The organism is Agrobacterium salinitolerans (assembly GCF_002008225.1).
GTDB lineage: Bacteria > Pseudomonadota > Alphaproteobacteria > Rhizobiales > Rhizobiaceae > Agrobacterium > Agrobacterium salinitolerans.
On record NZ_MRDH01000019.1, the window covers coordinates 1 to 55,689 of the forward strand.

Below are 55,689 nucleotides of genomic sequence, written 5' to 3' on the forward strand. Positions count from 1 at the left end.
TCAGGAGCAGGTTTCTTCAACATGTCCCAATGAATCATAAACCCCCAGCTCACGCCAGGGGTTTGTCAGCAGTCTGAAGCGGCCCGAAGGCCGCTTCTTTTTTATGCGTTGTTTTCGTTGATCAGGCGCTTCAGCAACTCGACCTCATGGCCGAGCTTGGTGTCGCCGGAGATCAGCTCCTCGATCTTGCGCACGGCGTGCAGAACCGTGGTGTGATCGCGACCACCGAACCGGCGGCCAATCTCCGGGAAAGACCGAGGCGTCAGCATCTTGGCGAGATACATGGCGATCTGGCGCGGTTTGACGATGACGCGGGTACGACGGTTGGATACCAGCTCCTGCCGTGACACATTATAATGCTTGGCAACGATGCGCTGAATATCCTCGATACGCACACGCTTGGCTTCCCCCGTCCCGACAAGATGCGACAGCAACTCATCGACACGATCGACCGAAAGGTTCGGCTCGAAAGAGCGGCGGAACATCAGCTGGTTGAAGGCGCCTTCCAGCTCGCGACCGCTGGCGGTCACGCTTTTCGCCACATGGGTCAGGATTTCGTCCGAAATCTCGAAAGACGGATCGTCCTGACGGGCCGAGCCGAGGCGGCGGTTGAGCATTTCGTAGCGCATGTCGTAGTCAGGGCCTTCGATCTCGATCGCCATACCGCCCTGAAGACGGGAACGGACGCGCGGATCGAGGGATTCCAGCTCCCAGGGCGCACGGTCAGCTGCGACCACGACCTGCTTGGCGCTATCAAGCAGCATGTTTAGCAGGTGGCAGAATTCGTGCTGGATCATCTTGCCCTGCAGGAACTGCATGTCGTCGATCACGAGCAGGTCGATATTGCGAAGCGTGTCCTTCAGCGTCAGCGCATCATTATCGCGGATCGCGGTCGCGAAACGCCACATGAAATATTCGGCCGTCAGATAGACGACGCGCGGATTGCGCGGGCTGTCGATCGCCGCATTGGCGATGGCCTGCAGAAGATGTGTCTTGCCGAGGCCAACACCTGCATGAATGAACAGCGGATTGAAGCGCACGGCGCCGGCACCGGCTTCCGCGATTGTTTTTGCCGCCGCTAGCGCGACACGGTTGGACGAGCCTTCGACAAAGGTATCGAAGGTAAAACGTGTATCGAGCGGCGAGCCGAACAGCGGCCCGGAACCACCCTGGCGCAATGTCGCCTGCGCCGCAGCAGGCTGTGCCGCAGGCGCCGTCGCGGGCTGCGACGGAATAAAGGACTTGTTACGCGGAGCCGCACCGACCTCTTGAGCGGGCTGTGCCCGTTCTTCAGTCTGCGCCGGGCGAACCGGACGGCTGGCCGAGCGGACAAGAATCTCCACCTTCAGCACATCCGGATCCTCGCTCTGGACGAGGTTGGTGATCAGATCCATGTAACGGTTGTTGATCCAGGACTTCAGAAAGGTCGTCGGAACGGTAAAGCGAACGACGCTTTTCGAAACGGTATGGAGTTTGAGCCGTGCGAACCAGCTTGCATAGACCTCGGGACCAACCTGTGCCTTGAGCCGTGCGCTAAAACGTTCAAACAGCGCATCATGCATCATTGCCGATTTATCCCCTGCCGCATCTGAGCAAGCTGCATCACATGCCTTTGGTGCGCGGTCCCCATCAGCCACCGCACCCATCGCCAAATTCAATTGCATATTGCCGCCTTTCAAATTGCCAATCATAGCCTGACGATCAAATATCGACCGCCAGGGATCCCCCTCGTTTATTTTTGCCCCCAACGTTCCCCTCGAAAGAACGTCAAAGACGAGTACTTGTTTGCGAGCCGGTTATCCCATTTCACTCCCCTTCATGGAGAGACCTGCGACACGCTAAAAACGCTCCTTTCGCTACAACCTTAAGGCGCATTCTTGAGGACAAAAAACTCCTGCCCGTTCCGGAGACCGAAACGGCGCAAAAAGCTCCATGACCTGAAAAAACGGACCCCGAAAGACCCGCCAGCAAGAAGGTGAATATCGTCGATACGATCATCGAGATAATCTGTGGACTGAGATCCGCACCCCTTGTTGAAATGCATTTAGGCAGGATCATGGGGAGAGATCAATGGCGTTTTTTCTGCAAAAACTCAGATCGGCCATTGACTCGCAAAGGCCGTTTTGCATCACCGACGGGGTGCTAAGCAGAATCGCTTATGAATCAATGAGATTCAATTTTGGCATTTTTTGAGAACCGATTTTGGCAAAAAAATAAAAATCTTCTTGACTCAAAACTAGCTGCGACTTCCGTAGAGAAAGCCTCCTAGCTTTCTGAAGACCTCCAGCAAGCTATTGTTTTTATTATAAATTTCCTGTCGTCCATCTGACATGCGTTTGTCACGTTACGGCAGCAATGGTTAACGGGCAGTTAGAATCACAAAAAGCCCGGTCAAAAGACCAGGCTTTTTGAATAATTATTTGTGATTAGCCGGATTAGGCGGAAAGAGCCTTAACGCGCTGTGCAAGACGCGACACCTTGCGGGATGCCGTGTTGCCATGCAGAACGCCGCGGGTCGCTGCGCGCTGGATCTCAGGCTGGGCTGCCTTCAGAGCTTCGGTGGCGACTGCCAGATCACCGGTAGCGATTGCTTCCTCGACCTTGCGGATGAAGCCGCGAACGCGCGAACGGCGAGCCTTGTTGACTGCGGTACGGCGAGCGATCTTGCGGGTCGCCTTTTTCGCCGAAGTTGTATTGGCCATGTATGCCTCTCTTCGAATTCAAACCAAATTCCGCAACCATAGGATCGGGTCGTTCGAAGACCTCACGTAACCCAAGAATGCGGGAGTAATTTCGGACAAGCCGGATGGCTTTCCTTAACCGTGGGCGGGCATATACCGCTAAAGCTTACGCCCGTCAACGCGCAAAACGCTTAAAAGCGCCGATATTCCGAATCCTTAGCGATTCCGGAAAGCGGGTTTGCGCTTTTCGACGAAGGCGGCCATGCCCTCCTTCTGATCCGCCGTGGCGAACAGCGACTGGAAGGATCGTCTTTCATATCGCAGTCCTTCCGAAAGCGGGACTTCAAAGGAGCGGTTGACGCTTTCCTTGGCCATGAGAACGGAAGCACGCGACAGGGAAGCGATGCGGGTTGCCGCCTCCACCGCCTCATCCATGAGATTTGCAGCCGGTACGACACGCGACACGAGGCCGGCCCGCTCGGCTTCCGCCGCGTCCATCATGCGTCCGGTCAGAACCAGATCCATGGCCTTCGCCTTGCCCACTGCCCGTGTCAGCCGCTGCGAGCCCCCCATGCCGGGAATGACGCCGAGGGTGATTTCCGGCTGGCCGAACTTCGCCGTCTCCGAAGCGATGATGAAATCGCACATCATCGCCAGTTCGCAGCCGCCGCCGAGCGCAAAGCCGGATACGGCGGCGATGACCGGCTTGCGGGTGGCCGCAACCTCGTCCCAGCCGCCGAGAAAATCGCCGACATAGGCGTCGACGAAATCCAGCCCCTGCATTTCCTTGATGTCAGCGCCCGCCGCAAATGCCTTTTCCGAGCCCGTGATAATAATCGCACCGATGGAATCATCGGCGGAGAAGGAAGAAAGAATGTGCCGCAGCTCTTTCAGAAGCACCGAATTGAGGGCGTTGAGCGCCTTGGGTCGGTTGAGGGTGATGATGCCCACCTCATCGCGTTTCTCGACCAGTATCGTTTCATAGTCCACGGCAATCTCCTCTTCTCCGTAATTTGCGGCACCGCTATTTCTGGCAGGCGGCGCAATAGAAGGTAGAACGACCGGCCTGTACCACCCTTTCAACCGTACCCCCGCAGCCGGGTGTCCGGCAAGGCTGGCCTTCCTGGTCGTAGACCGAAAAGGAATGCTGGAAATAACCGAGCGTTCCGTCCGTCTGTATATGGTCTCGCAATGAGGAGCCGCCCGCGGCGATCGCATCCGCGATCACGTCGCGGATTTTCTCCGTCAGATCGATGAGCTGCGCTTTGGGTTTGCCACCTTTCGTCACCAGCGTTCCCGCTGCCCGCAAGGGTGAAAGATGCGCGCGCCACAGCGCCTCGCAGACATAGATATTGCCGAGACCGGCAATGACCTTCTGGTCCAGCAACGTGCTTTTAAGAGGCTGGCTTTTGCCCGCAAACCGGCTTGCCAGATAATCGGCGCTCAGCGCATTGCCGGTCGGCTCCGGGCCAAGTTCTGCAAAAGCGGGGTAAAGATCGAGCCTGTTGCGCTCCACCAGATGCATGAAACCGAAGCGGCGCGGATCATTATAGATGACGCAGACGCGCTCTTCCCCTTTATCCAGATGAAAGACGACATGGTCATGCTTGCCGTTCTTGGAACGGGCATAATGAAACGTGCCGGGCGCTTCACCGCCCTCACCCATTTCCGCCTCAATGCGGAACGAGCCGGACATGCCGAGATGGGACACGATCGTCAGCCCGCCCTCCAGCTCGATGAGGAGATATTTCGCCCTGCGCCCAAGCGAGATGATCGTCTTTCCCTCAATAAGCTCTGCGAAATCCTCTGGAAACGGAAACCGCAGATCGGGGCGCCCGAGATGAAGCTTGCGGACCTTTGCACCTTCCATGGCAGGCGCAAGGCCGCGTCTGACCGTTTCGACTTCCGGCAATTCTGGCATCTGGCTTATCCGACAGTTTATCGTTAGGACCATGTGGTCTATAGAGTGCACGCGAAATGTCGCGCCCAGGCGATGCGGCAACAGATAGCGTTGCCATGGCGTTTCCGCTATGGTCCGCCACGCAATAAATATGGAGACAGACGATGACCGACGCCCGTACCACTGCCCAAGGCGGCATGGAAACGTCCTATGGCTTCCACAAGGTGGACGAAGGCAAGAAGCAGGGGCTGGTCAACGAGGTCTTCCATAAGGTGGCCAAGCGCTACGACATCATGAACGATGTGATGTCGGCCGGCCTGCACCGGCTGTGGAAGGACGCCATGGTCTCCTCGCTTTCGCCGCGCAAGGATCCTTCCTACAGGATTCTGGACGTGGCGGGCGGCACCGGCGACATCGCCTTCCGCATCATCGAAGCCTCCAACCGCCTGGCGCACGCCACGGTTCTCGATATCAACGGCTCGATGCTGGCCGTCGGTGAAGAACGCGCAGCAAAAAAGAAGCTTTCCGGTAATCTGACCTTCGTTGAGGCCAATGCCGAGGAGCTGCCCTTCGAGGCGAATACATTCGACGCGTATACGATCGCATTCGGCATTCGCAACGTGCCGCGCATCGATGTCGCGCTGAAGGAGGCCCATCGCGTGCTGAAACGTGGCGGACGGCTGCTGGTGCTGGAGTTTTCCGAAGTCGAAATGCCGCTGCTTGACCGCGTTTATGACGCCTGGTCGTTCAACGCCATTCCGCAATTCGGCAAGATGATCACCGGCGATGCCGAGCCCTATCAATATCTGGTCGAGTCGATCCGCAAATTCCCCAATCAGGAGGATTTTGCCACGATGATCCGCACCGCCGGCTTTTCCCGCATCACCTATACCAACTATACCGGCGGCATCGCCGCCCTGCATTCCGGCTGGAAGCTCTAAGACCATGGCCGGCAGACGCAGGAGACAAGCATAAGCATGAGTACTTTGGGCGCATATTTCCGCCTCGCAAGGGTTGGCTGGGTTCTCGTGCGCGAAGGTGTCGTGCTGGCCCTGCCTTCCGATGACCTGCCTGCTCCCGCCCAATTGTTAAAAGCGCTGCTGAAGCCTTTCGCCCGCAGCAAGGCGAAAAGGGCGCAACGCAGCGACCGTCTGGCGGTGGCTGTCGAGCGGCTTGGCCCATCCTATGTGAAGATGGGTCAATTTCTCGCCACCCGGCCGGATGTGGTGGGCGCCGACTTCGCCGACGATCTCGCGAGCCTTCAGGACCGCATGGCCTTCTTCCCGGCGGCTGCGGCGAAGGCGAATATCGAGGGCTCGCTCGGACGGTCGGTTTCGGAGCTTTACAGAGAATTCGGTGACCCGATCGCCGCCGCCTCCATTGCCCAGGTGCACCCTGCCATCGTGGATACGCCAAAGGGACCGCGCAAGGTGGCCGTCAAGGTCATTCGACCCGGCGTGCGCCAGCGTTTCCAGAACGATCTCGAGGCGATGTATCTGATCGCCGATCTGCAGCAGCGTTTCGTCCGCTCCGCCCGCCGCCTACGCCCCGTCGAGGTGACACGCACGCTGGAGCAGACCACCAAGATCGAGATGGATCTGCGGCTCGAGGCCGCCGCTCTTTCCGAACTTGCGGAGAACACCAAGGACGATCCCGGGTTCCGGGTTCCCGAGGTCGATTGGGAGCGCACCGGGCGTGATGTCGTCACCATGGAGTGGATCGACGGCGTCAAGATGTCGAACATCGAAGGGTTGAAGGCCGCCGGCCATGACCTGAACAAACTTGCCGACACACTGATCCAGTCCTTCCTGCGGCACACGCTGCGCGATGGTTTTTTCCACGCCGACATGCATCCCGGCAATCTCTTCGTCGACGCTGAGGGCGAGATCGTCGCTGTCGACATGGGCATCGCCGGACGTCTTGGCAAAAAGGAACGCCGCTTCCTTGCCGAGATCCTCTACGGCTTCATTACCCGCGACTATATGCGGGTGGCTGAAGTGCATTTCGAGGCCGGTTACGTGCCGGGCCATCACGATAAAGCCAGTTTCGCGCAGGCGATCCGCGCCATTGGTGAACCGATCCACGGCCAGCCGGCCGAGACGATCTCCATGGGCAAGTTGCTGACGTTGCTGTTCGAAGTGACCGAACTTTTCGACATGGAAACGCGGCCGGAACTCGTGATGCTGCAAAAGACCATGGTGGTGGTGGAAGGCGTATCGCGCATGCTCAATCCGCGATTCAACATGTGGAAGGCGGCAGACCCGGTCGTCGGCGGCTGGATCAGGGACAATCTCGGCCCGAAGCGCATTGTCACCGATCTGAAGGACGGCATGAAGGCGGCCCTCAAGCTTGCCGAGGCAGCGCCGGAGATTGCGGCCAAGACGGAAAAGCTGCATTCGGAACTGATGTATATGAGCGAAAACGGCCTGCGTTTCGACACGCAGACGGCGGAAGCCATTGGCAAGGCGGAAGCGCGCCACACCAAATGGGGACGGGCGGCACTCTGGGTCATAGCGCTGACGCTTGTTTACATCGCAATCAGGATAAGCTGAACATTTCGGCACCGGTGAGTGCCATGTTTGTGTAATGCATTCGAGCGATAAAGGCCTGATCTCCAATCGAGACAGGTGATCGATGCGGGGGTAAGGGCTGCTTTGACGCCGGCGCGAAATTGCGCCGGCGGTATAGACGAATGATGCCGGACGGGATTTGATTTTGATGGCAAAAGCGCAGGTACTGAAAGAGGCTCTTTCCTATTCTTCCTGGCCGCTGGTGTTTGTCGGCGGCCTCGTGGGGTCCCATTTCGCTTTCGCGGGCAGCCATCCGATCGCTGCGTTTCTGGCTGTTTATGCCGGCGCGGTTCTGAGCCTGTTTCTTCTCGAGCGCTATATTCCCTATGAAGTCGAATGGCTTGAGGGTGACGGCGAGACCATGACCAGCATCGGTCACACGCTTTTGACGAAGGGGCTGGTACAGCTCGCTGCCGCCGCATCGGCAATCTTCCCGATGTTGGCCGCAAATGTGCTGCAGCCGCTCGCAGCCATGCGTTTCGACCTGTGGCCATCGCATCTGCCAATGGTGGTTCAGGTCGCGCTTGCGGTGACGGTTGCCGAATTCGGCCTCTACTGGGCCCATCGCATCGCGCATGAAACCGTGTTCTTCTGGCGCTTCCATGCGCTGCATCACAGCGTCGTGCGGCTGTGGGTCGTAAATACCGGCCGCTTCCATGTGGCCGATTCCCTGTTCAAGATCGCGCTCAGCCAGATACCGCTTTATTTCATGGGTGCACCGCTCCAGGTCTTCTGGTGGCTGGGTGCCGTGACCGCATTCATAGGTATCTTGACCCATTGCAACGTCGATATGAAAACAGGGCTGCTCGACTACGTCTTCAGCACCCCGCGCCTGCACCGCTGGCACCATTCCAAACAGCTTCCGGAAGGCAATACCAATTACGGCGAGAACCTCGTCATCTTCGATATTATCTTCGGCTCCTACCATAACCCCGACCGGCCATCATCCACCGATATCGGCATCAAGGGTGAGATTGCGAAAGGATTCCTGCCGCAGCTTCTACAGCCTTTCACCAAGGAAGGCGTCCGCCAGATCGTCGGCAAGGACACCAAACTCGACTGAACCGAAGACTACAGGGCGCGCGCAGTATCGATCACGATACCGAGTTCGCCCCGCAGTTTCCTGGTCAGGCCGGCTGCGACAAGCTCATAGGAACGGCGCACATAGTGTTCCAGCTCTTCCTGTTCGAGCGGAGAATGATCGCCAATCGATATCCATTTGCGTTTGGCGAAATAGGGCGCCTGCCCTATGCCTTCCAGCGAGGTCAGTATTTCGAAACTCTCTTCCGAGCATTTGACGACCAGCCGCCAGTCCTCCCGCTCGCCAAGCACGGCAAAGACCTTGTCGCCCACCTTGGCGACATGCGAATCCCACTGATCAACAAAACGCACGCCCGGCCATTTGCCGAGCACCTTGTCGAAAGTCTTGCGATCGAACAGGCTCATGCGAGTTTCTCCGCGATCAGGGCCGCCAGACGTTTTGCAACCTCGGCCTTGTCGAGATCCGGCCAGGCATCGATACCATCTGCGGAAATGATCTTCACGCTGTTGCGGTCTCCGCCCATGATGCCGGTTTCCGCCGAAACATCATTCGCGACGATATAATCCGCGCCCTTGCGCTCCAGCTTCGCCCGGCCGTTCTTCTCGACATCCTGCGTTTCGGCAGCGAAGCCCACCACAATCTTCGGGCGCTTTTCATGATGGCCGACGGTTTTGAGAATATCGGGATTTTCCGTCAGTTGCAGCGCCGGCGGCGCATCGCCCGGTTGCTTCTTGATCTTCTGTTCCGACGAGCCCATCACCCGCCAGTCGGCGACGGCGGCGACCATGACGGCGATATCCGCCGGCAGTCTCGATATTACCGCATCGCGCATCTCCTCGGCACGCTCGACATGGATCGTCGAGACCTCGGCAGGATCGGCGATGGTGACCGGGCCGGAAACAAGCGTGACCTCTGCCCCCAACTCAGCCAGAGCCGCCGCAATGGCATGGCCCTGCTTGCCCGAGGAGCGGTTGGCGATGTAGCGCACCGGGTCAATCGGTTCATGCGTGGGGCCGGAAGTCACGATGGCCGTTCTGCCCTTCAGGGGCTTTGGCCCCTCATCCAGCAGTGCGGCAACGGCTTCGACGATCTGCAATGGCTCGGCCATGCGGCCAAAACCCGCCTCGTCCTTCTCCGCCATCTCGCCGGCCATGGGTCCGATGAAAAACACACCGTCTTTTTTCAGCGTTTCGACATTACGCAGCGTGGGCTTTGCCGCCCACATCTTCGGGTTCATCGCCGGTGCCGCCAGCACCTTTCGATCCGTCGCGAGAAGGACTGTGGAGGCAAGATCGTCTGCCAGACCATTCGCCATCTTCGCCATCAGATCGGCGGTGGCGGGTGCGACCAGCACGAGATCGCAGTCGCGCGCCAGCCTGATATGGCCGACATCCTGTTCATCCTGCCGGGAAAAAAGCTCGGTGAAGACATGCGTGGCGGACAGCGCGCCGACAGCAAGCGGGGTGACGAATTCCTGCGCGCCCTTCGTCATGACCGGCGTCACCTGCGCGCCGCGCTCTTTCAGGCGACGGATGAGATCGAGGCTCTTATAGGCCGCGATGCCGCCAGAGATAATAAGGAGAATATGCTTGCCTGAAAGCGTCATGATGCCGGACCAGTTTCCCATTTCACCGGGAAACTAAGCCCTTGGCATACAAAGTGCAATCACGCCTTTATCAAGCCGCCTTGGCGACGTGATATTCCTTGATCGCGACCATCTTGATCGCCGGAAACCGCTCGGACTCATACCGCAGCGAGAAGGCGTCCTGCGCAAGAAACACCGGATCGCCATCCAGATCGCGGGCGATATCGCCGCGCTTGACGTTGAGGAATTTTTCCATTTCCGCCGGCTGATCGGAAGAAATCCAGCGGCAGACCGAAAAGCGCGACATTTCGAAGGAGACCGGCAGGCCGTATTCGCCCATCAGGCGCTCTTTCAACACGTCGAGCTGCAGCGCGCCGACGACACCGACGATGGCCGGCGAGCCGTCTTCCGGCGAAAAGAGTTGTACGACACCCTCTTCCGCCATCTGTTGCAAGGCTTCCTTCAGCTTCTTCGCCTTCATGGCGTCTTCAAGCCGCACGCGACGCAAGATTTCCGGCGAAAAGTTCGGCACACCCTGGAAAACCAGGTTTTCACCCTCGGTCAGCGTATCGCCGATGCGGAGCGTGCCGTGGTTCGGTATGCCCACCACGTCACCCGCAAAGGCCGTATCGGCAAGCTGGCGCTGCGAGGCGAAGAAGAACTGCGGCGCAGTGAGGCCCATCTGTTTGCCGGTGCGAGCAAGCCGCGCCTTCATGCCGCGCTCCAGCTTACCGGAGCAGATGCGGGCAAAGGCGATGCGATCTCGATGGTTCGGGTCCATATTGGCCTGAATTTTAAAGACAAAGGCCGTCATTTTTTCTTCAGCCGCATGGACGGTGCGGGTATCCGCCACCTGATCGCGCGGCGGCGGTGCGAAATCGCCAAGCGCATTGATGAGGTCACGGACACCGAAATTGCGCAGCGCCGAACCGAAGAATACCGGCGTCATATGACCTTCGAGAAACGCCTGACGATCGAAAGGACGGCAGGCTTCCATCGCCAGCTCCGTTTCTTCGATGAAGGCGTTGCGCTCATTTTCCGGCAGGCGATCGGCAACCGCCTGCGGACCGTTGACCGGCATGGCTTCCACCTGGGTATCGACGCCACGGAATGTGTTGTCGGCGAGATTATAGGCGCCGCAGAAGGTCTTTGCCCTGCCGACCGGCCAGGTGATGGGCGCGGTGTCGAGCGCGAGCTTCTCTTCCACCTCATCCAGAATCTCGAAGGGGTCGCGGCTTTCGCGGTCCATCTTGTTGATGAAGGTGATGATCGGAATATCGCGCATGCGGCAGACTTCGAAGAGCTTCAGCGTGCGCGGCTCGATACCCTTGGCGGCATCGATGACCATGATCGCCGCATCCACCGCCGTCAGCGTACGGTAGGTGTCGTCGGCGAAGTCCTCGTGGCCGGGCGTATCGAGAATGTTGAAGACACGGTCGTTATATTCGAAGGTCATGACCGAGGTGACGACCGAAATGCCGCGCTCGCGCTCGATCTTCATCCAGTCCGAACGGGTCTGGATGCGATCCTTCTTCGCCTTGACCTCACCGGCAAGCTGGATCGCTCCGCCGAACAACAGCAGTTTTTCGGTAAGCGTGGTCTTACCCGCATCCGGGTGCGCGATAATAGCAAAGGTGCGGCGGCGGGAGACCGCCTCGGCAAGTGTTTCGGCCATCTGACAAATCCTGTGGAATTGCGGGCTATCTAGCGTTTCAAGGCCACATTTGCAATTGACCTTGCCGCGATCTCGGCAAACTAATGCGGCATGACCCTTCAAAACGACAATCGCCCCCCTCTCCGGCTTGTCCGCCTCGCCAATGGCGCTGACCTCGAATTGCCGTCCTATGAAACCCGTGGCGCCGCCGGCATGGACCTGCGCGCGGCCGTACCTGCCGATGAACCGCTGACCCTGCAACCGGGCGAGCGGACGCTCGTTCCGACCGGTTTCATTTTCGAGGTTCCGCAAGGTTATGAGGCACAAATTCGTCCGCGTTCCGGCCTCGCCATCAAGAACGGCGTTACCTGCCTCAACTCTCCAGGCACGGTGGATAGCGATTATCGCGGTGAGGTGAAAGTCATCCTCGCCAATCTGGGCCAGGAGGTTTTTATCATCGAGCGCGGTATGCGCATTGCGCAGATGGTGATCGCACCGGTAACCCAAGTTGTTGTGAGCGAGGTGACGGAGACCTCCCAGACGGCGCGGGGCGCCGGCGGTTTCGGCTCCACCGGCGTTTAGCGACACCGCTGGGACAGACGCGTGGAGTGATTGTCTTTACCCGGCAGTTTCGCTATTGATCTGGCGGATTTTCCGGGAAACACGATCATGACGCTGACGACCCTTTTCGCCTATGCCACCGCCCTCTTCATTGCCGCCGCCATTCCCGGCCCCGGCATGACGGCGATCGTGGCGCGGGCGCTGGGTTCGGGTTTTCGCGAAACCTTCTTCATGGGTCTGGGGCTGGTGCTGGGCGACATGATTTACCTGACCGCTGTGATCCTGGGCTTGGCCTTCGTCGCGCAGACCTTTCAGGAAGCTTTCATGGTGCTGAAATTCGCGGGCGCAGCCTATCTCCTTTATATTGCCTGGAAGCTTTGGACCGCCGGTCTGCTGCCGCAGGAGCTGAAGGCCAAGAAAAGCACCAGCATGCCCATGTCCTTCCTGTCCGGACTACTGATCACGCTCGGGAACCCGAAAACCATGCTGTTTTATGTGGCGCTGGTGCCGACGCTGATCGACATCCGCATGATAGGACCTTCGGAATATGCGACACTTCTCGCCATCACCTTCGTCGTGCTGATGGCGGTTCTCCTGCCTTACATCCTGCTTGCGGCCAAGGCGCGCAACCTCCTGAAAAGGCCGAGCGCCTTGACGATCCTCAACCGCACGGCGGCGGGTATTCTGGCCGGAACAGCGACCATGATCGCGATCCGCAGCACATAAAACAAATTCTTGCGTTTATGCGATTTATCGTGAAATTATTCCTGCAATTTGGAGATATTCGGACGAACGTTCGCTAGCTTGCGAAAGCTATTGCTCCTATTCTGCCGCTCAAATCTTGCGGTCTTTACACAGGAGAGCATCATGCCCGAAGCCAGAAAGCCCGGACGCGGACGCGTCTATTCCTCGATTACGGAAACAATCGGCGACACACCGATCGTGCGGCTCGACAAGCTGGCGAAGGAGAAGGGCGTGAAGGCCAACCTTCTCGCCAAACTCGAATTTTTCAATCCCATCGCCTCCGTGAAGGACCGCATCGGCGTCGCCATGATCGAAACGCTGGAAGCGCAAGGCAAGATCATCCCCGGCAAGACAACGCTGGTGGAGCCGACCTCCGGCAACACGGGCATCGCGCTTGCCTTCGCCGCCGCAGCAAAGGGCTACAAGCTGATCCTGACCATGCCTGAAACCATGTCGGTTGAGCGTCGGAAAATGCTGGCCCTGCTCGGCGCCGAACTGGTGTTGACCGAAGGCCCCAAGGGCATGAAGGGCGCCATCGCCAAGGCGCAGGAATTGGCCGCGACCCTGCCTGACGCCATCATTCCGCAGCAGTTCGAAAACCCCGCCAATCCTGATATTCACCGCAAGACGACAGCTGAAGAAATCTGGAACGACACGGAAGGCACGGTCGATATTCTCGTCTCGGGTATTGGCACCGGCGGCACCATCACCGGCACGGGTCAGGTGCTGAAATCCCGCAAGCCCGAGGTGAAGGTGATTGCGGTCGAACCTGCCGACAGCCCGGTTCTTTCCGGCGGCAACCCCGGTCCGCACAAGATCCAGGGCATCGGCGCCGGTTTTGCACCTGCCATCCTCGATACCGGCATTTATGACGAGATCGTCACCGTGACCAATGACGAGGCTTTCGAAACAGCACGTCTGGCGGCAAGGCTGGAAGGCGTGCCGGTCGGCATCTCCTCGGGTGCGGCGCTGGCGGCGGCAATCAAGGTCGGCGCGCGTGAAGAAAATGCCGGCAAGAACATCGTCGTCATCATTCCTTCCTTTGCGGAACGCTACCTTTCGACGGCGCTTTTCGAAGGCCTTGGGCTTTAAGCCACGCTTTCAAGCGCAGTACGATTGCGCGCCCAATTTGCGAATTGTCTTACGTGCCGCCGGCTCCGCTGGCGGCACAATGTTTTTTTGAGGCAGGGCGCAAAGGGACGCCTTCTAGAGCAGATCCTGTGATCGATGAATCGATTGTGAAGTGACGGGGCGAGCGGAAGCTGATTCAACATCCACTGCGAAAGAGGTGGATGATGGGACGAGCACTGAGCGATGATCTTCGACTACGCGTGTTAAAAGCGTCTGCGGCGGGCATGTCTGCGCGCCAGTCGGCGGCGCGGTTCGGGGTTGGGATTTCGACGGCGATCCGGTGGATCGCACGAGCGAGTGACGGTGAACCTACGTCCCGGCCGCAAGGCTGGCGACGGCCATCGGTCCTTGATGCACATGAGACGTTTGTCGTGGCCATGATCGACGACCGGAAGGACGTGACGCTCGATGAAATGGTCGAGCGTCTGTCTGTTGAGCGGCAGGTAGGTATCAGCCGAAGCGCGCTCGGTGCCTGGCTGCGGGGCCGCGGCTGGACGTTTAAAAAAAGTCCGCACATGCATTGGAGCAAGACCGGCCGGACGTCCTAAAACGCCGGCGAGCCTGGTTTGAAGGGCAGCTCGACCTCGATCCGGAGAAGCTGATCTTTATAGACGAAACCGGTCTCTCGACGAAGATGGCGCGTCTGCGGGGGCGTGCCATTCGAGGTGAGCGTTGCCGAGCTGGCGTGCCGCATGGCCACTGGAAAACAACGACATTCACCGGCGCGCTCCGCCTCACCGGCATGACCGCACCCTTCGTTTACGATGGAGCGATGAACGGCAATGTCTTCCTGGCCTATGTCGAGCAAGTGCTCTCGCCGACCCTTCAGACCGGCGACGTCGTCGTTATGGGTAACCTGCCGACCCACAAGGCAGCCGGGGTGCGCGACGCCATCGAGCGCGCCGGCGCTAAACTCCATGTTCCTGCCACCCTATAGTCCCGACTTTAATCCCATCGAAAACGCATTCTCGAAATTGAAAGCTATGCTACGGGCTCGAGCGGAGCGGAAAATCGACGCCCTATGGGATGCCGTCGGCACATTGATCCCCCGATTCACATCGGAGGAATGCGCAAACTACTTCAGGGTTGCAGGCTATGACCCGGATTGAGCAGGATCTGCTCTAGGGCAATTCCAGTTTAAGCGGAATCGTTGGACGGCCCCTACCTCCTTGTTTCTAAACATTTTCCGGACGAAAAACCGCTTCATATCTCTACTGGATGCTCTGGGTCGCCGCCGTCAGCCTTTCGCCAGCGATACGATAGGACACAGCTTCCGCCACGTGGATGCGGCCGACCGTTTGTTTGCCATCCAGATCGGCCAGGGTGCGGGCAACCTTGAGAATGCGATGATAACCGCGCGCGGAGAACTTCAACCGCTCAGCCGCATCGCGCAGCAATTGCAGCCCGGACGCATCCGGCTCGGCATATTTTTCTATCAAGGTCGTCGTGCAGCGGGCATTCGTGCGAATGGCGGCAAATCCCGCCGCCGCGTAGCGTTCCTGCTGCGCAAGGCGAGCCCGGGCGACACGGCCGGCCACTGTCGCACTCGGCTCGGACGCGACGGGGCGGATGAGATCGGCGGCGGAGACGGCGGGAACGTCGATACGGATATCGATACGATCCAGCAGCGGACCGGAAATGCGGGCCTGATAATCCGTCACACAACGCGGGCCTCGGGCACAGGTGAAACCCGGCTCTCCCGCCATGCCGCAGCGGCAGGGGTTCATGGCCGCAACGAGCTGGATTTCCGCGGGATAGCTGACGCGATGATTGGCCCGCGCGATAATGCATTCGCCCGTTTCCAGAGGCTGCCGCAGCGCATCCAGCACCTGTGGTGCAAATTCCGGGAACTCATCCAGAAAAAGAACGCCGTGATGGGCAAGCGAGGCCTCCCCCGGTTTGGCCCGCAGCCCTCCGCCGATCAGCGCGGCCATGGTGGCGGAATGGTGTGGCGTACGAAACGGTCTGCGGTCCGACAGCTTGCCGCCCGATAATTGGCCGGCGATGGAGTGAACCATGGACACTTCCAGCAATTCCGCAGCCTCCAGCGGTGGCAGAATTGAGGGCAGCCGAGCGGCGAGCATGGATTTGCCAGAACCGGGCGGGCCAACCATCAGCAGATTGTGGCCACCCGCAGCCGCCACTTCCAGCGCGCGCCGGGCCGTCTCCTGCCCCTTGATATCGGCCAGATCCGGCAGATTGACCGGATTGGCACGGATGGCAGGTGCGGGGCGCGACAGAAGCTGGGTGCCGCGAAAATGATTGGCGAGCGCAATGAGACTACGCGGGGCGAGAATATCGATGTCGGCGCCGGCCCAGGCCGCTTCCGGCCCGCTTTCAGCCGGGCAAATCAGCCCCTTGCCGAGCGCATTGGCGCCGATGGCCGCCGGCAGCGCGCCCGAAACCATGCCGATCGTACCATCGAGATTGAGTTCGCCGAGAACCACATACTGGCTGAGCGCTTCCGCCGGTATGGCACCCAGAGCAGCCATGAGACCGAGAGCGATTGGAAGATCGAAATGCGACCCTTCCTTGGGCAGATCGGCAGGCGCCAGATTGACGGTGACTTTTTTTGCCGGCAAGGCCAGACCCGAGGCATGCAGGGCGGCCTGCACCCGCTCGCGGCTTTCGGCGACCGCCTTGTCCGGCAGGCCGACAATCTGGATACCGATCTTTCCGGGTGCAACCATCACCTGCACCTCGACTGGCACGCCCTCTATGCCCTGAAACGCAACCGTATTGACCCTTGCCACCATGGCCTGCCCCCGCAAACCGGCCGCGTCATCTGAACTTCATGTTCCAAGGCAGCCGCCCGCAAGCAACGTGCCACAGAGAAAAGAATAAAACAAGAACACCTAGAGAACAATTTCTCGCATGCGATGTATTTTAGTTGTATCGAGTTGTACGCATGGAACAAACCGGGAGCGATTTAGATCGCTTCAGAACTCCTGAGCGTCGCGCTTTTTCTCGATCGCGTCCCACAGCAGGCTCGCCACATCGGCGCCGCCGAATTTGCGCACTTCGCGAATACCGGTTGGTGAGGTGACGTTGATTTCGGTGAGATAATCGCCGATGACATCGATGCCAACGAAGAGGAAACCGCGCTCCCGCAGGGCAGGGCCGATGCGGCGGCAGATTTCCTTTTCACGCGCCGTCAGCTCCGTCGGTTCAGGTCGGCCGCCGGCATGCATGTTGGAGCGGGCGTCGTTTTCCGCCGGCACGCGGTTGATTGCGCCAACCGGCTCGCCGTCTACCAGGAGGATGCGCTTGTCGCCCTTGCGGACGTCAGGCAGATATTGCTGGGCGATGTAAGGCTCGCGGAACATCTGGCCGAACATCTCCAGCAGAGAGGAGAAGTTGCGGTCGTCGCGCGCGGAATGGAAGACGCCTGCACCACCATTTCCGTAAAGCGGCTTGAGGATGATATCGCCCATTTCATTGCGGAAGCGGGCGATTTCCTCCACGTCCTTGGTGATCAGCGTCTTGGGCATCAGATCGGCGAATTCGGTGACGAAAATCTTTTCCGGCGAGTTGCGCACCCAGGCGGGATCGTTGACCACCAGCGTTTTCGGATGAATGCGCTCCAGCAGATGGGTCGAGGTGATGTAAGCCATGTCGAATGGCGGATCCTGACGCAGATGGATGACATCCATCATTGACAGATCGACATGCTCCGGTTCGGACAGGGAGAAATGGTCGCCTTTGATATCGCGCAGTTCCATCTGCTCAACAGTGGCGTAAATCTTGCCATCACGCATGGAAAGGCGCTCCGGCGTATAATGGAACAACCGATATCCGCGCGCCTGCGCCTCAAGGCTCATGGCGAAGGTGGAGTCACCGGCGATATTGATGCCGGAGACATGATCCATCTGGATCGCGACGTTCTTGATCTTCGCCATGCGAATGTTCCTCTTGCAGCATGCGGACGCTTTGCGGCCCGCGGTGCCCATTGCCTCACCTTTTCAAGCTTCCCTGCAGGACCAGGAGAAACCCGGAAATGCTTCAGAAAACCCTGAAGATGTAGGGCAGCGACCCTTCAAAGGCAACGGCTGCAAGCGGTGGTTTGTGTGAGTTTTATTGAACCTTCACAATTCTGCCGGCGGAGCCTTGCGGGCCCCGCCAACCGCAATGTTTTATGGGTTCAGGCCGCCAGCTTATAGGAACGGCCGGCAAACAGCTTGTTCTTGACGCGATAGGCAAAAGCCAGCGCCTTGGGGAACGGACGGCGCATGAAGGCGACCTTGCGAACATAATCATCCACCCGCCAGGTGGCCCATGTTCCAGCCCGAAAATAGGCGACGTCGCCGACCCGCAGGATGCTAACCGAACCGTCTTCGGCCGTCACATGCACCTCGCCTTCCAGAATATAGACGGTTTCATCCCAGCCGAAGAACCATCGGAATTCACCAGCCGTACAATCCCACATGGCGGTGCTTGAAGCACGGTCGCCGCTTCTGGAATGATCTGCCGCCCGCGCCTGAGGATTGCCGGAAATGATCCAGTCCGGATTGATGGGCGCCGGTTGAAGCCGCAGATCGGTGCAGGACGCGCTGACAACAGCCTCATCTTTTGACCGGCGCAAATAGGCCGGCAAAATCGGCACCGTGCGGATCGCCATGGTTGCCGCGGCAGCGAACATCATTTTGAAGGACATATGAGAAAACCCCCGTGAAATATTGGAGGTCTTCTATCATCGGGATCGTAACAAAGCGGTTTTGACAATCGGCGCAATTTTAGTCATCGCGCCGATTTCTGCGATGCGCTCAGGCCGTCGCCATTTGCGCGGGCCGCGCCGCCAACTGCTCCGCTTTGCCGGCGATACGCTTGCCGGTTTCGCTGGAGAAGAAATGCAGTTTTTCCGGCGCGATCGTGACCGAGAGCGCAGACGGAACCTCGACATCCGGCGGGAAGGCAACGGTCAGGTTCTGTTCGCCGATCATGCCGTGGATGAGACGCTGCGAGCCCAGTTCCTCGATATAATCGACCCGAAGCGGGAAGCCCTGCTCACCTGCCGCAGCGAGGCGGAGATCTTCCGCCCGCATGCCAACCGTCACCGACCCTGAGGCAGGTGCGAAACCGTTGAGCGCAAAGAGCGACGGACCGATGGCGAGGCTATCACCATGCAACTCTGCGTTCAGCAGGTTCATGGCGGGAGAGCCGATGAAACTCGCAACGAAGGTCGAGGCAGGGGTGTGATAGACATCGAGCGGTGCGCCGATCTGTTCGATACGACCGCCATTCAACACCACAAGACGATCGGCCAGCGTCATCGCTTCCAGCTGATCGTGAGTGACATAAATCGAGGTGGTGCCGAGACGTTTTTGCAGGCGCTTGATTTCACCCCGCATGGAAACGCGCAGCTTGGCGTCGAGATTGGACAGGGGCTCGTCGAACAGGAAGGCCGCCGGTTTGCGCACGATGGCGCGGCCCATGGCCACACGCTGCCGCTGGCCGCCGGACAGGGCGCGCGGCTTGCGGTCCAGATAGGGTTCAAGCTGCAGCATGCGCGCGGCTTCAGCCACACGCGCATCGATCTCCTCCTTCGGCGTCTTGCGGTTCTTCAAACCGTATTCCAGGTTCTGTCGCACCGACATATGCGGATAGAGCGCGTAGTTCTGAAACACCATGGCAATATCGCGGTCTGCCGGATCGGCCTGATTGACCACCCGGTCGCCGATCTTCACCGTGCCTTCGGAAATATCCTCAAGCCCAGCAACCATGCGCAGGAGCGTGGATTTGCCGCAGCCGGAGGGGCCGACCAGAACGATGAATTCACCGTCCCTGATGTCGATATCGACGTGATGCACGGCACGCACGCCGCCATGATAATCCTTGCAGACCTGACTGATGTCTATCGCGGCCATTTCGGTCTCCTTATTTATCGCTTTCGGTCAGGCCCTTTATGAACCAGCGCTGGAAAATGACGACGATCAGCACCGGCGGCAGCATGGCCAGCACGGCGAGCGCGAAAGCTTCGTTGTAATCGGGAATTTGCGAACCGACCCAGACCTGCAGGATCGACTTGATGCCGCGCATCAGGGTGAAGAAGCCCTCATCCGTCGTCATCAGCATGGGCCAGAGATACTGGTTCCAGCCATAAACGAACATGATGATGAAGATCGCCGCCATCATGGTGCGGGACAGCGGTATGAGAACGTCGATGAAGAATTTCACCGGACCCGCACCATCGATACGGGCAGCCTCCAGCAACTCCTCCGGCACGGATTTGAAGAACTGCCGGAAATAGAAGGTGCCCGTCGCCGAAGCGAGAAGCGGCACGATGAGGCCGGTATAGGAGTTCAAAAGGCCGAGTTTGCTCATCACCTCATAGGACGGCATGATGCGCACTTCGAGCGGCAGAAGCAGCGTGGTGAAGATGATCCAGAAGGCGAGCGTTGCGAACCGGAAGCGGAAATAGACGATCGCATAGGCCGCGGTCATCGACAGCACGATCTTGCCGACGGCAAAACCGATGCCGAGGATCAGCGAATTCAACACCATGTTGAGACCCGTGATCTGCCCGGTAAAGCCGCCCTTCTGGGTCAGGACCTTTTCATAAGTCTCGATGAAATTGTCGCCGGGAACCATCGTCAGACCACTGCGGTGAATTTCCGCAGCGGTATGCGTGGAGGTCATGAAGGCCACGATGACCGGCAATATCAAGAACAGCGCGCCGATGATCAGCACGAGATGATCGAGGGGCTTTGTCTTGTACATGGTCTTTTCCCTCAATTGTAATGGATGCGCTTTTCGATGAAGCGGAACTGGATGATGGTGAGAACGAAGACGACCAGCATCAGAATGACGGACTGGGCGGAAGACCCACCGATGTCATTGCCGCGGAAACCGTCCAGAAACACCTTGTAGACCAGCGTGATCGGATTATTGGCTGCCTTGTCCTTCACCATCACGTCGATAACGCCGAATGTGTCGAAGAGCGCATAGGTGATGTTGATGATCAGCAGGAAGAAGGCCGTGGGCGCCAGAAGCGGCATGATCACCGTCCAGAACCGTCGAAAGCCCGAGCGGCAGTCGATGGCGGCGGCTTCCCGCACCGAAACCGGGACACCCTGAAGCCCCGAAAGGAAGAAGATGAAATTGTAAGGAATCTGCTTCCAGACCGCAACGACGATCATGGCGAAGGCCGTATCGAAATAATTGAGGCCGACCTTCATGTCCCAGCCGAGAAACGCGGCCATTTTGACGAAGGGGCCGATATGCTGGTCGAAAAACATCATGCCGATGAGACCGGCGACAGGCGGCGCGATGGCATAGACGGAAATCAGCAATGTCTTGTATGTCGAGCTGCCGCGAATGACCGCATCCGCCTTGACGGCGAGCAGCAAGCCAAGCGCCAGCGAAAAGAAGGTGACCAGCACGGTGAATACAACCGTGAATTTGGCGATGCTGAGATATTCGGGGCTGAAGATCGCATCGGAATAGTTGGCAAATCCGACGAAGGAGGCGCCAAAACCGAACGGGTCTTCAATATAAAAGGACGAATGTATGGCCTGAACCGACGGCCAGTAGAAGAAGATGAAAATCACCGCAAGCTGCGGCGCCAGAAACAGGTAGGGCACGTAGGACGAGGAGAACTGCACGCGCTTCATGCCGGCGTCGGCAGGTTTTGCTGGCTTTGCAGCCTTTGCGGACCAGCCGGACAAAAACCGACGCGGTTGAGACGATGAATAGGCCACGCTTGCGCTTCCTTATCCAAGAGCGAGCCCCCTTCCGTGGGAAAGGAGGCTCGGCAATGGTCATTGGTTTCGTAAAGATCGATCAGCCGGCCGTCTTGGCGAAACGGGCGAGCAGGTCGTTGCCTTCCTTCTCGATGATGTCGAAGGCGTCCTTCGGCGTGACTTCGCCGGAGAAGATGCGGTTATATTCGCGTTCCATGACAGCGCGGATCTGCGGGTAGAAGCCGAGACGGTAACCCTTGGACCATTCACCACCCGGCAGCGACAGCTGCTGAATACCGACTTCGGCGACCGGCTTTTCCTTGTAGTAGCCTTCAGCCTTCGCCTTTTCGTAAGCAGCCTTGGTGATGGCGACGTAACCGGTTGCCTTGTGGTAGAAGACCTGGATTTCCGGCGAGGTCAGGAACTGGAAGAAGTCGGCCACGCACTTGTTTTCGGCTTCAGACTTGCCCGACATTGCAAAGAGCGCAGCGCCACCGATGAAGGAGTTGGTGCCGGCGCCCTTGATGGAACCCCAGTAGGGAAGGAAGGTTGCCGAGAACGGCATGGTCGCCGTCTTCTGCAGGCCGCCGAACGAACCCGAAGAACCGATCCAGAAGGCGACCTTGCCTTCTTCGAAGGGCTTCTGGTTGTCGTTCCAGCCGGCGCCGTAATAGGCGAACAGGCCCTTGTCCTTCCAGTCCTTCAGCTTGTCGAACATCATGACGAGGTTCGGGTCGGTAACCTTGAGCTTGGTGTCGGTGACGCTGTCGTAGCCGTTATTGTTGGTGGCGAACTGGATGTTGTTGCGGGAGAAGAAGTTTTCCGTGAACTGCCAGGTCAGCTGCGACTGGACGAGCGGAATATAGCCGGCTTCCTTAAGCTTCGGCGCCACCTGCTCGAACTCTTCCCAGGTCTTCGGCGCTTCGACGCCGGCCTTCTTCAGGGCTTCGTCGTTGACATACATGATGGGAGCGGAGGAGTTGAACGGCATGCCGACGAACTTGCCGTCAGCGGCAGCATAGAAATAACGAACACCGTTGATGAAGGCGTCGCGGTCGAACTTGTAGCCAGCCTTGTTGATGAGGTCTTCGGCAGGAATGACAGCGCCCTTGGCGTTGATGATGGTGGCGGCGCCGGCGTCAAAAACCTGGAGGATGTTCGGCTGCTCGCCGGAGCGGAAGGCAGCGATGCCGCTGGCCAGGGCTTCTTCGTAGGAGCCCTTGGAAACCGGCGTCAGCGCACATTCTTTCTGGGCTTCGTTGAACTTCTGGGCGACTTCGTTGATGACTTCGCCATTGCGGCCGCCCATGCCGTGCCACCAAGTGATGTTGGTCGCAGCCATGGAAGATGTTGCCGACATGCTGACGGCCACCGCGGCCATGGAAATCTTCTTCAACATTACTAAATCCTCTCCACCATTTATTGGGATGAGGATGCGAATAGAGGCGTTCCATGACGCCTCTTTGACAGTTCCGTGTCAGATTTATTACAGCGCGTACGGACAATCTCAGCCGGCTATGCGATTTATGGGTCGGGCCGGATTTCCCACGACCGTTGCACCTCGCGGCACATCGCGCGTCACCACCGAACCGGCGCCGACAATTGCGCCGTCACCGATGGTGATACCGGCCAGAATGATCGCTCCGCCGCCAATCCAGACATCGCGGCCAATCGTGACGGGCTTTGCGATTTCAATCCCCTGCGCGCGCGGAACCGGGTCCAGATGGTGCTCCGCACAATAGATCTGCACGGCGGGACCAAGCATCGCGCCGTCGCCTATCGCGACCTTCGCAGAATCGAGAATTGTGCAGCCGGCATTGAGATAGACATTCCTGCCCAGCGTGACGTTGAGGCCGTAGGCGCAATGAAACGGCGCCTCGATAAATGCCCCTTCACCCGCAGAAGCAAAAAGGGCCCGCAGTAGCGGCCCGATGGCACCGCGCTCATCCGGCTGCATGGTATTGTGCTGGTGAACCGCCCGTCGCGCATGGCCGCGCAGCAAATCCAGTTCGGCATCCATGCAGTTGTACCATTCGCCCGCGGCCATCTTTTCCCGCTCGGTGGACATTGGCTTCCCCCTCCCTCTTAAAATGCGTCGATAAAGTGCTGCGGCAGGCGTCGTGGCAGAATGGCGACAATATCGAAGCGCAGTGAAAGACGGTCGGCATCCTTGCGACGGGAGAGCCAGAGATCGGCAGCCGCGCGGATGCGCTGTTGCGAATGGAAACCGACGGCATTCACCGCGCTCTCACCCGAAGCGCGCGCCTTGACCTCGATGATGGCAACGAGATTCTTCTTGCGGGCGATGAGATCGATTTCCCCCAGCCGGGTGCGATACCGAATGGCGAGGATGCGATATCCTTTCGCCAGCAGATAAAGTGCGGCCCAATATTCCGCGGTGTGGCCGCGCCGCTCGGCATTACGCCTTTTTTCCCTTTGCGCGTCAGCCGCCATTCCTGTCCTTCATATCCAGCAGCCGCTGATAAAGCTCCTTGCGCGGCAGGCCCGTCAGCTTCGCCGCTTCACCGGCAGCCTTGGCGGCGGACATGGTTGAGACAAGATCTTTCAGGAGCTTCTCGACATCCTCGATATCGGGAATGTCGTCATAGGAGGGTGGCTCCACCAGCAGCACGATCTCGCCCTTCACCACACGATCCTCGTCATAATAATCGGCAAGCTCGCTGAGCGTGCCGCGCCGAAACTCCTCGAAAGTCTTGGTCAGTTCGCGGCACACTACGGCGCGCCGGTCGCGGCCAAGCACTTCCGACGCCACCTTGACGGTGGCGCCAATGCGGCGCGGCGATTCAAAAAAGATCAAAGTGGCGGGGATTTTCGCAAGTTCGGCAAAACGGTCGCGCTTGCCGCGATCCTTCACCGGTAGGAAACCCGCAAACAGAAATGCATCGCTCGGCATACCGGAACCGACAAGAGCGGCAAGCGGCGCCGATGCGCCCGGCACCGGCACGACGCGATGGCCTGCCTCAAGCGCCAGCTGGCCAAGACGATAACCGGGATCGGACACCAGCGGCGTTCCGGCGTCCGATACCAGTGCCACGGATTTTCCGGCCTCCAGCGCGGCAATGAGCTTCGGTCCCGCTTCATTGGCATTGTGTTCGTGATAGGCGAGCGGACGCGTGCGGATGCCATAACGCTCAAGCAGGATGCGGGTGACGCGGGTATCCTCGCAGGCGAGAACATCGGCCGAGGCCAGCGTTTCCAGCGCGCGGATGGTGATATCGCCAAGATTGCCGATGGGTGTGGCGACGAGATAAAGCGCCGGCTCCAGCGGCCGCGCAGGAACGGTGGCCGTGCCGATCCTGAATTCCTTCGCCGCCTGTCTGGCATCACTGTTCGATATTTCCTGCGTCACACGGCTTCCAATCATTCTGGCCGACCCTTGCCGGCCGGTCGCTCCGGTTTTTTCCTTTATGGGCAATAGAAAACCGGCGAACAAGGTCCATCGGCGGTCCCAACCTGTGGATCATGTTGTATAGCAGTAAAATGAGCCGAGGCAGATGAACTCGGCTCTTGCATTTTCTGCAATAACTCTGCCATTTTGCCCGTCCACATTGTCCGGCTTTTGCCGGTGAAGACTCTTCTTGCCGATCCGGCGGTGGCCGGTTCGCAACGTTGAAAGCGGTAGCGTCCATGCGTATTACTCTTGAGCGGTCGAACCTTCTGAAATCTCTGAACCACGTCCACAGGGTCGTCGAGCGTCGCAACACGATCCCGATCCTGTCCAACGTTCTGCTGCGCGCCTCCGGCGCCAATCTGGACATGAAGGCGACCGACCTCGATCTCGAAATCACCGAAGCGACGCCGGCCATGGTGGAACAGGCGGGCGCCACAACCGTGCCGGCGCATCTGCTTTATGAAATCGTGCGCAAGCTGCCGGACGGTTCCGAAGTGCTTCTGGCCACCAACCCGGACGGCTCCTCGATGACGGTTGCCTCCGGCCGTTCGAAATTCTCGCTGCAATGCCTGCCGGAAGGGGACTTCCCCGATCTGACCGCCGGCACCTTCAGCCACACCTTCAAACTGAAGGCGACCGACCTGAAGATGCTGATCGACCGCACACAGTTTGCGATTTCGACCGAAGAGACGCGTTATTACCTTAACGGCATCTTCTTCCACACCATCGAGAGCAATGGCGATCTGAAGTTGCGCGCTGTCGCGACCGACGGTCACCGCCTGGCCCGCGCCGATGTGGATGCGCCGTCCGGCTCCGAAGGCATGCCGGGCATCATCATCCCGCGCAAGACCGTGGGCGAACTACAGAAGCTGATGGACAACCCTGAACTGGAAGTGACGGTTGAAGTATCGGATGCGAAAATCCGCTTGACAATCGGCTCTGTCGTTCTGACCTCGAAGCTGATCGACGGCACCTTCCCGGACTACCAGCGCGTGATCCCGACCGGCAACGACAAGGAAATGCGGGTCGATTGCCAGACCTTCGCGCAGGCTGTCGACCGCGTCTCGACCATTTCTTCCGAGCGCGGCCGCGCCGTGAAGCTCGCGCTCACCAACGGCCAGCTAACGCTGACCGTCAACAACCCGGATTCGGGCAGTGCGACGGAAGAAGTGGCTGTCGGTTACGACAATGATTCGATGGAAATCGGCTTCAACGCCAAATATCTCCTCGACATCACCTCGCAGCTTTCCGGCGACGACGCGATTTTCCTGCTGGCAGACGCCGGCTCGCCGACGCTCGTACGCGACACCGCCGGCGACGACGCGCTTTACGTTTTGATGCCGATGCGCGTTTGAAACGGGAATTTTCCGCAAATTTCATCGAAAAGCCGGTGGAACGCTTCACCGGCTTTTCTTGATTCGGCATGACTTCTTAAGCCGTAGACGAATTTTTCCAGTTACGACATTTTGCCTTGTTTTTGCGCCAAATGGGATCAACATTGCGTAACAGTTTTTTGACAATGACCAAATGCATCTGAGGGAACTATGGCACTTAACCTGAAGCAACGGCTTGAACAGAAATTTGAGGAAGAAATCCGCTTTTTCAAAGGCATGGTCAGCCAGCCGAAAAAAGTCGGAGCCATTGTTCCGACATCGACAATCACGGCGAAAAAAATGGCGAGTGTCATCAATCCCCATTCCGGCCTGCCGGTTCTCGAACTCGGCCCGGGCACGGGCGTCATCACCAAGGCCATTCTGGCGCGCGGCATCAAGCCGGAGAACCTCACCGCCATCGAATATTCCACCGATTTCTACAATCAGCTGCTCAGGAGCTATCCGGGCGTCAATTTCGTCAATGGCGACGCCTTCGATCTCGATTCCACGCTTGGCGAACACGCGGGCCAGATGTTCGACAGCGTCATTTCCGCCGTACCGATGCTGAATTTTCCCATGGCCGCCCGTATCAAGCTTCTCGACGAATTGCTGAAGCGCGTCCCCCATGGCCGCCCCGTCGTGCAGATATCCTACGGTCCGATTTCCCCGATCGTCGCGCAGCCGCATCTCTATCACATCCGTCATTTCGATTTCATCGTGCGCAATATTCCGCCGGCGCAATTGTGGACCTACACGCGGGCCTGATAGTCGACAGAGCGCCGGAACCCGTCATTTCCAGGTCACGACGGATGGTTAGGGTATTGATTTGCCCTTTCCGCCGCCCTTGAGGACCGATTGCCATGCATGCGCTCTACATTACCCACCCGCAGGTCAAGATCGATCCGGCCGTTCCCGTTCCCGAATGGGGGCTTTCGGACAGGGGTGCCGAGCGGACGCGCGAGGCAAGCTGCCTGCCCTGGGCACGGTCATTGCGCCACATCGTTTCCAGCGCCGAGACCAAGGCGATCGAAACCGCCCGCATCCTGGCTGAAGCCTCCGGGGTGGACGTGGACATCGTCGAGGCGATGCATGAAAACGACCGGTCCGCCACCGGCTTCCTGCCGTCGCCGGAATTCGAAAAGGCGGCGGACTGGTTCTTCGCCCATCCCGAGGAAAGCTTTCACGGCTGGGAGCGTGCAATCGACGCGCAGGCGCGTATCGTCAGGGCGGTCAAAGCCGTTCTTGACCGGCACGACCCGCAGCAGCCGATCGCCTTTGTCGGTCATGGTGGCGTTGGCACGCTTCTGAAATGCCATATCGAAGGCCGTGGCATCAGCCGCGCCGAGGACCAGCCGCCGGGCGGCGGCAACCTTTTCCGCTTTTCCATCGCCGAATTTTCACTTGCAGCCGCGTCCCCCACATGCGACTGGACGGCAATGGAAACATGGCAGGGATAAGACAATGACCGCGCGCGAAAAACTCATCGTCGGGCTGGATGTTCCGACTGTGCAGCAGGCCGAAGACATCGTTTCGAAAATCGGCGACGAGGTTCTGTTCTACAAGATCGGTTATCAGCTGGTCTTCGCCGGCGGTCTCGAATTCGCGCGTGACCTTGTCCAGAGCGGCAAGAAGGTCTTTCTCGACATGAAGCTGCTGGATATCGACAATACCGTCGCCTCCGGTGTCGAAAACATCGCCCGCATGGGCATGTCGATGCTGACGCTGCACGCCTATCCGAAAGCGATGCGCGCTGCCGTCAAGGCCGCTGAAGGCTCCGGCCTTTGCCTGCTGGGCGTCACCGTGCTCACCTCGATGGACGACGTCGATCTCGCCGAGGCGGGTTATGCTTCTGACGCCCGTTCGCTGGTGCTGCGCCGGGCGGAGCAGGCACGCGAGGCGGGCATGGGCGGCATCGTCTGTTCGGCGGAAGAATCGACCGCCGTGCGCGAAATTCTCGGTCCTGATCTTGCCGTCGTCACCCCCGGCATTCGCCCCGTCGGCGCTGATCTCGGCGATCAGAAGCGTGTGATGACGCCTTACGATGCCATCAAGGCCGGTTCGAGCCATCTGGTTGTCGCCCGCCCCATCGTCAGGGCGGAAGACCCGAAAGCGGCGGCCCGCGCCATTCTGGACGATATGCTGCGCGCCAGCTTCCCGGCCAATCAGTAACGATGACAGGAGGAGATGAAATGGCAAAGGGATATTGGATCGCCCAGGTCGATGTACGCGACAGCGAGCGTTACAAGGACTATGTCTCCACAGCCAAGCCCGCCTTCGAGCGGTTCGGCGCCAATTTTCTGGCTCGCGGCGGGTCGGTGACGGAACTGGAAGGTAAGGCGCGTGCACGCAACGTTGTCATCGAATTCCCGTCCGTCCAGCATGCGATTGACTGCTACAACTCTCCCGAATACCAGGCGGCGGCTAAAATCCGCCAGGAAGTGGCAGATGCGCAGATGATGATCGTCGAAGGAATTTGAGGACCGTCAACCGCATTTCCCAAACTAGCCTCAGGCCTTGCGACAACCGCTCTTCACGCGCGCGTAGCTTTGGGCTAAGAGACTGAAAAACGCTTTATCGACAGCTTCTGAGGAGCCTCCCATGACCTTGGCCAACCTTCCACCCCTCGTCACCGTTTTCGGCGGTTCGGGTTTTGTCGGACGGCATGTCGTGCGGATACTTGCGAAGCGCGGTTACCGCATCCGCGTCGCCGTGCGCCGCCCGGATCTCGCCGGTTTCCTGCAGCCGCTCGGCAATGTCGGCCAGATTTCCTTCGCCCAGGCGAACCTGCGTTATCGCGATTCCATCGTCAAAGCCGTGGAAGACGCCGACCATGTGGTCAATTGCGTCGGCATCCTGACCGAAAGCGGTCGCAACACGTTTGACGCCGTACAGGAATTCGGCGCGAAAGCCATTGCTGAGGCGGCCCGCGACGCGGGTGCGACACTGACGCATATCTCCGCCATCGGCGCGGACGCCAATTCGCCGACCGGTTATGGCCGCACCAAAGGCCGCGCCGAGGCCGCCATTCATTCCGCCCTTCCTGACGCCGTGATCCTGCGCCCGTCGATCATATTTGGACCGGAAGACGATTTCTTCAACAAGTTCGCGAAGATGGCCCGCAGCATGCCGTTCCTGCCGCTAATCGGCGGCGGAAAAACCAGGTTCCAGCCTGTTTATGTCGAGGATGTCGCGGAAGCCGTCGCCCGTGGCGTCGATGGCAAGCTAAAGCCAGGCGCGATCTATGAACTCGGCGGTCAGGATGTCATGACGTTCCGTGACTGTCTCGAGGCGGTTCTTGCCGCGACCTACCGGCAGCGTCCTTTCGTCAACCTGCCTTTCGGCGTCGCGTCGATGATTGGCAAGATCGCTTCAATGGTACCTCTGATTGCGCCGCCGCTGACGCCCGATCAGGTAACCATGCTGAAAAAAGACAATGTCGTTTCCACTGACGCCGAAAAGAACGGCTTGACGCTGGAAGGTATCGGCATCACCCCTGTTCGCGTTGCGTCGGTTCTGCCTTCCTACATGGTGCAATATCGCCCGCACGGGCAGTTCTCCAATGCCGGAAAAGCGGCCTGAGGCCTGCCTTCAGCCTCATCGCTCATAAACGAAAGCGGGAGCCATTCCCGCTTTTTGTTTTTGCGCAATTCAATCGCAACCAAACCGCTATTCGCGCATTTCCCCTCAACTGCAGGGGAGGTGTTGAATGAACTAAGGCTGCGTTGCAAAGCCGGGTAAAAGTTAACGGTCGTCCGGGCTCCACAGGCAAGCGTGGCACAAGCGCAACTGTGGAAAAGACTTCGCATTAACCCGGTATTCAACAAGCTGCTTTATTGATATTCGCCACATTCCAAACATATCCCGAACCCTCAATTCACACACGGCGGCATGATCCGCGCGAACGAACGTCTGAAAGGCAATCATAAAATGGGCAGATCTATCGCACTCTTTTTTGCGTGTGCGGCTTTGGTGGTTCTGGCGGGTTCTTTCATGGCGCCGGGAACGGTTGCAGCGGGCAAGAGCGGTTGCGCTCCAGCCTATGGCGTCGACCCCTGCGCAACGGCTTCGATCAGCACCAACTGATCGGACTTTAAAAGTTTCAAAGAAAAAGCGCCGCCGGTTCTCCGGGGCGCTTTTTTGTTCGTTGCGAGCGCAGATTATTGCCGCCGATGGCTCACCCCAGCACAAGAAGCGCGATCAGTCCCAGCGAACCGATGACGATGCGCCACCATGCGAAGGGTGCAAAGCCTCGCCGCGATACGAAATCCAGCAGAGAGCGAACGACGAAGAGGCCTGAGACAAAAGCGGCGATGAACCCCACGGCGATCAGCGCGCCGTCATCGAAGCTCAGCGCATCGCGGTTCTTGTAGAGATCGAGCGTGAAAGCACCGAGCATGGTCGGCATTGCCAGAAAGAACGAAAACTCGGCGGCGGAGCGCTTGTCCGTTCCCATCAGCAGCGATCCGACGATTGTGGCGCCAGACCGCGACGTGCCGGGAATCATCGCAAGGCATTGAAAGAGGCCGATCTTGAAGGCAAGCGACGGCGGATAATCCATGATGTCGGTATATTTCGGTTTCAGCGGCATACGATCGACCGCAAGCAGGATGACGCCGCCGACGATCAGCACCGCACAGATGAGCATCGGCGTTTCAAACAGCACGGTCTTGATGAAGTCATGCGCCAAAGCCCCGATGATCGCCGCCGGCAGGAAAGCGAGAGCAACGGCCAGCACGAAGCGGCGCGCTTTCGCGCTTGTCGGCAAAGCGAGCGCAATCGACACAAGCTTCTGAAAATAAACAAGGAGGATCGCAAGGATCGCACCAAGCTGAATAAGAACGGCAAAGGTGTTGCCGGGGGATTTGAAGCCTAGGAAATGCCCGGCCAGCAGCACATGCGCCGTTGAGGAGACGGGGATGAACTCCGTCAGACCCTCGATAATGCCCAGCAGAAGTGCGCTGATGATCGACTGGTCACCCATGAGATATCCTTCTTTTCAGGGGAAAGCGGCAATGGAAGGTAATAAAGCGCGACGCGTTCGACCGAACCGGTGCGACGCACTTTAAATTTTTGTTTTTATGCACGTCTTTGCCCCAAAACCGCTGCACACTTTTGGGAGACATGCCATAGCGTTAAACTTGTTTTAAAGTAGCCGAGTTCTTATAGCGTCTTGATGAAGCGAAACTGAAAAAGTTTTTCGGCAATGCCGATCATGACAACCAATCGTAAAAATTGAGTACCGATGCCAACTCTCTATCACTCTCCGATGTCGACCGCATCCCGGTTCGTTCGTCTGATCCTTGCGGAATACGGGTTCCAGACCGATCTCGTGGAGGAGCAGCCATGGGAAAGACGGCGAGAGTTTCTGGCGCTCAATCCTGCCGGTACCTTGCCGGTCTATCTGGACGACAATATGCGCTCGCTGAGCGGGCCCTATGTGCTTGCGGAATTTCTTGACGAAACGCACGGGGTTCTGAAGCGCGACCGTCGGCTTCTTGCCGAAGACCCGTTTCAGCGCGCTGAAATCCGCCGGCTGACGGAATGGTTTCTGCAGAAGATGGAAAACGACGTGACCCGGCCGCTGGTGCGGGAACGGGTCTATAAATTGCAGATGACGGCGGCGCAGGGTGGCGGACCGCCGGATTCCAAGCTGCTGCGCACCGCCCGCAACAATATTCGCCAGCACATCAAATATCTGGAATGGCTGGCCGGCTCGCGCACCTGGCTGGCCGGCGACCGGTTGAGCTATGCCGATCTTGCCGCGGCTGCCGCGGTTTCGGTGCTGGATTATCTCGGTGAGATCAACTGGCTCGAAGCGCCGATTGCCAAGGAATGGTATCAGCGGGTGAAATCCCGGCCTTCCTTCCGGCCGTTCCTCAGCGAACGCATTCCCCGACTTGCCCCTTCTTCCCACTACGCCGATCTGGACTTCTAAGGTCTGCCCATCCGGTTATTTGCTGCGGCGTGCGGCTGTATGTAAAGCATGTCGTTGTCCCGAAACCGCTGCACACTTTCGGGCGACATGCATTATATATGCCGCAGATTAACCCGCAGGAGAAACGACCATCGACGTCGCGAGCGAAAAGCAGCGAATACGCGCGCATAAACTGACGGACTTCGTTCGTCGGGAAGCGCTTTCACTTGGCTTTGATCTCTGCCGCATCACTGCCCCAGACAGCATTCCGCTCGCACCCGAAAGGCTGAGACAGTTTCTGGACAATGGCTATCACGGCACGATGGCGTGGATGGAGGAAACCGAGGCCCGCCGGGCAGAGCCGAAAACGCTCTGGGGAGACGTTCGTTCCATCGTCATGTTCGGGCTGAACTACGGTCCGGAAGAAGATCCGCGCGACCTGCTTTCCAAACCCGACAAGGCGGCCATTTCGGTCTATGCCCGCAATCGCGATTATCACGACGTAATCAAGGGGCGGCTGAAAGAAATCGCTACCCGTTTTGCCGCGCGTGCCGGCGAGCACGTAAAGGTCTTTGTCGACACCGCACCCGTAATGGAAAAACCGCTTGCCGCCGCCGCCGGTCTCGGCTGGCAGGGCAAGCACACCAACCTCGTCAGCCGCACCCATGGTTCGTGGCTATTTCTCGGCAGCATGTTCACCACGGCCGAACTCTGTCTTGACGAGGCTGAGAGGGACCATTGCGGGTCGTGCCGCGCCTGTCTCGATGCCTGTCCGACGGCCGCTTTCCCCGCGCCCTATCAACTGGATGCGCGCCGCTGCATTTCTTATCTCACCATCGAGCACAAGGGGCCGATCCCGCACGAATTTCGGCCGATGATCGGCAATCGCATCTATGGCTGCGACGACTGCCTTGCCGCCTGTCCGTGGAACAAATTCGCAGCCAGCGCCTCCGAGATGAAATTGCAGGCGCGCGAGGATTTGAAGGAGCCTTCCATCGCCTTCCTGCTCACGCTCGATGACGCCGCCTTTCGCAGTTTCTTCAGCGGCTCGCCCGTCAAGCGCATCGGCCGCAATCGCTTCATCCGCAACGTACTGATCGCGGCGGGCAACTCTGCCGACCGGCAATTTGTGGAACAATGCAAGGCGCTTGCCGAAACAGACCCTTCGCCGGAGGTGCGCGGCATGGCCGCATGGGCTTTGTCACGGCTTATGGACAGGGACGAATTCCGTACATACTCTGCCGGTCGCGCCCCGGAGCCTGATCCGGAGGCGGAAATGGAATGGCAACTGGCAGAGGCGTGACGCATGCATGTGATGATTTTCGGCGCGGGATATTCAGGAAAAGCAATCGCTAACGCGCTAAAGACCGAAGCAGCAAGCGTTTCCGGCACCACACGCAGCCAGAACAGGTTCCCAGACCTCGCCGCCGCAGGCATGACGCCGTTGCTCTTCGACGGTATTCAACTCAACGACGAACTCGTCGCCGCAATGGGCAATGTTACCCATCTCGTACAATCCGTCGCGCCGGGCAAGGATGGCGATCCGCTGCTTGCGCTTCTGGGCGGCGATCTGAAAAAGCTCATGCCCGATCTGAAATGGGTCGCTTATCTTTCCACTGTCGGCGTTTATGGCGATCATGGCGGCGCCTGGGTGGACGAGACAACGCCCTGCCGCCCGGTCTCCGCGCGATCCGTGGAACGGGTGGCTGCGGAAACCGCCTGGACTGCGGCGGCGGAAAAGGCGGGGGCGCCGCTTTCCATCCTGCGCCTTTCCGGAATTTACGGCCCCGGACGCAATACCTTCATGAATTTCGAGAAGGGAACGGCGCGGCGGCTAGTGAAGAAAGATCAGGTATTCAATCGCATCCGGGTCGAGGATATCGGTGCAGCACTTGCCTTTCTTGTAGCGAAAGACGAACGTGGCATCTTCAACGTGACCGACGATGAACCCTGCCCGCCGCAGGATGTGGTGAGCTTCGCAGCAGCGCTGATGGGGGTGGAACCGCCACCCGAACAGGCCTTCGAGACCGCCGATCTGACGCCGATGGCACGCTCTTTTTATGGCGAGAACAAGCGCGTTTCCAACGCCAGAATACGCGATCTCGGCTTCGATTTCCGCTTTCCGGAGTACAGGCTCTCCCTCAGACAATTGTGGGAAAACGGCGTCTGGCGGGGCTGAAAAATCCCCTGTCGAAAAGCGATGAAAAATCCTTCCAAGCCCGCTTTTGCGGATGGTTTTCGTCTCATTTCAGCCAATTAGGATTTTATTAACCGCCCAAAAATCAGTAAATTCAGAGTAATTAGAAAAATATTTCACTTACATTTCGTGAACCAGATTCACGAAGTCGTGACCTGCAACAGCATTTCGATTAACTATTGATTCCGCGTTATTTTTTCCACTTTTTTCTTAAAGCACGCTCTGACAGGCTCCCGGCTAGCGATCACGAATATTACAGGCTGTAACAGTTCGTGATTTGAGCTCAGCTTTTTTTCGCCATTTTTCCCTCGCCCTACAATCTCGCATCAAAAGGCGTTCAGGCCAGTTCATGGCCGTTTAGCAAGGGCACAATCAATCGGCGCGGGGCCGATTTTCAGGGAAGTACAGTTTGTTGAATATCCGTCGTATAACTTTCACCGCTGCAACTATCGCCGCCTGTTCAATCATTGCGCCTCTTCAGGCGAATGCGGCAAATGGTTGTGGAGGCGCATCGTGGTATGCGTTGACCTCCAAGACTGCTTCGGGTGAGCGCATGAACGCTGCCCACCTGACCGCTGCCCACCGCTCTTTGCGGTTCGGCACCAAGATCAAGGTGACCAATGCGCGCAATGGCAAGGCCGTTGTGGTGCGTATCAATGACCGCGGGCCGTTCATCAAGGGTCGCGTTCTCGATCTTTCCAAGGCGGCCGCCAAGAACATCGGCATGATCAATTCCGGCACCGCCAAGGTCTGCTACGAGATCGTCAAGGCCGATTGAGCCTTGCCCTCGCCGCCATTCGCGTCTACCAACCGGGCTTAGCACAAGAACGAGGTAGACAATGCGTTTAGGCGGGCGTTTGGCCGGAGCAATCGAAGTATTGGCGGATATTGAGGGACGCAGGCGTCCCGTCGCCGATGCTCTGAAAGATTGGGGCCTTGCCCATCGTTTCGCCGGTTCCGGCGACCGGGCCGCAATCGGCAACATCGTTTATGACGCGCTGCGCATGAAGCTCTCGCACGCCTGGCTGATGGATGACGACAGTGCCGTCTCTCTCGCCTATGCGGTTCTATTGCGGCAGTGGGGCAAAAGCTTTTCGGACCTTGAGGCGGAATTCGACGGCGACAAATTCGCGCCCACCGCACCCGATGCGGAAAGGCAGAAGGCCTTCCTCTCCCGTTCCCTCGGTGACGCACCGGCCTATATTCAGGGCGACATACCCGAATGGGTACAATCTTCCTTCGAAACCGCCTTTGGAGAGCGCTGGCTCGCCGAGGCGCAGGCGCTGAATGAGCGGCCCACGCTTGATCTGCGTGCCAACACCTTGAAAGCGACGCGCGACAAGGTGCTGAAGGCGCTGGAGGAGAGCGGCGCGGAAGCCACGCATATCGCCCGGCAGGGTGTGCGCATTCCCGCCGGCCAAGGCCCAACCCGCCTACCGAATGTCACCGCCGAACTGTCCTTCCAGAAGGGCTGGTTCGAAGTGCAGGATGAGGGCTCGCAGATCGTCGCCGATCTTGCCGGTGCTCGGGAAGGCGAGCAGGTCCTCGATTATTGCGCCGGTGGTGGCGGCAAGACGTTGGCCATGGCCGCCAGTATGAACAATAAAGGTCAGGTCCACGCTTTCGATGCCGATCGCAAGCGGCTCGCGCCGATCATCGAGCGGCTGAAGCGTGCCGGTACGCGCAATGTGCAGGTGCATGACCGCGCAGCGGGCCTTGCCCCGTTCCAGGAAAAATTCGACCGCGTTCTGGTCGACGCACCCTGCACCGGCACCGGAACCTGGCGCCGCCGTCCCGACACCAAATGGCGCCTGACGGCGCGCAATCTGGAAGAACGCGTGCAGCAGCAGGGCGAGGCGCTTTCGCAGGCCAAGGGTTTCGTGCGGCCCGGCGGCGAGCTGCTTTATGTCACCTGTTCGGTTTTGCCTGAAGAAAACGAACAGCAGGTCGGACGTTTCTGTGAGGAAAATCCAGAATTTACGATCGGTTCTGCACTGGAGCGCTGGCATTTGACTTTCGGCGGCCACGCGAACAAACCGCATTCCTCCGACGGCAAGACAGTGACGTTAACGCCTGCAACCACAGATACGGATGGCTTCTTCTTCTGCTTGATGAAGCGCAAAGCATAGTACCGTCTTTGCAAGCACCGATTTTTCTTGGAATACGACGCCGGATCTTGTTTCTAAGCATTCTAAACTAGAATGTTTGACACAAGTTTATGATTGGGTCAGAACTCGCTTGCCGCGGCGCGAAGTCATTTCGCGCCTGTCGAAGGAGAGGGATCATGATCCGCAAAACCATTCTCAGCGCTTCTCTTGCGCTTCTTGCCGCATCTGCGGTTTTCACCGCGCTTCCCGCCCGGGCTGCCACCGATGCGGCGGCCGTCGTCAAGCATTACGCCGATGTCGCGCATGCCAAATATGAGGATTCGCTGACCACGGCGAAGGCGCTGGACAAGGCCATCGATGCGCTGATCGCAACGCCGAGCGAAGAAGCCCTGAAAGCCGCCCGGGAAGCATGGATCAAGGCCCGCGTTCCCTATCAGCAGTCGGAAGTCTATCGTTTCGGCAACCCGATCGTCGACGATTGGGAAGGCAAGGTGAACGCCTGGCCGCTGGATGAAGGCCTGATCGACTATGTCGACGGTTCCTACGGGACGGAAAGCGACGAGAACGAGCTTTACGTCGCCAACATCATCGCCAATCCGAAGATCAAGATCAGCGGTGAAGAGGTCGACGCCTCCAAGATCACCCCCGAGCTGATCGAAAGCCTGCACGAGGCGGGCGATGTCGAAGCCAATGTCACGACCGGTTACCACGCCATCGAATTTCTGCTCTGGGGTCAGGATCTGAACGGCACCGGACCGGGCGCAGGCAACCGCCCCTACACCGACTACGACAAAGCAAAATGCACGAACGGCAATTGCGACCGTCGCGCCGATTACCTGAAATCCGCTTCGACCCTGCTGATCAAGGATCTTCAGGAGATGGTGGATGCCTGGGCGCCGGAGGGCGAAGCCACGAAGACATTGGAAGCCGATCCGAAAGCGGGCCTCACCGCCATCCTCACCGGCATGGGTTCGCTCTCCTATGGCGAGCTGGCGGGTGAGCGTATGAAGCTCGGCCTTCTGCTGCACGACCCGGAAGAAGAGCATGATTGCTTCTCCGACAACACCTACAATTCGCATCTTTACGACGCGATCGGCATCGCCTCGGCCTATACCGGTGACTACACCCGCGCAGACGGAACGAAGATGACGGGCGCCTCGCTGTCTGAACTGGTCGGCGCTAAGGACAAGGCTCTGAACGACGAGATGCTGGCGAAGCTGAACAAGACGCTCGACGCCATGCACGCGATGGAAAAGCGCGCGCAGACCGTCGAGGCCTATGACCAGATGATCGGCGAGGGCAACAAGGAAGGCAACGCCGTGGTTCAGACGGCCATCGACGGCCTGCTCGACCAGACGAAGACTGTCGAACGCGTCATTGCGGCGCTCGATCTGGGCAAGATCGAGCTTGAAGGCTCCGACAGCCTCGACAATCCTAACACCGTCTTCAAATAAGCGGTAAAGCGGGCCGTGGATCGCCGCGGCCCGTTATTCTCCATCCACCCTTGTTTTCATGCAATTTTTGCCGCCGCCGATCCGCAAGCCATTCTTCTTCGCCGCGGCAGCCTGCCTTGCAGCGTCGATGGCGCTTGCCGAACCGCTGCGGGACGATCTGACGGAAAAAGATCGAAGTCGCGTACTGGCCGTGACCGCGCCAACGACGTATTTTACCAGGCCGGAACCTTTCGAGGCCATGTCAGGCGGAGCAACGACAAGTGTCGGCAAAGCCGACAGCGGCGCGTTTTCACATCCTTCCACCACCATGCCGCTCGAGCGAAAGCAGGATTTCAAGCTCGGCAATGCGCTGTTCCAGAAGCTCTGGGTCTCCTCCCCTTCTTCCACACAGGCCTCGGATGGGCTCGGGCCGCTTTTTAACGCACGTTCTTGCCAGACCTGCCATGTCAAGGATGGCAGGGGTCGACCGCCCCTTGCCGGAGAAGACGCCGTCTCGCTGTTTCTGCGGCTGGCGCGACCGGCCCGCAACGAAGCCGAACGACAGGCCATTGCCAGCCACCAAGTGCCGAATTTTCCCGATGAGACCTATGGCCGGCAGCTTCAGAACCTGGCCATTCCCGGCCTTGCAGCCGAAGGCAAGCCAGTCATCACCTATAGGGAAGAGCCGGTTCAATTCGCGGATGGCGAGGTGGTGATGTTACGGAAGCCCGACTATGCCGTGGCGAATCTGCAATATGGCCCGCTTGGCGCCGACACGGCGCTTTCAGCGCGCATTGCCATGCCCACCCTCGGGCTGGGCCTGATTGAGGCCATTGCCGAGGCTGATATTCTGGCCAAGGCCGACCCGAACGACAACGATGGCGACGGCATTGCCGGGCGTCCCGCATGGGTCAAAGACCATCGCACTGGCGAGGTGAAACTCGGGCGGTTTGGTTGGAAAGCGCAAAATGCGAGCGTGCGCGACCAGAGCGCCAGCGCCTTTTCCCACGATATCGGCATTTCCACGCCGGATGCGCCGAATGCCTATGGCGATTGCACCGAGGCCCAGAAGGACTGTCTTGCCATGCCGACCGGCGTGCAGCCCAGGCTCGGGCCGGTGGAGGCGCCCGATCCGGTTCTCGATCTCGTGACCTTCTATACCGAAAACCTCGCCGTGCCGCGCCGCCGCAACGTCGATGATCCGACGGTCCTGCAGGGAAAGCAGCTTTTCTACGCCTCCGGCTGTACGGCCTGCCACACCCCGAAATTCGTAACCCGCCGCGACGCCGCCGACCCCATGCATGCTTTCCAGCTGATCTGGCCCTATTCCGATTTTCTGCTGCACGACATGGGCGAAGGACTTGCCGATGGCCAGCAGGTGGGCGAAGCCAGCGGACGGCAGTGGCGAACCCAGCCGCTCTGGGGCATAGGCCTCACCCAAAAGGTCAATGGCAACGGTTTTTACCTGCATGACGGCCGGGCGCGCAGCCTGCCGGAAGCGATATTGTGGCATGGCGGCGAAGGGCAAAAAGCGCGAAACGCCTTCGCCGCCTTGCAAAAATCCGACCGGCAGGCTTTGCTGGCCTTTCTGGAGTCCCTTTGATGAAAAATACCATGCGAAAAATTTCCGGCGTCATATCCGTATTGGTGCTTCTGACCACGCTTCCGGCGAGGGCGCAGGATGTCGAACTGATGCCGCCGCCGCCGCTCGACCCGGTTAAGGTGCAGAGTGTGATGGAAAAGGCGGTAAACGGCTTTATCCGTCCCGGCTATGACCGCTTCCGGCAGTCGGCGAAGAGGCTGGAAGGCCGCATGAAAGCTTTCTGCACCGCTCCCTCGGAAACGACGGCGGCGGCTGCCAAGGCTGCCTTTGTCGATACGGTGTCAAGCTGGTCGACAATCGAGATCGTACGTGTCGGCCCTGTCATTGAGAAGAACCGTTTCGAACGGGTGCTTTATTACCCCGACAAGAAGGGTCTCGGGCTGAAACAGGTGCAGCGCTATCTCACCGAAAAGGATGAAAGCGTCACGAGTGCGGACGGCCTCAGCGGCAAGAGCGTTGCGGCGCAAGGGCTCGGCGCTCTTGAGTTCGTGCTTTACGGAACAGGAGCGGAAGAGCTGCTCGACAGGAAAGGTGATTTCCGCTGCCGCTACGGCGCAGCTATCGCCGGCAATATCGCCAATGTGGCGGCGGAACTTTCCGACAGCTGGAATGCGCCCGACGGTGCGCAGAAAAACTGGACGGAGCCCGGAGCGGACAACCCCGTCTTTCGTGATGAGCGCGAGGCGCTTGTTGCCCTGCTCGGTATTCTCGTCCACGGCTCCGAAGCCATCCGCGACCAGCGGATCGAAACCTTCTACAAGGGACCGGACAAGGCAGGTTTTCCCCGCACCGCCATTTATTGGCGCTCCGGCCAGACCTGGCAAAGCATTTCCACCAATATCAAGGCGGTTCAGACCCTGCTGCACACGGCGGATATGGTCGAACTCGTACCGCCGGATCAGCGCTCCATCGTCAACTCCATCGATTTCATCGCCAAATCGATGATCCGCGTTGCCGGGACAATCGATACGGATGTGCAAAAAGCGCTGGATCAGGACGATCAGCGCGCCAAGGTGGATTATCTGCTGCTCAATGGCAAAGACCTGATCTACCGCCTGAACGATCAATATGGCGGCGCGATCGGCCTCAGTTCCGGCTTTTCCTTCGCCGATGGAGATTGAACCGATGATCTCCGGCGCCAAACGGATGCTGATAGATCGGCGCAGCTTCATCAAGGCGGCAGGAGCTCCCTTTCTCGCCGCGCTGGCTCCCCGTTCACTTTATGCGCTCGAACGGGCGGACGCGGTCTTCGCTTCCGCCTTTCGCGCCCGTGACGGGTCCTACGGCATTGCGACGGTGAGCGAAGGCGGCGAGATCATCGACCGCGTCGCGCTTCCTGCCCGCGCCCATGGAATGGCGACGAGCCATGCGACCGGCATGACCGTGGCCTTTGCGCGCCGGCCCGGCACCTTCTTCATGGCCTTCGATCCCGCGCGGCGCGGCGAACCGATTGTGATGCACACACCGGAAAACCGCCACTTCTACGGCCACGGGCAATTCTCACCCGATGGCGCGATTCTTTACGCCAGCGAAAACGACTTCGACGGCAATCGCGGCGTTATCGGTCTCTATGACGCCCGCAACGGCTTTGCCCGCATCGGCGAATATGATGCGCATGGCATCGGCACACATGACATGACGGTAAGCGATGACGGCCGGCTGATCGTGATCGCCAATGGCGGCATCGAAACCCATCCGGATTTCGGCCGAACCAAGCTCAATATCGACAGCATGCAGCCGTCCCTCGTGCTTCTGGACGCCTCGACCGGGCAGTTGATCCAGAAACACGCCATGCCGGAGCAGCTTCGGCAGCTTTCCACCCGTCATGTCGATCTCGGCGATGACGGCCGTATCTGGTTCGCCTGTCAATATGAAGGACCGCGCAACGATCTTCCGCCGCTTGTCGGCCATTTCTCCAAGGGTGAGGATGTGGCCTTCGTCGATCTGCCGGAAGAAACGACGGTGCGTCTCGCCAATTATGTCGGGGCCATTGCCGTCAACCGGCGCGATGGGCTGGTGGGACTGACCTCGCCCAACGGCAACGCCGCCGTGACGCTGGATGCGAAAACCGGGCGCGTCGTTTCCGAGACGACCGTGCGAGAAGCGGCAGGCGTCGCGCCCGCCGCGAGAGGCATTGCGGTATCTTCCTATGACGGATTTTTCGAAACCCGGCGCAGCGACGTGGCGTGGGACCAGCACATCGTGCGTTTGCCCAGCTAAAATACTGAAAAGAAAGGGGAACAAAAGCCCGCCCTTTGCATTGGACGGACTATGAGAAACCTTGCCGTCTATATCGTTTTTGTGGTTGTCGTTGTTGCCGTGGGGGGGCTGATTGGCGTCAACAATGTGCCCGGCGAATGGTATCAATCGCTGCAGAAGCCCTTCTTCAATCCACCCAACTGGATTTTCGGGCCCGTCTGGACCGCGCTTTACGTGCTGATCGGCATTGCCGGCGCACGGACATGGATCCGCAAGCCGATGGGGACGCGCATGCGGCTCTGGTTCACGCAAATGGTGCTGAACTTCCTGTGGTCTCCGATTTTTTTCGGAATGCAGAGCCCGGCAGGTGCGCTCATCATCATCTTTCCGATGCTGATCTGCATCGTCGCCTTTGTGGCGCTCACCTACCGCCGTGACCGCATATCCATGTGGCTTTTCGTGCCCTATGCCGTATGGGTCGCCTTTGCCACGGCACTGAATGCGAGCATAGGCATGCTCAACTAGACTGTTTTCGTATTCCCGAAAGGAAACCGGGCTCCACTTTTTCTGGAAATGTTCTAATTCTCCGCACCGCCCTTGCCTTGCCTGCCGCCACGCGCCATGTCAGTTTGCGATGAGGCAGAAGCAGGCAGGTAGGCCATGGAGATCACGGATCCCGGCGATTTTCGTCAGCGGATAGAAAGAAGCTTTGCGCGGCAGGGCGTGGTGCAGGCGATCAGCGCCGAGATCAGCCGTATCGAACACCGTCTGGTGGAAATCGAACTGCCTTTTCATGAAAAGCTGACGCAGCAGCACGGCATATTACATGCGGGCGTCATCGCCGCGGGTCTGGATACGGCCTGCACCTATGCCGCTTATACGATCATTGAGCCGGAAGCCTCGCTGCTGACCATCGAATTCAAGGTCAACCTCATGTCGCCCGGGCGCGGTGAGCGGTTCCTGTTTCGCGGCGAGATCATCAAGCCCGGCAACAATCTGATCGTGGCGGATGGTCGTGCCTATGCCCTGTCCGATGGGCCGGCAAAGCTGATCGCCTCCATGACGGGCACGATGATGGTGGTGAAGGGTCGCGAGGATATTATCGGATGAGCTACCGGCTTTCGCATGTTGCGGATAAATCCGTCCTCTTCGTCATGGCGGCCTCCCCCGAATACGGGCCCCATCTTCAGGCACGCATTGCACCGCTGATGACCGGTATCGGCCCGGTCGAGGCGGCGATTGCAGTCACGGCCGTTCTTGCCGGTCTCGATGCGGCCGATCACCTGCCGGACCTCGTCGTTTCGCTCGGTTCCGCCGGTTCGCGGACGCTGGAGCAAACCGGCGTCTATCAGGCCATTTCCGTTTCCTATCGCGACATGGATGCCTCCGCCTTTGGTTTCGAAAAGGGCTGCACGCCGCTGCTCGATCTGCCCGCCGAAGTGGCCTTGCCTTTGCGGATACCGGACATTGCCGAGGCGCGGCTTTCCACGGGCGCCAATGTCGTTTCAGGCGAAGCCTACGGGCTGATCGACGCCGATATGGTGGAAATGGAAACCTTTGCGGTTTTAAGAGCCTGCCAGCGCTTCGGCGTACCGCTCGTCAGTCTGCGCGGCATTTCCGACGGCAAGGCCGATGTGAACCATGTGGATGACTGGACGGAGTATCTTGATATCATCGATGAAAAGCTCGCCGATGCCGTCGACCGGCTCTGCCGCGCCATTGAGGATGGCGTGATTGCCCTTTGAAACCTTGCGATTTTCGCAAATTTCCGCCCTTTGACGCCCGCTTCCGGGTTGCCTAAAGCCCCGCTTTTCTTTAAAGGCTCGCCATGACCCAGATAGCCCATCCCGACAGCATTCTCATCATCGATTTCGGCAGCCAGGTGACGCAGCTGATTGCGCGCCGCATCCGCGAAGCCGGGGTCTATTGCGAAATCCATCCGTTCCAGAATGCCGCAGAGGCGTTCGAGAAGCTTCAGCCCAAGGGCGTGATCTTCTCCGGCGGCCCCGCATCCGTGACGGCGGAAGGAAGCCCGCGCGCACCGCAGGCGGTGTTTGACAGCAAGGTTCCGATCCTCGGCATCTGCTACGGCCAGCAGACGCTCTGCACCCAGCTCGGCGGTACCGTTGAAGGTGGCCACGCAGCCGAATTCGGCCGCGCCGATATCGACATCAAGAAGGCAAGCCCTCTGTTCGACGGTTTCTGGGAGCAGGGCAAGAGCTATCCTGTGTGGATGAGTCACGGCGATCGCGTCACGAAGCTGCCGGACGGTTTCGAGGTGATCGCGACTTCCGAGAATGCACCTTTCGCCATCGCCGCGGACGAGAAGCGTCACTATTACACCACCATGTTCCACCCGGAAGTGGTGCATACGCCTGATGGCGGCAAGCTGCTTTCCAACTTCGTGCACAAGATCGTCGGGCTCAAATCCGACTGGACGATGGCCGCCTATCGCGCCGAAATGATCCGCAAGATCCGCGAGCAGGTCGGCACCGGCCGCGTGCTCTGCGCGCTTTCCGGTGGCGTCGATTCCTCCGTTGCGGCCATCCTCATTCATGAGGCGATCGGCGACCAGCTCACCTGCGTTTACGTCGACCACGGCCTGATGCGGCTTGGCGAAAGCGAGCAGGTCGTCGGCATGTTCCGCGATCATTACAACATTCCGCTGGTGCATGTGGATGCCGCCGACCTGTTCCTCGGTGAACTCTCGGGCGTTTCCGATCCGGAAGTGAAGCGCAAGACCATCGGTCGTCTGTTTATCGAAGTCTTCGAGGCCGAAGCGGCCAAGATCGCTGCCGATGGCAAGGGCGCACCGAAGTTTCTGGCGCAGGGAACGCTGTACCCTGACGTCATCGAGAGCGTCTCCTTTTCCGGTGGCCCTTCGGTCACCATCAAGAGCCACCACAATGTCGGCGGTCTTCCCGAGCGCATGAACATGCAGCTCGTCGAGCCGCTGCGTGAGCTCTTCAAGGATGAAGTGCGTGCGCTCGGCCGTGAACTCGGCCTACCGGACAGCTTCATCGGCCGCCACCCCTTCCCCGGCCCGGGCCTGGCAATCCGCTGCCCCGGTGCGATTACCCGTGAGAAGCTGGATATTCTGCGCAAGGCGGATGCGATCTATCTCGACGAAATCCGCAAGGCCGGTCTCTACGACACCATCTGGCAGGCTTTCGCCGTGCTGCTGCCGGTGCAGACCGTGGGCGTCATGGGCGATTACCGCACCTATGACTTCGTCTGCGCGCTACGCGCCGTGACCTCGGTGGACGGCATGACGGCGGATTTCTATCCCTACGACATGAATTTCCTTGGCCGCGCAGCAACCCGCATCATCAACGAAGTGCGCGGCATCAATCGCGTCGTCTATGACGTGACGAGCAAGCCGCCCGGCACGATCGAGTGGGAGTGACGGCGGCGTAGTTTCGGATATTGCAGGATATTCCGTCGCAGAATCGGTGGTTTGGTATGCTGATTGATGGCGATAGATATCAGCATGTCGGCTATGCGGTTTCCGAACGTCGTACGTGATTGGCCGCCCTTATGCAGAGCGGTTGCGTGCCAGCCCGCAGCACCTTGTTTCAATTGCGTCCTATGTAAGCGCTCCGGACGCCTAAGCGGCAGCAGGCTGGCTTGAGCAGACCTCATACAAGCTGAACGACGACCTTTCCCTTGGCGCGCCCGGTTTCCAGATAGGCGAGCGCTTCACTTGCCTGATCGAATGGAAAGACCTTGTCGATAACAGGACGGATGTGACCGGCTTCGATGATCCCGCCGATTTGCGCGAGTTGATCGCCGTCGGGATGGACGAACAGAAAAGAATAGCGGACATCACGCTTCTTCGCGAGGCGCAGGATCTTACGGCTCATGAGGCTGAAGACGAAGCGCAGCACGGCATTGAGGTTTCGCGCGCGGGCGAAGGCAGCATCAAGCGGGCCGATCAGCGAAACAATAATGCTGTTGGGCTTCAGGATTTGTAGCGACTTCTCGATGCCGTCGCCACGGATGGTCCCGAGCACCATGTCGTAGCCGCGCAGGACCGTTTCGAATTCCTGCTTCTTGTAATCGACCGCCTCGTCTGCGCCGAGGCTCTTTACAAGATCGATATTGCCCGTGCTGGTCGTCGTGCCGACCTTGGCGCCGAGGTGCTTGGCGAGCTGAATGGCAAAGGTGCCGATGCCACCCGATCCGGCGGGAATGAAGACCTTCTGCCCGGCCTTCAGCCCTGCCCGCTCCTTGAAGGCTTGCCAGGACGTGAGGCCAACCATCGGGATCGACGCTGCTTCGACAAAATCAAGGTTGGTCGGCTTCGACGCTGCAAAGCGCTCAGGAACCGCAACGAAGTCAGCCAGAGTTCCGCGACCAAGATCGAAGACGCTGGCAAAGACCGCATCTCCGACTTTGAACCGTGTCACGCGAGTTCCTACCTCCTTCACGATGCCTGCGACATCGCTGCCCATCGTGGCTGGCAGATCGAACTTGAGCACGGGTTTGAACGTGCCCTTGGGGATCATGTTGTCAATCGGGTTCAGCCCAACGGCATGCACCTGGACGAGAATTTCATCAGGGCCAATGACGGGACGCGGCATGTCCGCATAGTCGGGTTGGGTCGATTTGCCATAACGTTTGAAGATAAGAGCTTTCATCGTGTTCTGCCTTGAAGAGAATGTTATTGTGATCTGAAGGGGACGTGCGGATCAGCCCGCCAGGAAAGCTTTCGCTTCTTTCAGGAAGGCATCATGATATTGGAAAATGCCGCCGTGCCCAGCGTCGGGGTAAAGGACGAGTTTGGCGTGCGGAATGCGTTCTGCCATGTCGGTCGAATTTTCCCTCGGCACCATGATATCGTGGTCACCATTCGCGACCAGGACAGGCTGCTGAATGGTTTCAAGCGGCTGCGAGGGCTGGAGCCCCCACGCCTTGATGGCCTTTAACTGGCGAAGCATGGGGCCGAATCCGACGGTTTTGTCCCGGTCGCTCTTTCGCTCCCTCAGCCGTGCAACGAAGGCATTGGCGGCCCGGCGGCTATTGGCGCTGGACGTGAAAAACAGAAAGACCTTGGGGTCGCGGAACGTGGCGAGGCCCTTGAAGATCAGTGGCCAGGAAACGGCTCCAACCTTTACAATACCCTTTCCACCGGCAGGCCCGGTCCCGGCCAGAATGACGCGCCGCACCAGCTCGGGCGCGTCGAACAGGATCTGCTGGCTGACGAAGCCACCCAAGGAAAATCCGATCAGATCGACTTGAACCAGCCCGAGTGCACGAATGACGGCGATCATGTCACGCGACATATCCTTGATCGCCAGCGGCGCCTTGCCGCTCGAGGTTCCTATACCGCGATAATCGAGCGCGTAGACCGGGCGATCGGCCGAAAGTCCTTCCACCAGCCGTGGGTCGAAATTGTCGAGGTTCGCCGCCCAGTGGTTTAGGAGTACGACCGGGACACCTGTGGCAGGGCCAAGACGGCGGTAGGCAAACCTTGTGCCAAGCGCCTGGACATGTTGGGTCGGGACAGTTTTCCAATCAGACATGCGGTTGTCATTGACCATGGTGGGTTATCCCTGGATGCTACGCTACCGTTTTTGACGCAGCGGATAGTTGAGAGAACAGTTGGTCTCGGTAGGCAGGCGGCGGCCCAGACGAACGCCGCCCGCCTGGCATCAGTCGGCCAGTGTCGGATAGTCGGTGTAGCCCTTGGCTCCGCCGCCGTAGAGCGTGGTAAAATCCACATCATTCAGCGCAGCGCCGGCTTTCAGCCGTTCCACCAGATCAGGATTGGCGATAAACATCCGGCCAAATGCGAAAAGGTCGGCGTCGCCGTGAGCGAGTTGTAACTCGGCAAGCGTCAGGTCCAGGCCATTGTTGACCATAAAGGTTTGGCCAAAGCGCTGGCGCAAGGCTGCATAATCGAATGGCGTCGCCTCGCGCGGGCCGCCTGTCGCGCCTTCGACGATATGGATATAGGCGATGCCGAGCTTGTCGAGTTGTTCCGCGACGTAATTGAACTGCTGCTGTTCGTTGCCAGAGAGGATGATGCCGCTCGCAGGCGAGACCGGTGACAGGCGAACGCCGGTACGATCAGCACCGATCTCTCTCGACACGGCTTCGGCCACCTCAAGCAGCAGGCGGGCGCGGTTCTCGATTGAGCCGCCATAAGCGTCGGTCCGGGTATTCGCCGTCTCGCGCAAGAACTGATCGAGCAGATAGCCGTTGGCACCATGCACCTCGACGCCATCGAAGCCCGCTTCGATGGCATTGGCGGCTGCCTGCCGGAAAGATTCGACAATGCCGGGGATCTCATCGGTCTCAAGAGCGCGTGGCTCCGATACATCGGCAAAACCGTTGTTGACGAATGTCTTGGTTTCCGCACGAATGGCCGACGGAGCGACGGGAGCCTTACCGCCGAGCAGGTCCACGTGGCTGACGCGGCCGACATGCCAAAGCTGGACAAAGATGCGTCCACCCTTGGCGTGTACGGCGTCCGTCACCGTGCGCCAGCCAGCGATCTGTTCGCGCGTGTAGAGACCGGGAGTATCCTGATAGCCCTGTGCCTGTTCAGAGACCTGGGTCGCCTCGGTGATGATCAGTCCGGCGCTGGCGCGCTGGGCATAATATTCCGCCGCAAGCGCGCCAGACACCAGGCCGGCTCCGGCACGGTTGCGGGTCAGCGGCGCCATCACGATGCGATTGGAGAGAGGCAGGGAACCGAGCTTGTATGGCTCGAAGAGAGACTTGTCAGTCATAGGGTTATCCCCTTCTATGGAAACTGGAAATGTTGAACCGATTGCAGCCAATCAGCCCTTGGTCCGGTAGCGCTCAGCCGCATGGGTCTGAGCGAAATTCGGCAACATGGCTTGGCGTGCCGCCTGGAATGCATCCCATTGCGCGGCATCGGGCAGTGGCGGGACCGTGACCGGCTCGCGGCGGTCGAACCCAACCAGCGCTGCATCGACCAGTTCACCCACCTCCATCACACCGCTCATGGTGTTGACGTCAGCACCGGCATGTTCCCAGATTTCAGTGCGCGTGGCCGCGGGAAGCACGGCCTGGATGTAGACGCCCTTGGGGCCGAGCTCGATGCTTAGTCCCTGCGACAGGAACAGGATGAACGCCTTGGTGGCGCCATAGACGGTCATCGCGAATTCCGGCGCAACGCCGACGACGGAACCAATGTTGATGATTGCGCCGCTGCCTGCCTCAGCGAAACGAGGGGCGACCGCGCTGGCAAGCCGCAGCGGCGCCGTGGTGTTGAGCGCGACCAGCCGGGTGACCTCATCCGTGGACTGATCGAGGAAGCTGCCTCCGAGCGCCGTGCCGGCATTGTTGACGAGGATGCCAATGCTGCTGTCGTCACGCAACCGGGCTTCGACCGCGGCAAGGTCTGCCGGCTTGGTCAGATCTGCCTGCATGATGTCGACCTTTACCCCCGTTTCGCCGCGCAGGCGGGTCGCAAGGGCCTCCATGCGATCGCTATTGCGCGCAACGAGGACAAGATCGCGGCCGCGACGGGCGAAGCGGTCAGCGTAAATCGCGCCGATGCCTGTGGAGGCTCCGGTGATGAGAACGGAAGGAGTAGCGGTCATGGGATTGCTCTCTGCTCGGTTAGGACCTATATTCATGACGGTCGTCATGATTGCGTAAATATGATGACCGTCATGATTATGTCAATGGGACCAGTGGAGAATTTTTGAAATGAAGGTCAGCCGAGAGCAGATGATCGAGAATCGGCGCCGCATTCTGGACGTGGCGAGCGGATTGTTTCGCGAGAAGGGTTTTGATGCAGTCAGCGTATCGGAGGTGATGAAGGCCGCCGGTCTCACCCACGGTGGTTTCTATGGCCATTTCACCTCGAAGGATGACCTCATTGCCGCAACGATTGCGCATGCGCTCTCGGGTGATGAACGCGGCACCCTCGATTTGCGGGCGTATCTCGAAGACTATCTCGCACCAAAACATCGCAACAACCCGGCCAGAGGCTGTCCAACGGCAGGGCTGGCAGCTGATATCCGCCATCAGACACCGGCGGCTCGCGCCGCCATGACAGCCGGGCTTCAGGCCCAAATCGAGCGCATGGCGAAGGCTCTTCCTGACATCAATGCGTCGGAACGGCGGCGCGCGGCTATAGGAACCTGGGCTGCGATGGTCGGGGCGGTGATCCTTGCCCGCGCGATCGACGACGACACTCTTTCGGATGAAGTCCTGGAAGAGACGCGGGCCTGGATCGAGGCTGGGTTACATCCTTCCTCAAATTGAAAGCTGGCTGAGCGAAGACAGTCGCCTTCGGGAGCGCAAGCGCCGCGGGCAGACCCCCACGGCGCTTCCAATGTCAGGCGGTGCGCCAGGGCTGAAGCACCACCTTTCCAGTGGTCTGACGACCTTCAATCAAACGGTGTGCTTCAGCAGCTTGCGACAGCGGCAGCACCGTGCCGACCTGGATCTTGACCTGACCGCTCGCCACGAAGCCGATCAGTTCACCGATGGTCGCCATCAACAAGTCAGCATTGGCAAGATAGGCACCAATGTAGAAGCCGACCACGCTATGGTTCATCGACGTCAGTCGCCATGGGTCGACCAGCGCGGTCTTTCCACTGGACTGGCCGAGAAAAATCATGCGGCCGAACGGCGCCATTGCATCCAGCGCCTGATTCAGGGTGTCGCCCCCGGCCGTCTCGATGACGATGTTGACGCCTTGCCCATCGGTGATCCGGCGAACATCGTCAGCCCAGTCTGGCTTGGTATAATCGACCGAGACATCCGCACCGAGGGCCTCGGCCTTGGCGCGCTTCTCTGGCGTGCTGGCAGCGGCGATGATCTTACCGGCGCCATAGAGCTTGGCGAGCTGGATCGCGAACGACCCAACACCACCGGCCGCCCCTTCAATGAGGACGTTTTCGCCCGGCAAAAGTTTGGCGGCCTGCTTCAGGGCGATGGCAGCGGTGAGGCCGTGGCCCAACAGGGCGGCAGCCTGAACGGCATCGAAGCCTTCCGGCAGCGGGATGATCGTAGCGGCGGGAACCACAACATACTGGGCATATCCGCCCGCACCCGGCGCCGCGAGAACCGATAGGCCAACAGGAATGTTGGTCACGCCGTCGCCGAGCGCGGCGACTGTGCCAGCAACCTCGGCGCCAAGAATGAACGGAGGCGGCGAAGGTTCGGGATAGTCATCGCCGCGACGACGCATGATGTCGGCGAAATTCATGCCGACGGCCTCGACCTTGATCAGCACTTCGCCGGGACCCGCGACCGGATCAGGAACGTCCTCATAAACCAGAACGTCCGGGCCACCCGTTGAGTGGAAACGTATCGCTTTCATACTGCAGGCTCTCTGTTTGTGAAACGGATGCCCTTAAGGTATAATTCATATACCTAGTGTCAATTAGGTACTTCAAATAGACCAGGTATATTGAAGGAAACCTCATGACCGATGCGCTTTGCCCGACCGAATATAGCGATCATCTCAGCAGGATGATCCTCGACCAAATCGCCGACAAATGGTCGATCCTCATCATTGCGGCACTCTGCTCCGGACCCATGCGCTTTAATGGACTGAAGCGCGAGCTGAACGGTGTCACGCAGAAGGCTCTGACACAGACGCTGCGTCGACTGGAACGTTTGGGACTGATCGAGCGACGAGTGTTCCCCGTGTCGCCGGTCGCAGTCGAGTACAGCGTTACTCCGCTGGGCGAATCGCTGAAAGCGCCGTTTCAGGCGATCTTTCAGTGGTCTGTTGCCCATGGGCCGGAGATTGAGGCGGCGAAGCAGCGGTTCGATCGGGAACGCGACGGCGCCTGACCGCTCAATGGAACTGGGGGTCGCCAGATGCGCTCATAGGAGTGAGGTGCTGACGGTACTTTCGGCGCGTGTCTCGCTCAGACGTTAGTTCTCCGCCTGGCGCGGAAAGAGCCGATAGTAGTCGAAAGATGGCTTGCGGAGGCCAGTGGAAATTCCTAAATGATATCAGTAGCATAGCTTTCTGACGGGTCCTGGGCCGGTAGTAATCAAGCCGAAAAATATTTTCTGAAATGAATTCAATTTGTTAGCATGAAATCGAACAATTGAGTGGGAATAAGCGAAGGCGGAGCAATTCCGCCTTCTGTTCATCTTTTGTTCTTTATTTTATCACCGCACAATGATAGGTTTCCGGCCTTGGCATAAGGCTGTGGAGCATCGTCATGGAGTGCGAGTTGACGGACGAAAGAGCCTTGAGGCAGCTTTGCTTTGATGGGCTGGAGCCGCAGAAAATACGACGCGTCAATCCACGCTTTCGAAACAAGCTCCTGTTGCTGCTGAAGCCGCCACGGCAATTGGCGGAAAGAATGTTTGCCGATGCGTCGCATCATGCTCTGGGTCGGACAACCCGTGAGGCATATCCCGCCGAGCTTTTGCACATAACCCTGCTGTGTTTGGGATGTTTCGAGACGATCCCTCACGGACTGACAAGCAGACTGAAGGCGGCAATGGGTGCGGTAAGCGCGCGGCCTGTTCCGGTCACCCTGGACGGAAGTGCACTTTTTGGCAATCGCAACAGTTTGGTCCTACGAAACGGTGGTGATCAGCCGGAGATCCATGCCCTGGTGAGGCTGCTGCAACGGGCGCTTCGACAGGCGAACCTTCCCTATATCCCTGCACCATCTTTTACACCGCATATCACGATGATTTATAGCTGCGGGAAGATGGAACCGATGCCGGCCGGAAAGCCATATAGCTGGCTTGCGAGTAATTTCGAGCTTGTTTTCAGCCATAATGGCGAAACCCGACATGAGTCCCTTGGACGCTTCGCACTCTCCGCAAAAGCGGATCGGTATGAGCTGCTCGAAAGTCAGCTACATCTACCGCACAAACTGATCGGTCCTAGAAAACGACCGAACCGGAAGCAGTCGGAACGCTAAGGCGCGCCAAAATATACTCACGGGCGAGGCGAAATCGCCTCGCTACAAACGATAGCAGCTTAGAGCTGAACCTTGTCGAAAGCCTTGCCGTCGATGCCGAGAGCTTCTAGATCGGCACGGGCGGGCTTGCGATGTGCGCGAACAGCGGCCGAAACCGAGAGCGCTGCACCGAGAACGGCGAAGGTTTCACCGAAGAAGTTACGCGATGTCTTTGCAACCTGACGCATTTTAATCTCCATCTTTGTTGCCCAGATAATGGGGATTTCAGGCATCTTCTACAACTCTCGATGCAGCAGGGAAGCCATGCAGCTTTGCTCGCGCTCGTTTGGATGTCAGCCACCTCGATTTTGCATAGCTCAAGCATTATGAGGGATGAATCGACGCAAGGCGCCTCAGGCGGCAGCTTGAATAAGATGGATATTTTGTTATGCCGGAAGGCTTGAAGACGAAGAGGCGATAGCATGACGGTCACGATTTACGGCATCAAGAATTGCGACACGATGAAGAAGGCCAGAAGCTGGCTGGAGACGAACAGCGTCGATTATTCTTTCCACGACTATAAGACAGCCGGTATCGACCGCGCCCATCTGGAAACATGGTGTGATGCCGCCGGCTGGGAAACGGTTCTCAACCGGTCCGGCACGACATTCAAGAAACTCGACGACAGCCAGAAGGCCGATCTTACACGAGAAAGGGCCATCGGGCTGATGCTGGAACAGCCCTCCATGATCAAGCGGCCCGTGCTGGAAGCGAAGGGTAAGATAACCGTCGGCTTCAAGCCGGAAATCTACCAGACGCTTTTTGCCTGAACGCAACCCACCATGTCCAAAACAACCCGCGCCACCCAGATGCTGACCAAAGCCGGCATTGCCTTCACCACCGTCACTTATGACTACGATCCGAATGCCGACCGCATCGGCCTGCAGGCGGCCGAGGCGATCGGTGAGCCACCGCATCTGGTGCTGAAGACGCTGATGGCGGAATTGGACGGCAAACCGGTCTGCGTTGTCGTCCCCTCGGACCGCGAGGTCAGCATGAAGAAGCTTGCCGCCGCCTTCGGAGGCAAATCCGCCAGCATGATGAAGCCTGCCGATGCGGAGCGGGCCACCGGTTACCATGTCGGCGGCATCAGCCCTTTCGGGCAGAAGAAGCAGGTGCCGACGGCCATCGAGGCCGCGGCCATGGCGCATGATTGTGTCTACATGAACGGCGGGCAGCGAGGCTTGCAGGTAAGGCTTTCGCCACGCGATGCCCAAAAGGCGCTGAAGGCCATTGCCGCACCGCTGGTCGCCGATTGACGCGCGAGGGGCACGCCTGAAAGCATTTGGCTTTCAGAAGGAATGGGCTATGGTCGGCGCCTCCTATTGAAATAGACGAAGGCAGATCATGACCGTTTCCCCCATCGATCCCGTCAAACTGGAAAAACTCGCGGAAGTCGCCGTCAAGGTCGGCTTGCAATTGCAGAAGGATCAGGATCTGGTGATCACTGCACCGCTGGCGGCCCTGCCGTTGGTCAGGTTTTTGACCAAGCATGCCTATATGGCGGGCGGCGGGCTGGTTACCACTTTCTATTCCGACGAGGAAACCACGCTTTCGCGCTACCGCCATGCCAGCGACGCGAATTTCGACCGGGCTTCCGGCTGGCTCTATGAGGGCATGGCCAAGGCCTATGCCAATGGCGCAGCGCGGCTGGCGATTGCCGGCGACAACCCCATGCTGCTGGCCGAAGAGGACCCCGCCAAGGTGGCGCGCGCCAACAAGGCCAATTCCACCGCCTATAAGCCGGCGCTGGAGAAGATTTCCAACTTCGATATCAACTGGAACATCATTTCTTACCCCAATCCGTCCTGGGCAAAGCAAGTCTTCCCCGGCCTCACCGAAGATGAAGCGGTGCACAAGCTCGCGGATGCCATCTTCGCCGCCTCGCGGGTGGATGTCGCCGATCCCGTCGCCGCATGGGCGCAGCACAATGCCAATCTCGCCAAGCGCTCCGAATGGCTGAATGGCGAACGCTTCTCCGCGCTGCATTTCACCGGCCCGGGCACCAACGTAAAGATCGGCCTAGCTGACGGCCATGAATGGCATGGCGGCGCTTCCACCGCCAAGAACGGCGTGACCTGTAACCCGAATATTCCGACCGAAGAAGTCTTCACGACACCGCATGCGCTGCGGGTTGACGGTTACGTCTCCAGCACCAAACCACTGTCGCATCAGGGTACGCTGATCGATGATATCCAGGTTAAGTTCGAAGCCGGTCGCATCGTCGAAGCCAAGGCTTCCAGGGGCGAAGCCGTACTGAACAAGGTGCTCGACACCGACGAGGGCGCACGGCGTCTTGGCGAAGTGGCGCTTGTGCCGCATTCCTCGCCGATTTCGGCAAGCGGAGTCCTGTTTTACAACACGCTATTCGATGAAAACGCCTCGTGCCACATCGCGCTTGGCCAATGCTATTCGAAATGTTTTCTCGACGGCGCCTCGCTGTCGCAGGATCAGATCAAGGCGCAGGGCGGCAATTCCAGCCTTATCCACATCGACTGGATGATCGGTTCCGACAAGGTGGATATTGACGGCGTTAAGCCAGATGGCTCCACGGTTCCTGTCATGCGCAAGGGCGAATGGGCCAGACGGCCCCCTACCTCGGCAACTGGCTGCGCTGACTGAGCCAGATGCTGAAAAGCACGGCAATGAAACCGGCGATCTGCGCTGGCGCGAGGCTTTGACCGAGCGCCAGCCAGCCCAGCAAAGTTGCAACGACCGGACTTAAGAAGCCGAGCGATGCGGCCGCGGAAGGTTCGATGCGGGCAAGCCCACGAAACCACAGAAGATAGGTAAGTGCTGCACCGATGAGGCCGAGATAGGCCATACCGAGAACATTGGCCGCCGTTGGCGCCGGCAAAGCCGGCTCCAAGAGATAAGCGACCGGCAAAAGAAGAATGCCGCCGGCCGTCAATTGCCACGCGGTGAAGGTGAGGTTCGAGACGGGCGGGCGCCATTTGCGGGTCAGCACCGTTCCGAAG

General features: G+C 59.0%; 56 protein-coding genes and 1 pseudogene (1 of these 57 only partly in view). 32 read left to right on the forward strand and 25 right to left on the reverse strand.

Annotated elements, in window-relative coordinates:
* Positions 1–101 precede the first annotated feature (101 nt).
* The 4 genes from dnaA to mutM all read right to left on the reverse strand — a co-directional run bounded on the left by dnaA (position 102) and on the right by mutM (position 4,602).
* The gene (dnaA, locus tag BS627_RS13470) at positions 102–1,565 is read right to left on the reverse strand and encodes a chromosomal replication initiator protein DnaA (protein WP_244634892.1); all 1,464 of its coding nucleotides are present in this window, start codon (positions 1,563–1,565) and stop codon (positions 102–104) included.
* 870 nt (positions 1,566–2,435) lie between these two features.
* A complete protein-coding gene (rpsT, locus tag BS627_RS13480) occupies positions 2,436–2,702 on the reverse strand; it encodes a 30S ribosomal protein S20 (RefSeq protein ID WP_006310170.1) in 267 nt (88 codons plus the stop codon).
* A gap of 195 nt (positions 2,703–2,897) precedes the next feature.
* Positions 2,898–3,671: an enoyl-CoA hydratase gene (locus BS627_RS13485; RefSeq protein ID WP_077983728.1), complete on the reverse strand. Its 774-nt coding sequence runs from the start codon at positions 3,669–3,671 to the stop codon at positions 2,898–2,900.
* A gap of 34 nt (positions 3,672–3,705) precedes the next feature.
* Positions 3,706–4,602, reverse strand: a complete 897-nt coding sequence (gene mutM / locus BS627_RS13490) for a bifunctional DNA-formamidopyrimidine glycosylase/DNA-(apurinic or apyrimidinic site) lyase (protein WP_077983729.1) — start codon at positions 4,600–4,602, stop codon at positions 3,706–3,708.
* A 143-nt stretch (positions 4,603–4,745) separates the two neighbouring features.
* Here mutM and ubiE point away from each other — a divergent pair, with 143 nt between their 5' ends.
* The 3 genes from ubiE to olsE all read left to right on the forward strand — a co-directional run bounded on the left by ubiE (position 4,746) and on the right by olsE (position 8,214).
* Positions 4,746–5,522, forward strand: coding sequence for a bifunctional demethylmenaquinone methyltransferase/2-methoxy-6-polyprenyl-1,4-benzoquinol methylase UbiE (gene ubiE / locus BS627_RS13495; protein ID WP_077983730.1), 777 nt, complete (start codon positions 4,746–4,748; stop codon positions 5,520–5,522).
* Between the two features lie 36 nt (positions 5,523–5,558).
* The gene (gene ubiB / locus BS627_RS13500) at positions 5,559–7,133 is read left to right on the forward strand and encodes a 2-polyprenylphenol 6-hydroxylase (RefSeq protein ID WP_077983731.1); all 1,575 of its coding nucleotides are present in this window, start codon (positions 5,559–5,561) and stop codon (positions 7,131–7,133) included.
* Between the two features lie 166 nt (positions 7,134–7,299).
* Positions 7,300–8,214 carry an ornithine lipid hydroxylase OlsE gene (gene olsE, locus BS627_RS13505; protein WP_077983732.1) on the forward strand — a complete coding sequence of 305 codons (915 nt, stop codon included), beginning with the start codon at positions 7,300–7,302 and terminating at the stop codon, positions 8,212–8,214.
* Between the two features lie 8 nt (positions 8,215–8,222).
* On the opposite strand, the gene BS627_RS13510 is transcribed toward olsE, so the two are convergent.
* From BS627_RS13510 to BS627_RS13520, 3 genes are all read right to left on the reverse strand, one after another.
* On the reverse strand, positions 8,223–8,597 hold the full coding sequence (locus BS627_RS13510) for an MmcQ/YjbR family DNA-binding protein (RefSeq protein WP_077983733.1): 375 nt from the start codon (positions 8,595–8,597) through the stop codon (positions 8,223–8,225).
* Positions 8,594–9,799, reverse strand: coding sequence for a bifunctional phosphopantothenoylcysteine decarboxylase/phosphopantothenate--cysteine ligase CoaBC (gene coaBC, locus BS627_RS13515; protein WP_077983786.1), 1,206 nt, complete (start codon positions 9,797–9,799; stop codon positions 8,594–8,596). The genes BS627_RS13510 and coaBC overlap by 4 nt, the downstream gene beginning before the upstream one ends.
* A 70-nt stretch (positions 9,800–9,869) precedes the next feature.
* Positions 9,870–11,453: a peptide chain release factor 3 gene (locus tag BS627_RS13520; protein WP_077983734.1), complete on the reverse strand. Its 1,584-nt coding sequence runs from the start codon at positions 11,451–11,453 to the stop codon at positions 9,870–9,872.
* A 90-nt stretch (positions 11,454–11,543) separates the two neighbouring features.
* On the opposite strand from BS627_RS13520, the gene dut reads away from it, so the two are divergent.
* The 4 genes and pseudogenes from dut to BS627_RS13540 all read left to right on the forward strand — a co-directional run bounded on the left by dut (position 11,544) and on the right by BS627_RS13540 (position 14,977).
* Positions 11,544–12,014, forward strand: a complete 471-nt coding sequence (dut, locus tag BS627_RS13525; RefSeq protein ID WP_077983735.1) for a dUTP diphosphatase — start codon at positions 11,544–11,546, stop codon at positions 12,012–12,014.
* Between the two features lie 87 nt (positions 12,015–12,101).
* Positions 12,102–12,719, forward strand: coding sequence for a LysE family translocator (locus tag BS627_RS13530; RefSeq protein ID WP_003520102.1), 618 nt, complete (start codon positions 12,102–12,104; stop codon positions 12,717–12,719).
* 141 nt (positions 12,720–12,860) lie between these two features.
* Positions 12,861–13,829, forward strand: coding sequence for a cysteine synthase A (cysK, locus tag BS627_RS13535; protein ID WP_077983736.1), 969 nt, complete (start codon positions 12,861–12,863; stop codon positions 13,827–13,829).
* 203 nt (positions 13,830–14,032) lie between these two features.
* Positions 14,033–14,977, forward strand: a pseudogene (locus tag BS627_RS13540) (IS630 family transposase).
* A gap of 102 nt (positions 14,978–15,079) precedes the next feature.
* On the opposite strand, the gene BS627_RS13545 reads toward BS627_RS13540, so the two are convergent.
* From BS627_RS13545 to rsmI, 10 genes are all read right to left on the reverse strand, one after another.
* Positions 15,080–16,624 carry a YifB family Mg chelatase-like AAA ATPase gene (locus BS627_RS13545; RefSeq protein WP_077983737.1) on the reverse strand — a complete coding sequence of 515 codons (1,545 nt, stop codon included), beginning with the start codon at positions 16,622–16,624 and terminating at the stop codon, positions 15,080–15,082.
* Positions 16,625–16,807: 183 nt separating this feature from the next.
* The gene (gshB, locus tag BS627_RS13550; protein ID WP_077983787.1) at positions 16,808–17,767 is read right to left on the reverse strand and encodes a glutathione synthase; all 960 of its coding nucleotides are present in this window, start codon (positions 17,765–17,767) and stop codon (positions 16,808–16,810) included.
* A gap of 242 nt (positions 17,768–18,009) precedes the next feature.
* Positions 18,010–18,522 carry a cupin domain-containing protein gene (locus tag BS627_RS13555; protein ID WP_077983738.1) on the reverse strand — a complete coding sequence of 171 codons (513 nt, stop codon included), beginning with the start codon at positions 18,520–18,522 and terminating at the stop codon, positions 18,010–18,012.
* Between the two features lie 109 nt (positions 18,523–18,631).
* Positions 18,632–19,732 (reverse strand): sn-glycerol-3-phosphate import ATP-binding protein UgpC, encoded by a 1,101-nt coding sequence (locus BS627_RS13560; protein WP_077983739.1) that lies wholly within the window; start codon positions 19,730–19,732, stop codon positions 18,632–18,634.
* A 10-nt stretch (positions 19,733–19,742) separates the two neighbouring features.
* Complete coding sequence (gene ugpE, locus BS627_RS13565; protein ID WP_003520108.1) at positions 19,743–20,585, reverse strand: sn-glycerol-3-phosphate ABC transporter permease UgpE; 843 nt, start codon at positions 20,583–20,585, stop codon at positions 19,743–19,745.
* Between the two features lie 11 nt (positions 20,586–20,596).
* The gene (locus BS627_RS13570; RefSeq protein ID WP_170985433.1) at positions 20,597–21,565 is read right to left on the reverse strand and encodes an ABC transporter permease subunit; all 969 of its coding nucleotides are present in this window, start codon (positions 21,563–21,565) and stop codon (positions 20,597–20,599) included.
* Positions 21,566–21,647: 82 nt separating this feature from the next.
* A complete protein-coding gene (locus BS627_RS13575; protein WP_077983740.1) occupies positions 21,648–22,946 on the reverse strand; it encodes an extracellular solute-binding protein in 1,299 nt (432 codons plus the stop codon).
* A 108-nt stretch (positions 22,947–23,054) separates the two neighbouring features.
* Positions 23,055–23,615 (reverse strand): sugar O-acetyltransferase, encoded by a 561-nt coding sequence (locus BS627_RS13580; protein ID WP_077983741.1) that lies wholly within the window; start codon positions 23,613–23,615, stop codon positions 23,055–23,057.
* Positions 23,616–23,632: 17 nt separating this feature from the next.
* On the reverse strand, positions 23,633–24,001 hold the full coding sequence (locus tag BS627_RS13585; protein WP_077983742.1) for a YraN family protein: 369 nt from the start codon (positions 23,999–24,001) through the stop codon (positions 23,633–23,635).
* Positions 23,991–24,932: a 16S rRNA (cytidine(1402)-2'-O)-methyltransferase gene (gene rsmI / locus BS627_RS13590; RefSeq protein WP_077983789.1), complete on the reverse strand. Its 942-nt coding sequence runs from the start codon at positions 24,930–24,932 to the stop codon at positions 23,991–23,993. Before rsmI ends, BS627_RS13585 begins: the two co-directional genes overlap by 11 nt.
* A gap of 263 nt (positions 24,933–25,195) precedes the next feature.
* Here rsmI and dnaN point away from each other — a divergent pair, with 263 nt between their 5' ends.
* From dnaN to BS627_RS13620, 6 genes are all read left to right on the forward strand, one after another.
* Positions 25,196–26,314 carry a DNA polymerase III subunit beta gene (dnaN, locus tag BS627_RS13595; RefSeq protein WP_065654600.1) on the forward strand — a complete coding sequence of 373 codons (1,119 nt, stop codon included), beginning with the start codon at positions 25,196–25,198 and terminating at the stop codon, positions 26,312–26,314.
* Between the two features lie 189 nt (positions 26,315–26,503).
* Positions 26,504–27,097, forward strand: a complete 594-nt coding sequence (gene pmtA / locus BS627_RS13600) for a phospholipid N-methyltransferase PmtA (RefSeq protein ID WP_077983743.1) — start codon at positions 26,504–26,506, stop codon at positions 27,095–27,097.
* Positions 27,098–27,192: 95 nt separating this feature from the next.
* Positions 27,193–27,789, forward strand: coding sequence for a histidine phosphatase family protein (locus BS627_RS13605; RefSeq protein ID WP_077983744.1), 597 nt, complete (start codon positions 27,193–27,195; stop codon positions 27,787–27,789).
* Between the two features lie 4 nt (positions 27,790–27,793).
* Positions 27,794–28,501, forward strand: a complete 708-nt coding sequence (gene pyrF, locus BS627_RS13610) for an orotidine-5'-phosphate decarboxylase (protein WP_077983745.1) — start codon at positions 27,794–27,796, stop codon at positions 28,499–28,501.
* A gap of 20 nt (positions 28,502–28,521) precedes the next feature.
* Positions 28,522–28,809 carry a DUF1330 domain-containing protein gene (locus BS627_RS13615; RefSeq protein ID WP_077983790.1) on the forward strand — a complete coding sequence of 96 codons (288 nt, stop codon included), beginning with the start codon at positions 28,522–28,524 and terminating at the stop codon, positions 28,807–28,809.
* Positions 28,810–28,930: 121 nt separating this feature from the next.
* Complete coding sequence (locus tag BS627_RS13620; RefSeq protein WP_077983746.1) at positions 28,931–29,911, forward strand: complex I NDUFA9 subunit family protein; 981 nt, start codon at positions 28,931–28,933, stop codon at positions 29,909–29,911.
* Positions 29,912–30,506: 595 nt separating this feature from the next.
* Here BS627_RS13620 and BS627_RS13630 read toward each other — a convergent pair.
* Positions 30,507–31,313, reverse strand: coding sequence for an undecaprenyl-diphosphate phosphatase (locus BS627_RS13630; protein WP_077983748.1), 807 nt, complete (start codon positions 31,311–31,313; stop codon positions 30,507–30,509).
* Positions 31,314–31,574: 261 nt separating this feature from the next.
* On the opposite strand from BS627_RS13630, the gene BS627_RS13635 reads away from it, so the two are divergent.
* From BS627_RS13635 to guaA, 13 genes are all read left to right on the forward strand, one after another.
* Positions 31,575–32,267, forward strand: a complete 693-nt coding sequence (locus BS627_RS13635) for a glutathione S-transferase family protein (protein WP_003520121.1) — start codon at positions 31,575–31,577, stop codon at positions 32,265–32,267.
* 130 nt (positions 32,268–32,397) lie between these two features.
* Complete coding sequence (gene queG / locus BS627_RS13640) at positions 32,398–33,549, forward strand: tRNA epoxyqueuosine(34) reductase QueG (RefSeq protein WP_077983749.1); 1,152 nt, start codon at positions 32,398–32,400, stop codon at positions 33,547–33,549.
* Between the two features lie 3 nt (positions 33,550–33,552).
* Positions 33,553–34,425, forward strand: a complete 873-nt coding sequence (locus tag BS627_RS13645) for an SDR family oxidoreductase (RefSeq protein ID WP_077983750.1) — start codon at positions 33,553–33,555, stop codon at positions 34,423–34,425.
* Between the two features lie 427 nt (positions 34,426–34,852).
* Positions 34,853–35,221, forward strand: a complete 369-nt coding sequence (locus BS627_RS13650) for a septal ring lytic transglycosylase RlpA family protein (RefSeq protein ID WP_077983751.1) — start codon at positions 34,853–34,855, stop codon at positions 35,219–35,221.
* 61 nt (positions 35,222–35,282) lie between these two features.
* Positions 35,283–36,572, forward strand: coding sequence for an RsmB/NOP family class I SAM-dependent RNA methyltransferase (locus BS627_RS13655; protein ID WP_077983752.1), 1,290 nt, complete (start codon positions 35,283–35,285; stop codon positions 36,570–36,572).
* Positions 36,573–36,727: 155 nt separating this feature from the next.
* Positions 36,728–38,005 (forward strand): imelysin family protein, encoded by a 1,278-nt coding sequence (locus tag BS627_RS13660; RefSeq protein WP_077983753.1) that lies wholly within the window; start codon positions 36,728–36,730, stop codon positions 38,003–38,005.
* A 58-nt stretch (positions 38,006–38,063) separates the two neighbouring features.
* On the forward strand, positions 38,064–39,587 hold the full coding sequence (locus BS627_RS13665; protein WP_077983754.1) for a di-heme oxidoreductase family protein: 1,524 nt from the start codon (positions 38,064–38,066) through the stop codon (positions 39,585–39,587).
* Entirely contained in the window at positions 39,587–40,708 is a 1,122-nt protein-coding gene (locus tag BS627_RS13670; protein WP_077983755.1) for an imelysin family protein, read from the forward strand. The genes BS627_RS13665 and BS627_RS13670 overlap by 1 nt, the downstream gene beginning before the upstream one ends.
* Before the next feature lie 4 nt (positions 40,709–40,712).
* Positions 40,713–41,807 carry a DUF1513 domain-containing protein gene (locus tag BS627_RS13675; RefSeq protein ID WP_077983791.1) on the forward strand — a complete coding sequence of 365 codons (1,095 nt, stop codon included), beginning with the start codon at positions 40,713–40,715 and terminating at the stop codon, positions 41,805–41,807.
* A 51-nt stretch (positions 41,808–41,858) separates the two neighbouring features.
* On the forward strand, positions 41,859–42,311 hold the full coding sequence (locus BS627_RS13680) for a TspO/MBR family protein (protein ID WP_077983756.1): 453 nt from the start codon (positions 41,859–41,861) through the stop codon (positions 42,309–42,311).
* Positions 42,312–42,446: 135 nt separating this feature from the next.
* Complete coding sequence (locus BS627_RS13685) at positions 42,447–42,896, forward strand: PaaI family thioesterase (protein WP_077983757.1); 450 nt, start codon at positions 42,447–42,449, stop codon at positions 42,894–42,896.
* Entirely contained in the window at positions 42,893–43,531 is a 639-nt protein-coding gene (locus tag BS627_RS13690; RefSeq protein WP_077983758.1) for a 5'-methylthioadenosine/S-adenosylhomocysteine nucleosidase, read from the forward strand. The genes BS627_RS13685 and BS627_RS13690 overlap by 4 nt, the downstream gene beginning before the upstream one ends.
* A gap of 83 nt (positions 43,532–43,614) precedes the next feature.
* Entirely contained in the window at positions 43,615–45,192 is a 1,578-nt protein-coding gene (gene guaA / locus BS627_RS13695; protein ID WP_077983759.1) for a glutamine-hydrolyzing GMP synthase, read from the forward strand.
* Positions 45,193–45,424: 232 nt separating this feature from the next.
* Here guaA and BS627_RS13700 read toward each other — a convergent pair whose 3' ends face one another.
* From BS627_RS13700 to BS627_RS13715, 4 genes are all read right to left on the reverse strand, one after another.
* The gene (locus BS627_RS13700; RefSeq protein ID WP_077983760.1) at positions 45,425–46,426 is read right to left on the reverse strand and encodes an NADP-dependent oxidoreductase; all 1,002 of its coding nucleotides are present in this window, start codon (positions 46,424–46,426) and stop codon (positions 45,425–45,427) included.
* Between the two features lie 51 nt (positions 46,427–46,477).
* Positions 46,478–47,311: an alpha/beta fold hydrolase gene (locus tag BS627_RS13705; protein ID WP_244634891.1), complete on the reverse strand. Its 834-nt coding sequence runs from the start codon at positions 47,309–47,311 to the stop codon at positions 46,478–46,480.
* A 129-nt stretch (positions 47,312–47,440) separates the two neighbouring features.
* Positions 47,441–48,523, reverse strand: a complete 1,083-nt coding sequence (locus BS627_RS13710) for an alkene reductase (protein ID WP_077983762.1) — start codon at positions 48,521–48,523, stop codon at positions 47,441–47,443.
* 51 nt (positions 48,524–48,574) lie between these two features.
* Positions 48,575–49,363, reverse strand: coding sequence for an SDR family NAD(P)-dependent oxidoreductase (locus BS627_RS13715; protein ID WP_077983763.1), 789 nt, complete (start codon positions 49,361–49,363; stop codon positions 48,575–48,577).
* 109 nt (positions 49,364–49,472) lie between these two features.
* On the opposite strand from BS627_RS13715, the gene BS627_RS13720 reads away from it, so the two are divergent.
* Positions 49,473–50,033, forward strand: coding sequence for a TetR/AcrR family transcriptional regulator (locus BS627_RS13720; RefSeq protein ID WP_077983764.1), 561 nt, complete (start codon positions 49,473–49,475; stop codon positions 50,031–50,033).
* A gap of 73 nt (positions 50,034–50,106) precedes the next feature.
* Here the strand turns inward: BS627_RS13720 and BS627_RS13725 are convergent, their stop codons facing one another.
* Complete coding sequence (locus BS627_RS13725; RefSeq protein ID WP_077983765.1) at positions 50,107–51,096, reverse strand: quinone oxidoreductase family protein; 990 nt, start codon at positions 51,094–51,096, stop codon at positions 50,107–50,109.
* A gap of 104 nt (positions 51,097–51,200) precedes the next feature.
* Between BS627_RS13725 and BS627_RS13730 the strand changes: the two genes are divergently transcribed.
* The gene (locus tag BS627_RS13730; RefSeq protein WP_077983766.1) at positions 51,201–51,575 is read left to right on the forward strand and encodes a winged helix-turn-helix transcriptional regulator; all 375 of its coding nucleotides are present in this window, start codon (positions 51,201–51,203) and stop codon (positions 51,573–51,575) included.
* Between the two features lie 380 nt (positions 51,576–51,955).
* Positions 51,956–52,672, forward strand: coding sequence for a 2'-5' RNA ligase family protein (locus BS627_RS13735; RefSeq protein WP_077983767.1), 717 nt, complete (start codon positions 51,956–51,958; stop codon positions 52,670–52,672).
* Between the two features lie 59 nt (positions 52,673–52,731).
* Here BS627_RS13735 and BS627_RS24580 read toward each other — a convergent pair whose 3' ends face one another.
* Positions 52,732–52,899 (reverse strand): hypothetical protein, encoded by a 168-nt coding sequence (locus tag BS627_RS24580; protein WP_003503889.1) that lies wholly within the window; start codon positions 52,897–52,899, stop codon positions 52,732–52,734.
* Between the two features lie 234 nt (positions 52,900–53,133).
* Between BS627_RS24580 and BS627_RS13745 the strand changes: the two genes are divergently transcribed.
* From BS627_RS13745 to BS627_RS13755, 3 genes are all read left to right on the forward strand, one after another.
* Positions 53,134–53,481 carry an ArsC family reductase gene (locus BS627_RS13745; RefSeq protein WP_077983768.1) on the forward strand — a complete coding sequence of 116 codons (348 nt, stop codon included), beginning with the start codon at positions 53,134–53,136 and terminating at the stop codon, positions 53,479–53,481.
* A gap of 12 nt (positions 53,482–53,493) precedes the next feature.
* Positions 53,494–53,970: a Cys-tRNA(Pro) deacylase gene (gene ybaK / locus BS627_RS13750; RefSeq protein ID WP_077983769.1), complete on the forward strand. Its 477-nt coding sequence runs from the start codon at positions 53,494–53,496 to the stop codon at positions 53,968–53,970.
* A gap of 88 nt (positions 53,971–54,058) precedes the next feature.
* Positions 54,059–55,333 carry an aminopeptidase gene (locus BS627_RS13755; RefSeq protein ID WP_077983770.1) on the forward strand — a complete coding sequence of 425 codons (1,275 nt, stop codon included), beginning with the start codon at positions 54,059–54,061 and terminating at the stop codon, positions 55,331–55,333.
* On the opposite strand, the gene pecM is transcribed toward BS627_RS13755, so the two are convergent.
* Positions 55,305–55,689: the final stretch of a 4-hydroxybenzaldehyde efflux transporter PecM gene (pecM, locus tag BS627_RS13760; protein ID WP_077983771.1), read on the reverse strand. Its footprint extends 479 nt past the window's final position; 385 of the gene's 864 nt are visible here — the last part of the coding sequence; the start codon falls outside the window, past its right edge; it ends in the stop codon at positions 55,305–55,307. The two genes, BS627_RS13755 and pecM, sit on opposite strands and share 29 nt — an antisense overlap.

Excerpts from the sequence above, each read along its gene's own strand:
- dnaA (WP_244634892.1), bottom strand. The coding sequence starts at position 1,565 with ATGATGCATGATGCGCTGTTTGAACGTTTTAGCGCACGGCTCAAGGCA.
- rpsT (WP_006310170.1), bottom strand. The coding sequence starts at position 2,702 with ATGGCCAATACAACTTCGGCGAAAAAGGCGACCCGCAAGATCGCTCGC.
- mutM (WP_077983729.1), bottom strand. The coding sequence starts at position 4,602 with ATGCCAGAATTGCCGGAAGTCGAAACGGTCAGACGCGGCCTTGCGCCT.
- ubiE (WP_077983730.1), top strand. The coding sequence starts at position 4,746 with ATGACCGACGCCCGTACCACTGCCCAAGGCGGCATGGAAACGTCCTAT.
- ubiB (WP_077983731.1), top strand. The coding sequence starts at position 5,559 with ATGAGTACTTTGGGCGCATATTTCCGCCTCGCAAGGGTTGGCTGGGTT.
- olsE (WP_077983732.1), top strand. The coding sequence starts at position 7,300 with ATGGCAAAAGCGCAGGTACTGAAAGAGGCTCTTTCCTATTCTTCCTGG.
- BS627_RS13510 (WP_077983733.1), bottom strand. The coding sequence starts at position 8,597 with ATGAGCCTGTTCGATCGCAAGACTTTCGACAAGGTGCTCGGCAAATGG.
- coaBC (WP_077983786.1), bottom strand. The coding sequence starts at position 9,799 with ATGACGCTTTCAGGCAAGCATATTCTCCTTATTATCTCTGGCGGCATC.
- BS627_RS13520 (WP_077983734.1), bottom strand. The coding sequence starts at position 11,453 with ATGGCCGAAACACTTGCCGAGGCGGTCTCCCGCCGCCGCACCTTTGCT.
- dut (WP_077983735.1), top strand. The coding sequence starts at position 11,544 with ATGACCCTTCAAAACGACAATCGCCCCCCTCTCCGGCTTGTCCGCCTC.
- BS627_RS13530 (WP_003520102.1), top strand. The coding sequence starts at position 12,102 with ATGACGCTGACGACCCTTTTCGCCTATGCCACCGCCCTCTTCATTGCC.
- cysK (WP_077983736.1), top strand. The coding sequence starts at position 12,861 with ATGCCCGAAGCCAGAAAGCCCGGACGCGGACGCGTCTATTCCTCGATT.
- BS627_RS13545 (WP_077983737.1), bottom strand. The coding sequence starts at position 16,624 with ATGGTGGCAAGGGTCAATACGGTTGCGTTTCAGGGCATAGAGGGCGTG.
- gshB (WP_077983787.1), bottom strand. The coding sequence starts at position 17,767 with ATGGCGAAGATCAAGAACGTCGCGATCCAGATGGATCATGTCTCCGGC.
- BS627_RS13555 (WP_077983738.1), bottom strand. The coding sequence starts at position 18,522 with ATGTCCTTCAAAATGATGTTCGCTGCCGCGGCAACCATGGCGATCCGC.
- BS627_RS13560 (WP_077983739.1), bottom strand. The coding sequence starts at position 19,732 with ATGGCCGCGATAGACATCAGTCAGGTCTGCAAGGATTATCATGGCGGC.
- ugpE (WP_003520108.1), bottom strand. The coding sequence starts at position 20,585 with ATGTACAAGACAAAGCCCCTCGATCATCTCGTGCTGATCATCGGCGCG.
- BS627_RS13575 (WP_077983740.1), bottom strand. The coding sequence starts at position 22,946 with ATGTTGAAGAAGATTTCCATGGCCGCGGTGGCCGTCAGCATGTCGGCA.
- BS627_RS13580 (WP_077983741.1), bottom strand. The coding sequence starts at position 23,615 with ATGTCCACCGAGCGGGAAAAGATGGCCGCGGGCGAATGGTACAACTGC.
- BS627_RS13585 (WP_077983742.1), bottom strand. The coding sequence starts at position 24,001 with ATGGCGGCTGACGCGCAAAGGGAAAAAAGGCGTAATGCCGAGCGGCGC.
- rsmI (WP_077983789.1), bottom strand. The coding sequence starts at position 24,932 with ATGATTGGAAGCCGTGTGACGCAGGAAATATCGAACAGTGATGCCAGA.
- dnaN (WP_065654600.1), top strand. The coding sequence starts at position 25,196 with ATGCGTATTACTCTTGAGCGGTCGAACCTTCTGAAATCTCTGAACCAC.
- pmtA (WP_077983743.1), top strand. The coding sequence starts at position 26,504 with ATGGCACTTAACCTGAAGCAACGGCTTGAACAGAAATTTGAGGAAGAA.
- BS627_RS13605 (WP_077983744.1), top strand. The coding sequence starts at position 27,193 with ATGCATGCGCTCTACATTACCCACCCGCAGGTCAAGATCGATCCGGCC.
- pyrF (WP_077983745.1), top strand. The coding sequence starts at position 27,794 with ATGACCGCGCGCGAAAAACTCATCGTCGGGCTGGATGTTCCGACTGTG.
- BS627_RS13615 (WP_077983790.1), top strand. The coding sequence starts at position 28,522 with ATGGCAAAGGGATATTGGATCGCCCAGGTCGATGTACGCGACAGCGAG.
- BS627_RS13620 (WP_077983746.1), top strand. The coding sequence starts at position 28,931 with ATGACCTTGGCCAACCTTCCACCCCTCGTCACCGTTTTCGGCGGTTCG.
- BS627_RS13630 (WP_077983748.1), bottom strand. The coding sequence starts at position 31,313 with ATGGGTGACCAGTCGATCATCAGCGCACTTCTGCTGGGCATTATCGAG.
- BS627_RS13635 (WP_003520121.1), top strand. The coding sequence starts at position 31,575 with ATGCCAACTCTCTATCACTCTCCGATGTCGACCGCATCCCGGTTCGTT.
- BS627_RS13645 (WP_077983750.1), top strand. The coding sequence starts at position 33,553 with ATGCATGTGATGATTTTCGGCGCGGGATATTCAGGAAAAGCAATCGCT.
- BS627_RS13655 (WP_077983752.1), top strand. The coding sequence starts at position 35,283 with ATGCGTTTAGGCGGGCGTTTGGCCGGAGCAATCGAAGTATTGGCGGAT.
- BS627_RS13660 (WP_077983753.1), top strand. The coding sequence starts at position 36,728 with ATGATCCGCAAAACCATTCTCAGCGCTTCTCTTGCGCTTCTTGCCGCA.
- BS627_RS13665 (WP_077983754.1), top strand. The coding sequence starts at position 38,064 with ATGCAATTTTTGCCGCCGCCGATCCGCAAGCCATTCTTCTTCGCCGCG.
- BS627_RS13670 (WP_077983755.1), top strand. The coding sequence starts at position 39,587 with ATGAAAAATACCATGCGAAAAATTTCCGGCGTCATATCCGTATTGGTG.
- BS627_RS13675 (WP_077983791.1), top strand. The coding sequence starts at position 40,713 with ATGATCTCCGGCGCCAAACGGATGCTGATAGATCGGCGCAGCTTCATC.
- BS627_RS13680 (WP_077983756.1), top strand. The coding sequence starts at position 41,859 with ATGAGAAACCTTGCCGTCTATATCGTTTTTGTGGTTGTCGTTGTTGCC.
- BS627_RS13685 (WP_077983757.1), top strand. The coding sequence starts at position 42,447 with ATGGAGATCACGGATCCCGGCGATTTTCGTCAGCGGATAGAAAGAAGC.
- BS627_RS13690 (WP_077983758.1), top strand. The coding sequence starts at position 42,893 with ATGAGCTACCGGCTTTCGCATGTTGCGGATAAATCCGTCCTCTTCGTC.
- guaA (WP_077983759.1), top strand. The coding sequence starts at position 43,615 with ATGACCCAGATAGCCCATCCCGACAGCATTCTCATCATCGATTTCGGC.
- BS627_RS13700 (WP_077983760.1), bottom strand. The coding sequence starts at position 46,426 with ATGAAAGCTCTTATCTTCAAACGTTATGGCAAATCGACCCAACCCGAC.
- BS627_RS13705 (WP_244634891.1), bottom strand. The coding sequence starts at position 47,311 with ATGTCTGATTGGAAAACTGTCCCGACCCAACATGTCCAGGCGCTTGGC.
- BS627_RS13710 (WP_077983762.1), bottom strand. The coding sequence starts at position 48,523 with ATGACTGACAAGTCTCTCTTCGAGCCATACAAGCTCGGTTCCCTGCCT.
- BS627_RS13715 (WP_077983763.1), bottom strand. The coding sequence starts at position 49,363 with ATGACCGCTACTCCTTCCGTTCTCATCACCGGAGCCTCCACAGGCATC.
- BS627_RS13720 (WP_077983764.1), top strand. The coding sequence starts at position 49,473 with ATGAAGGTCAGCCGAGAGCAGATGATCGAGAATCGGCGCCGCATTCTG.
- BS627_RS13725 (WP_077983765.1), bottom strand. The coding sequence starts at position 51,096 with ATGAAAGCGATACGTTTCCACTCAACGGGTGGCCCGGACGTTCTGGTT.
- BS627_RS13730 (WP_077983766.1), top strand. The coding sequence starts at position 51,201 with ATGACCGATGCGCTTTGCCCGACCGAATATAGCGATCATCTCAGCAGG.
- BS627_RS13735 (WP_077983767.1), top strand. The coding sequence starts at position 51,956 with ATGGAGTGCGAGTTGACGGACGAAAGAGCCTTGAGGCAGCTTTGCTTT.
- BS627_RS24580 (WP_003503889.1), bottom strand. The coding sequence starts at position 52,899 with ATGCGTCAGGTTGCAAAGACATCGCGTAACTTCTTCGGTGAAACCTTC.
- BS627_RS13745 (WP_077983768.1), top strand. The coding sequence starts at position 53,134 with ATGACGGTCACGATTTACGGCATCAAGAATTGCGACACGATGAAGAAG.
- ybaK (WP_077983769.1), top strand. The coding sequence starts at position 53,494 with ATGTCCAAAACAACCCGCGCCACCCAGATGCTGACCAAAGCCGGCATT.
- BS627_RS13755 (WP_077983770.1), top strand. The coding sequence starts at position 54,059 with ATGACCGTTTCCCCCATCGATCCCGTCAAACTGGAAAAACTCGCGGAA.